General features: G+C 28.5%; 53 protein-coding genes, 1 tRNA gene and 1 other annotated feature (1 of these 55 running past the window's edge). Of the genes, 47 read left to right on the top strand and 7 right to left on the bottom strand.

What is annotated here, in order from left to right:
- The 7 genes from hcp to HMPREF3045_RS05670 form a co-directional block, all read left to right on the top strand.
- A protein-coding gene (gene hcp / locus HMPREF3045_RS05700; protein ID WP_070737779.1) for a hydroxylamine reductase crosses the window boundary here: on the top strand, positions 1-856 show its 3' portion. 761 nt of this gene lie to the left of the window's left edge; the window shows 856 of its 1,617 coding nt (coding positions 762-1,617); its start codon lies off the left edge, out of view; it ends in the stop codon at positions 854-856.
- Positions 857-1,026: 170 nt separating this feature from the next.
- A complete protein-coding gene (locus HMPREF3045_RS05695) occupies positions 1,027-1,776 on the top strand; it encodes an acyl-CoA dehydratase activase (RefSeq protein WP_070737776.1) in 750 nt (249 codons plus the stop codon).
- Positions 1,773-2,510: a hypothetical protein gene (locus HMPREF3045_RS05690; protein WP_070737772.1), complete on the top strand. Its 738-nt coding sequence runs from the start codon at positions 1,773-1,775 to the stop codon at positions 2,508-2,510. The genes HMPREF3045_RS05695 and HMPREF3045_RS05690 overlap by 4 nt, the downstream gene beginning before the upstream one ends.
- 1 nt (position 2,511) lies before the next feature.
- Positions 2,512-3,786 carry a double-cubane-cluster-containing anaerobic reductase gene (locus tag HMPREF3045_RS05685; RefSeq protein WP_039920570.1) on the top strand — a complete coding sequence of 425 codons (1,275 nt, stop codon included), beginning with the start codon at positions 2,512-2,514 and terminating at the stop codon, positions 3,784-3,786.
- The gene (locus tag HMPREF3045_RS05680; protein WP_070641077.1) at positions 3,786-4,040 is read left to right on the top strand and encodes a putative Se/S carrier protein; all 255 of its coding nucleotides are present in this window, start codon (positions 3,786-3,788) and stop codon (positions 4,038-4,040) included. Before HMPREF3045_RS05685 ends, HMPREF3045_RS05680 begins: the two co-directional genes overlap by 1 nt.
- Positions 4,041-4,123: 83 nt before the next feature.
- A complete protein-coding gene (locus HMPREF3045_RS05675; protein ID WP_070737770.1) occupies positions 4,124-4,771 on the top strand; it encodes a Crp/Fnr family transcriptional regulator in 648 nt (215 codons plus the stop codon).
- A gap of 108 nt (positions 4,772-4,879) precedes the next feature.
- Positions 4,880-8,434: a coiled-coil domain-containing protein gene (locus tag HMPREF3045_RS05670; RefSeq protein ID WP_070737767.1), complete on the top strand. Its 3,555-nt coding sequence runs from the start codon at positions 4,880-4,882 to the stop codon at positions 8,432-8,434.
- A 170-nt stretch (positions 8,435-8,604) separates the two neighbouring features.
- Positions 8,605-8,814, bottom strand: a binding site (T-box leader).
- Between the two features lie 152 nt (positions 8,815-8,966).
- On the opposite strand, the gene HMPREF3045_RS05665 is transcribed toward HMPREF3045_RS05670, so the two are convergent.
- On the bottom strand, positions 8,967-9,521 hold the full coding sequence (locus HMPREF3045_RS05665) for a DUF3783 domain-containing protein (RefSeq protein WP_070737765.1): 555 nt from the start codon (positions 9,519-9,521) through the stop codon (positions 8,967-8,969).
- A gap of 100 nt (positions 9,522-9,621) precedes the next feature.
- Between HMPREF3045_RS05665 and HMPREF3045_RS05660 the strand changes: the two genes are divergently transcribed.
- Together HMPREF3045_RS05660 and HMPREF3045_RS05655 are read left to right on the top strand one after the other, a co-directional pair.
- Positions 9,622-10,107: a hypothetical protein gene (locus tag HMPREF3045_RS05660; RefSeq protein WP_019118406.1), complete on the top strand. Its 486-nt coding sequence runs from the start codon at positions 9,622-9,624 to the stop codon at positions 10,105-10,107.
- Positions 10,108-10,163: 56 nt separating this feature from the next.
- On the top strand, positions 10,164-10,589 hold the full coding sequence (locus HMPREF3045_RS05655) for a phage holin family protein (RefSeq protein WP_083316589.1): 426 nt from the start codon (positions 10,164-10,166) through the stop codon (positions 10,587-10,589).
- Positions 10,590-10,658: 69 nt separating this feature from the next.
- Here the strand turns inward: HMPREF3045_RS05655 and HMPREF3045_RS05650 are convergent, their stop codons facing one another.
- Together HMPREF3045_RS05650 and HMPREF3045_RS05645 are read right to left on the bottom strand one after the other, a co-directional pair.
- Complete coding sequence (locus HMPREF3045_RS05650) at positions 10,659-11,300, bottom strand: SdpI family protein (RefSeq protein WP_004839221.1); 642 nt, start codon at positions 11,298-11,300, stop codon at positions 10,659-10,661.
- The gene (locus HMPREF3045_RS05645; protein WP_004839220.1) at positions 11,290-11,565 is read right to left on the bottom strand and encodes an autorepressor SdpR family transcription factor; all 276 of its coding nucleotides are present in this window, start codon (positions 11,563-11,565) and stop codon (positions 11,290-11,292) included. The genes HMPREF3045_RS05650 and HMPREF3045_RS05645 overlap by 11 nt, the downstream gene beginning before the upstream one ends.
- 250 nt (positions 11,566-11,815) lie before the next feature.
- Here HMPREF3045_RS05645 and HMPREF3045_RS05640 point away from each other — a divergent pair, with 250 nt between their 5' ends.
- The 9 genes from HMPREF3045_RS05640 to HMPREF3045_RS05600 all read left to right on the top strand — a co-directional run bounded on the left by HMPREF3045_RS05640 (position 11,816) and on the right by HMPREF3045_RS05600 (position 22,070).
- Positions 11,816-12,880, top strand: a complete 1,065-nt coding sequence (locus HMPREF3045_RS05640; protein WP_070737762.1) for an alpha-amylase family protein — start codon at positions 11,816-11,818, stop codon at positions 12,878-12,880.
- Positions 12,881-12,890: 10 nt separating this feature from the next.
- The gene (locus HMPREF3045_RS05635) at positions 12,891-13,565 is read left to right on the top strand and encodes a beta/alpha barrel domain-containing protein (RefSeq protein WP_070737759.1); all 675 of its coding nucleotides are present in this window, start codon (positions 12,891-12,893) and stop codon (positions 13,563-13,565) included.
- A 36-nt stretch (positions 13,566-13,601) separates the two neighbouring features.
- Positions 13,602-14,534 carry a P1 family peptidase gene (locus HMPREF3045_RS05630; RefSeq protein ID WP_070737755.1) on the top strand — a complete coding sequence of 311 codons (933 nt, stop codon included), beginning with the start codon at positions 13,602-13,604 and terminating at the stop codon, positions 14,532-14,534.
- 98 nt (positions 14,535-14,632) lie between these two features.
- Entirely contained in the window at positions 14,633-14,917 is a 285-nt protein-coding gene (gene rpsF / locus HMPREF3045_RS05625; RefSeq protein ID WP_019118399.1) for a 30S ribosomal protein S6, read from the top strand.
- Entirely contained in the window at positions 14,918-15,439 is a 522-nt protein-coding gene (locus tag HMPREF3045_RS05620; protein ID WP_070737752.1) for a single-stranded DNA-binding protein, read from the top strand.
- Positions 15,440-15,455: 16 nt separating this feature from the next.
- Positions 15,456-15,680, top strand: a complete 225-nt coding sequence (rpsR, locus tag HMPREF3045_RS05615) for a 30S ribosomal protein S18 (RefSeq protein ID WP_019116506.1) — start codon at positions 15,456-15,458, stop codon at positions 15,678-15,680.
- Between the two features lie 85 nt (positions 15,681-15,765).
- Positions 15,766-16,689, top strand: coding sequence for a tRNA modification radical SAM protein MnmL/YtqA (locus tag HMPREF3045_RS05610; protein ID WP_070737750.1), 924 nt, complete (start codon positions 15,766-15,768; stop codon positions 16,687-16,689).
- A complete protein-coding gene (locus HMPREF3045_RS05605; RefSeq protein ID WP_070606207.1) occupies positions 16,674-17,279 on the top strand; it encodes an isochorismatase family protein in 606 nt (201 codons plus the stop codon). Before HMPREF3045_RS05610 ends, HMPREF3045_RS05605 begins: the two co-directional genes overlap by 16 nt.
- Before the next feature lie 531 nt (positions 17,280-17,810).
- Entirely contained in the window at positions 17,811-22,070 is a 4,260-nt protein-coding gene (locus HMPREF3045_RS05600; protein WP_070737747.1) for a 2-hydroxyacyl-CoA dehydratase, read from the top strand.
- Between the two features lie 19 nt (positions 22,071-22,089).
- Here the strand turns inward: HMPREF3045_RS05600 and HMPREF3045_RS05595 are convergent, their stop codons facing one another.
- Positions 22,090-22,797 (bottom strand): glycerophosphodiester phosphodiesterase family protein, encoded by a 708-nt coding sequence (locus HMPREF3045_RS05595; protein ID WP_070737744.1) that lies wholly within the window; start codon positions 22,795-22,797, stop codon positions 22,090-22,092.
- A gap of 84 nt (positions 22,798-22,881) precedes the next feature.
- Here HMPREF3045_RS05595 and HMPREF3045_RS05590 point away from each other — a divergent pair.
- The 14 genes from HMPREF3045_RS05590 to HMPREF3045_RS05525 all read left to right on the top strand — a co-directional run bounded on the left by HMPREF3045_RS05590 (position 22,882) and on the right by HMPREF3045_RS05525 (position 36,815).
- Positions 22,882-22,971: transfer RNA gene (locus HMPREF3045_RS05590), tRNA-Leu, on the top strand.
- Positions 22,972-23,394: 423 nt separating this feature from the next.
- Positions 23,395-24,813 carry an aspartate ammonia-lyase gene (locus HMPREF3045_RS05585; RefSeq protein WP_070737741.1) on the top strand — a complete coding sequence of 473 codons (1,419 nt, stop codon included), beginning with the start codon at positions 23,395-23,397 and terminating at the stop codon, positions 24,811-24,813.
- Positions 24,814-24,843: 30 nt separating this feature from the next.
- Complete coding sequence (locus HMPREF3045_RS05580) at positions 24,844-26,148, top strand: dicarboxylate/amino acid:cation symporter (RefSeq protein ID WP_019118332.1); 1,305 nt, start codon at positions 24,844-24,846, stop codon at positions 26,146-26,148.
- A gap of 2 nt (positions 26,149-26,150) precedes the next feature.
- The gene (locus tag HMPREF3045_RS05575) at positions 26,151-26,867 is read left to right on the top strand and encodes an aspartate/glutamate racemase family protein (RefSeq protein ID WP_019118331.1); all 717 of its coding nucleotides are present in this window, start codon (positions 26,151-26,153) and stop codon (positions 26,865-26,867) included.
- Between the two features lie 8 nt (positions 26,868-26,875).
- On the top strand, positions 26,876-27,784 hold the full coding sequence (locus HMPREF3045_RS05570; RefSeq protein ID WP_070737738.1) for a LysR family transcriptional regulator: 909 nt from the start codon (positions 26,876-26,878) through the stop codon (positions 27,782-27,784).
- A 14-nt stretch (positions 27,785-27,798) separates the two neighbouring features.
- Positions 27,799-29,157 (top strand): class II fumarate hydratase, encoded by a 1,359-nt coding sequence (locus tag HMPREF3045_RS05565; protein WP_070737735.1) that lies wholly within the window; start codon positions 27,799-27,801, stop codon positions 29,155-29,157.
- Between the two features lie 10 nt (positions 29,158-29,167).
- Positions 29,168-30,343 (top strand): NAD(P)-dependent malic enzyme, encoded by a 1,176-nt coding sequence (locus HMPREF3045_RS05560; protein WP_070737732.1) that lies wholly within the window; start codon positions 29,168-29,170, stop codon positions 30,341-30,343.
- Between the two features lie 283 nt (positions 30,344-30,626).
- Positions 30,627-31,400 carry a uroporphyrinogen decarboxylase family protein gene (locus HMPREF3045_RS05555; protein WP_070737730.1) on the top strand — a complete coding sequence of 258 codons (774 nt, stop codon included), beginning with the start codon at positions 30,627-30,629 and terminating at the stop codon, positions 31,398-31,400.
- Positions 31,401-32,057 (top strand): corrinoid protein, encoded by a 657-nt coding sequence (locus HMPREF3045_RS05550; RefSeq protein ID WP_070737727.1) that lies wholly within the window; start codon positions 31,401-31,403, stop codon positions 32,055-32,057. It abuts the gene before it with no gap.
- Positions 32,047-33,618 (top strand): ASKHA domain-containing protein, encoded by a 1,572-nt coding sequence (locus HMPREF3045_RS05545; protein WP_070737724.1) that lies wholly within the window; start codon positions 32,047-32,049, stop codon positions 33,616-33,618. Before HMPREF3045_RS05550 ends, HMPREF3045_RS05545 begins: the two co-directional genes overlap by 11 nt.
- A 10-nt stretch (positions 33,619-33,628) precedes the next feature.
- Positions 33,629-34,054, top strand: coding sequence for a DUF4430 domain-containing protein (locus HMPREF3045_RS05540; protein WP_070737721.1), 426 nt, complete (start codon positions 33,629-33,631; stop codon positions 34,052-34,054).
- Entirely contained in the window at positions 34,055-34,567 is a 513-nt protein-coding gene (locus tag HMPREF3045_RS05535) for a hypothetical protein (protein WP_070737718.1), read from the top strand. It begins immediately after the preceding gene.
- Between the two features lie 110 nt (positions 34,568-34,677).
- The gene (locus HMPREF3045_RS05530) at positions 34,678-35,691 is read left to right on the top strand and encodes a uroporphyrinogen decarboxylase family protein (protein WP_257244378.1); all 1,014 of its coding nucleotides are present in this window, start codon (positions 34,678-34,680) and stop codon (positions 35,689-35,691) included.
- An 11-nt stretch (positions 35,692-35,702) separates the two neighbouring features.
- Complete coding sequence (locus HMPREF3045_RS05525; protein WP_257244377.1) at positions 35,703-36,815, top strand: uroporphyrinogen decarboxylase family protein; 1,113 nt, start codon at positions 35,703-35,705, stop codon at positions 36,813-36,815.
- Between the two features lie 102 nt (positions 36,816-36,917).
- On the opposite strand, the gene msrB is transcribed toward HMPREF3045_RS05525, so the two are convergent.
- Entirely contained in the window at positions 36,918-37,355 is a 438-nt protein-coding gene (gene msrB / locus HMPREF3045_RS05520) for a peptide-methionine (R)-S-oxide reductase MsrB (RefSeq protein WP_070604845.1), read from the bottom strand.
- Between the two features lie 123 nt (positions 37,356-37,478).
- On the opposite strand from msrB, the gene HMPREF3045_RS05515 reads away from it, so the two are divergent.
- A complete protein-coding gene (locus HMPREF3045_RS05515) occupies positions 37,479-38,720 on the top strand; it encodes an aminotransferase class I/II-fold pyridoxal phosphate-dependent enzyme (protein ID WP_070604848.1) in 1,242 nt (413 codons plus the stop codon).
- 57 nt (positions 38,721-38,777) lie between these two features.
- Here the strand turns inward: HMPREF3045_RS05515 and HMPREF3045_RS05510 are convergent, their stop codons facing one another.
- Complete coding sequence (locus HMPREF3045_RS05510) at positions 38,778-40,520, bottom strand: phosphoenolpyruvate carboxykinase (protein ID WP_070604851.1); 1,743 nt, start codon at positions 40,518-40,520, stop codon at positions 38,778-38,780.
- A 159-nt stretch (positions 40,521-40,679) separates the two neighbouring features.
- Positions 40,680-41,321: an SdpI family protein gene (locus tag HMPREF3045_RS05505; RefSeq protein ID WP_070737713.1), complete on the bottom strand. Its 642-nt coding sequence runs from the start codon at positions 41,319-41,321 to the stop codon at positions 40,680-40,682.
- A gap of 144 nt (positions 41,322-41,465) precedes the next feature.
- On the opposite strand from HMPREF3045_RS05505, the gene HMPREF3045_RS05500 reads away from it, so the two are divergent.
- The 14 genes from HMPREF3045_RS05500 (at position 41,466) to HMPREF3045_RS05435 (ending at position 57,626) form a co-directional block, all read left to right on the top strand.
- Entirely contained in the window at positions 41,466-42,842 is a 1,377-nt protein-coding gene (locus HMPREF3045_RS05500; RefSeq protein WP_070604857.1) for an NAD(P)/FAD-dependent oxidoreductase, read from the top strand.
- A gap of 215 nt (positions 42,843-43,057) precedes the next feature.
- Positions 43,058-43,606: a translation initiation factor IF-3 gene (gene infC, locus HMPREF3045_RS05495; protein WP_070604860.1), complete on the top strand. Its 549-nt coding sequence runs from the start codon at positions 43,058-43,060 to the stop codon at positions 43,604-43,606.
- A 9-nt stretch (positions 43,607-43,615) separates the two neighbouring features.
- On the top strand, positions 43,616-43,816 hold the full coding sequence (gene rpmI / locus HMPREF3045_RS05490; RefSeq protein ID WP_004839184.1) for a 50S ribosomal protein L35: 201 nt from the start codon (positions 43,616-43,618) through the stop codon (positions 43,814-43,816).
- A 12-nt stretch (positions 43,817-43,828) separates the two neighbouring features.
- On the top strand, positions 43,829-44,182 hold the full coding sequence (gene rplT, locus HMPREF3045_RS05485) for a 50S ribosomal protein L20 (RefSeq protein WP_070737710.1): 354 nt from the start codon (positions 43,829-43,831) through the stop codon (positions 44,180-44,182).
- Positions 44,182-44,913, top strand: coding sequence for a TrmH family RNA methyltransferase (locus HMPREF3045_RS05480; protein WP_070737707.1), 732 nt, complete (start codon positions 44,182-44,184; stop codon positions 44,911-44,913). The genes rplT and HMPREF3045_RS05480 overlap by 1 nt, the downstream gene beginning before the upstream one ends.
- Before the next feature lie 217 nt (positions 44,914-45,130).
- Positions 45,131-46,153 carry a phenylalanine--tRNA ligase subunit alpha gene (gene pheS, locus HMPREF3045_RS05475; protein ID WP_070737704.1) on the top strand — a complete coding sequence of 341 codons (1,023 nt, stop codon included), beginning with the start codon at positions 45,131-45,133 and terminating at the stop codon, positions 46,151-46,153.
- Positions 46,154-46,161: 8 nt separating this feature from the next.
- Positions 46,162-48,540 (top strand): phenylalanine--tRNA ligase subunit beta, encoded by a 2,379-nt coding sequence (gene pheT, locus HMPREF3045_RS05470; protein WP_070737701.1) that lies wholly within the window; start codon positions 46,162-46,164, stop codon positions 48,538-48,540.
- A gap of 8 nt (positions 48,541-48,548) precedes the next feature.
- Entirely contained in the window at positions 48,549-49,073 is a 525-nt protein-coding gene (gene zapA, locus HMPREF3045_RS05465) for a cell division protein ZapA (RefSeq protein ID WP_004839179.1), read from the top strand.
- Entirely contained in the window at positions 49,073-51,289 is a 2,217-nt protein-coding gene (locus HMPREF3045_RS05460) for a peptidase U32 family protein (protein WP_070737699.1), read from the top strand. Before zapA ends, HMPREF3045_RS05460 begins: the two co-directional genes overlap by 1 nt.
- Positions 51,289-53,634: an endonuclease MutS2 gene (locus tag HMPREF3045_RS05455; RefSeq protein ID WP_070737696.1), complete on the top strand. Its 2,346-nt coding sequence runs from the start codon at positions 51,289-51,291 to the stop codon at positions 53,632-53,634. Before HMPREF3045_RS05460 ends, HMPREF3045_RS05455 begins: the two co-directional genes overlap by 1 nt.
- Before the next feature lie 14 nt (positions 53,635-53,648).
- A complete protein-coding gene (argS, locus tag HMPREF3045_RS05450) occupies positions 53,649-55,349 on the top strand; it encodes an arginine--tRNA ligase (RefSeq protein WP_070604883.1) in 1,701 nt (566 codons plus the stop codon).
- Positions 55,349-56,050, top strand: coding sequence for a hypothetical protein (locus tag HMPREF3045_RS05445; RefSeq protein ID WP_070737693.1), 702 nt, complete (start codon positions 55,349-55,351; stop codon positions 56,048-56,050). The genes argS and HMPREF3045_RS05445 overlap by 1 nt, the downstream gene beginning before the upstream one ends.
- Position 56,051: 1 nt before the next feature.
- Positions 56,052-57,152, top strand: a complete 1,101-nt coding sequence (locus HMPREF3045_RS05440) for a tetratricopeptide repeat protein (protein WP_070737689.1) — start codon at positions 56,052-56,054, stop codon at positions 57,150-57,152.
- 99 nt (positions 57,153-57,251) lie between these two features.
- Positions 57,252-57,626 carry a RidA family protein gene (locus HMPREF3045_RS05435; protein ID WP_039920558.1) on the top strand — a complete coding sequence of 125 codons (375 nt, stop codon included), beginning with the start codon at positions 57,252-57,254 and terminating at the stop codon, positions 57,624-57,626.
- Positions 57,627-57,671 lie beyond the last annotated feature (45 nt).

Here is a 57,671-nt window from a genome sequence, read left to right as displayed (position 1 = left end):
CTCAGAAATGCTTCCAGCAAATTATTATCCAAAATTCAAAAAATATGACCACTTCCACGGCAATTATGGAAATTCTTGGTGGAGTCAAAATGAAGAATTTCAAAAATTCAATGGACCAATTTTTATGACAACAAACTGTATAGTTCCACTTAAAAAAGATAATGACTATCTTGATAGGTTATTTACAACAGGAAATGCAGGATATCCTGGTGCAAAACACATAAAAGCTGATGAAAATGGCAAAAAAGATTTCTCTCAAATTATTGAGATGGCAAAATCTTGCAAGGCTCCAGAAAATTTAGAAAATACAAAAATTGTTGGAGGCTTTGCTCACAACCAAGTAGAAGCACTTGCAGAAGATGTAGTAAAAGAAATTAAGGCTGGAAATATTAAAAAATTTGTTGTAATGGCAGGATGTGATGGAAGATTTAAGGGCAGATCATATTACACAGAATTTGCTGAAAAATTGCCAAAAGATTATGTAATTTTGACAGCAGGTTGTGCAAAATATAGGTACAACAAATTAAATCTTGGAGATATAAATGGAATTCCAAGAGTTTTAGATGCTGGTCAATGTAACGATTCATATTCTTTGGTAAAAACTGCACTCTTATTACAAGATGCCTTTGGACTTGAATCAGTAAATGATTTGCCACTTGAATTTAATATAGCATGGTATGAGCAAAAAGCTGTAATAGTTTTATTAGCTTTATTAAGTCTAGGAGTGAAAAATATTCATCTTGGACCAACTCTTCCAGCATTTTTGTCAGAAACAGTTGTGAATTTCTTGGTAGAAAATTTTAATATTTCACCAATTACAAATGTAGAAAAAGATTTGGAAATAATTACTGCATAAAAAGAAAAAATAAATTTATATACATTTAAAAATATTTCCCCAAAATTTAAAAATTTTTTTGGGGAATTTTTTATTTTGAAATTAAAATTTAATTAAATATTTTGGAAAATTTTTTAAATCAAATTTGGAAAAAGTTTTCTTGTATGTTATCATAAATGTAGAGAGGTAATATGTATTATATTGGTATAGATATTGGATCAACAGCTAGTAAGTATGTTGTCCTAAATAATGAAAAAAATGAAATACTTTATAAAGAAGTTATAAGCAGCGGATGGAATAGCAAAGAAACTGGCAGAAAAATAATCAAAAATCTAGAAGATTTGGGATATGAAAGAAAAGAAAGTCGTATCACAGCTACAGGTTATGGTAGAATTGCCGTAGATTTTGCTGATAAAATTATTACAGAAATTACTGCCCACGGCAAGGGCGCACATTTTTTGGGCTCAAAAGATAGAACTATAATCGACATTGGCGGACAAGATACAAAAATAATTGTCCAAAACGAAGATAGGGTTGTGGATTTTTTGATGAATGATAAGTGTTCGGCTGGAACTGGGAAATTTTTGGAAGTTATGGCAAACAGGCTTGGTCTTGATTTGAAAGAATTTTTTCAAATGGCAAAGAAAGGCAAGGACATAGAACTTTCTTCAACTTGCACAGTTTTTGCAGAATCTGAAGTTGTTTCTTTGATGGGCAAAGGAACAAAAAGAGAAGATATTGCAAGTGGAGTTATAAATTCTATTGTTTCAAAAGTTTCAAAACTTGCTCAAAAAAAATCTGATACTGATGGATATTTTCTTACTGGTGGTTTTTCAAATAATGAATACATAATGAAAGCTTTGGAAGAAAAACTTAACAGTAGTGTTAAAAGCCATCCCGATGGCAGATTTGCGGGAGCGATTGGAGCTGCTATTTTATGAAGATAAAACTAGAAGATTTGAGAAGAGAAGCCTATGTGGATGCAATTTATGCAAAAATGGAAAATGACAATGTAGTTGGAGTTTTTTCAGATAAGTTTGATGCTCTCTTGATCTCTTATGGTTTTATTGTTTACCCAATTATTGGACTTGATAGCTATATATTTGATTACTACAAATTAGAAAATGTATGTGATCCAATTAATTCTACAATTGCCTATCTAAAAACTAAAAAATGCCCCTTGATATATTCTTCAAAATTTTTTGTTCTTGATGATTATTGCAAGAAATTTAATGAGTATTTGGAAAAAAATACTGACAAAAAAATTGTTTATGAGAAAGATTTAAAAAATTTTCTTGAAAATTTGGACAATAGAAATTTTGATGAAAAAATATATTTTGAAAGTCTTAAAAAAATCGAAAAAATTAATCAGATATTAAAAGATTTACAAGAAAGTGATATTAGTGGGACTTTGCTTTATAAATTAGAATTTTACATAAGATTTATTAAAAACTTAGATGATAGGATTTCTTTTTTATTAGAGATAAAATCCAAATATAAAAAGAAAAACATAAAAAGAAAAATTATAAAAGCAACTTGTCCATTTGCTATAAGCGATATTATCGACAAAAAAGTTTACGAAAATTATAAAATAAGTAAATCAAAAAATCCAGATTTTACTTTCAAAAATTGTATCTATGAGGCAGATAAAATTTTAACTTATGAGGAGATATAAAATGGATAAAAATCATAAAATGTGGGACGATTTGAGTATGGATCTTGATAAGCACGATTTATTGTGCGAAGTTTTACCACAAGCTTTTGGGGATGTTTTTTTATCACAAGAAAACAGACCAGAAAAAATGGATTATTTTAATGCAGTTACAGCAGACATTCACGGAGTAAGACCTGCTGAATTGATTGAGGCTCAAAAAAATGGACAAAAAGTTATAGGAAGTTTTTGTATCCATGTTCCAGAAGAAGTTGTTTGGGCAGCAAATGGAATTTCTACAGGACTTTGCTCAGGCTCACAATTTTGGGTTCCGGGTGGAGAGAAAAAATTGCCAACAGCAACTTGTCCTTTGATAAAAGCATCACTTGGTGCAAGATTTGATAGAACTTGTCCATTTTTTAGAATAGCAGATTTATTTGTTGGAGAAACAACTTGCGATGGCAAGAAAAAAGCTTGGGAAATTTTGGCAGAAGATGCCCCAATGTATATAATGGATATTCCACAAATGAAAAGGGACGAAGATTTCCAAAAATGGGAAAAAGAAATCAAATTATATATTGATAAATTAGAAGAATTAACAGGAAATAAAGTAACAGCAGAAAGCTTGCACGATGCAATTGTAATGATAAATAACAAAAGACGTGCAATGCAAAGACTATACGATTTTAGAAAATTAGATAATGTTCCAATTTCAGGAAGAGATACACTTTTAATTACACAAATTTCATTTTTCGATGATCCAGTAAGATTTACACAAAAAGTAAATGAACTTTGCGATGAACTTGACAAAAGAGTTAAAGAAAATGTATCAGTATTTAAAAAAGGAACAAAAAGAATTCTTCTTACAGGAACTCCACTTTCAATTCCAAACTGGAAACTTCATCAAATAATCGAAACAAACGGTGGAGCAGTTGTTGGCGAAGAATTGTGCACAGGAATTAGATATATAGAAAATCCAGTAGACGAAACAAAGGGCGATTTGGATACAGAAGTTAAAAATCTTGCACAAAGATATTTGGGAAGTATAAATTGTGCTTGCTTTACACCAAATACATCAAGAATTGACGATATAATCAGACTATATCACGAATACAATGCCGATGGAGTAATCGACATCAACCTTAAATTCTGTAATATTTATGATACAGAAGGATATTTTGTAGAAAAAAGATTAAAAGAAGAAAATATTCCTTGCATTGGAATAGAAACAGACTACACAGACGAAGATGCAGAACAATTAAAAACAAGAATTGGTGCATTTATAGAAATGCTTGACTAATGAAATATTTTATTTTAGTAGAAAATGCAATGATTGCGACAGAGCTTTTAGAAATTTTAAGAAAAGAAAAAATAAAAGCAACCCTTGCGCCAACGCCAAGACAGGCTAGCCATGCTTGTGGAGTATCAGTTTATCTATACAATAAGGAAGATTTAGAAAAAATTGAGCCATTAGCAAAAGAAAATAAGATAAAAATTGATGAAATTTTTGAATCAAATTTAGATTTTAATACAAAAAGAAATAAATTTTTATAAGCAAATAGCGATGAAGAAAAAAATTCATCGCTTTTTAATTTGAAAAAATTTAATAAAAGATATAATTTTAGTAGAGGTGGAAAATGAATTTAAGACAAATACCAATTTTTAAAAATTTATCAGAAAAAGATTTAAAAATTTTACAAGAAAAAATAAAAATTGAAGAAAAAATTTATGAAAAAGATTCATATATTTTTAATCAAGGCGAAATAAAAGAAGATTTATATTTTTTAATAGAAGGTTCAATTCTAGTCGCAAAATTCGATGCAAATGGCAAAAGATCTATAATTCAAACATTTAATCAAAAAGCAATTTTTGGAGAAGTTTATGCTTACCTAAAAGAGCCTTACGATTTTTCAGCCTATGTTCAAAAAAAATCAAAATTATTAGTGATAAAAGAATTTAGAAAATTAATTAATGAAACTATGCCAAAATCATTTTTGATAAATTATATAGATTTAATTAGCAAAAAATGTCTTATTTTAAGTCAAAAAAATCAAATAACCAACCAATTTACCCTAAGACAAAAAATAGGAAATTATTTATTGATAGAAGAAAATGATGGCAAAATTATTTTAGATCAAACGAGAGAAGAACTAGCATATTTTCTAGCAACAACACGACCATCCCTTTCGAGAGAATTATCAAATATGGCAGATGAAAATATAATAAAAATAAAGGGGAGAGAAATTTATATTTTGGACAAGGACTTGTTGAAAAATTTATTGTAAAAAGTTTATTTTTATACAAAATAATTTATTTTATTGCTGTAATCTGATATAATAATAAAAGAAATTAAAATATTTTAAAAGGAGGTCTGCGATTTTTTCGCAAGTAAAATGAAAAAGAAAAATATACAAAAAATAGCTTTGATAATGGCTCTTTCAAGCACATTTATAATTAATGGAGCAAATAAGGCTATAGCTGATGAAAGCGTTTATAAAGATTCTACAATTGAAAATCCTTCTGGAGAAAAAGACACAAAGGCAAAAACTTACGAACAAGCAAAAGAAAATTACGATAAGGCAAAAGATAATCTTGACAAAGAAGAAAAAAATCTAGAACAAAGCCAAAAAGATTATGAAAATTCCAAAGAAGAAGAAAAAAATCTTGAAAAAGAAAATAAAAATTTGGAAGAAGAAAATAAAAAAGCAAAAGAAGATTTGGATTCAACAGTAGAAGATTATAAATCCCAAAAAGAAAAAGATTTAGAAAATGCAAAAAATGAAAAAGAAAGTGCCGAAAAAGATTTAAAAGAAAAAGAAGAAAAAACAAATAAGGCAAAGGAAGAGCTTGATAAGGCAGATGAAGAAGAAAAGAAGGCTAGTGCTGACTTTGAAAAAGAAAAAGAAAAAAATCCAAATGCTGAAGAAAGTTTAAAAGATGCCGAAAATAAGAAAAAAGAAGCAGAAGAAAAAGAAAGCCAAGCTCAAAAAGATTTGGATGAAAAAAGTGAAAGCCTAAAACAAGAAGAAGAAAAATTAGCTTCACTGAATAAAGACCAAGAAAATTTGAAAAATGACCTTGATAAAGCAAATGAAGAATTGGCTAAGATAAAAGATGAAGAAAAGAATCTATCAAACGAAATAGATGAAATAAAAAAATCTATTGGAGAAGTAAGCGAAGATAGCCAAAGCTATAAAGATTTACAAAATAAGTTAGGAGAAAAAGAACAAAAACTTAAAGAAATCGAAGCAAATCTTAAAACATCAGAATCAGATAAAAAATCTATTGAAGATAAAATATCACAACTTCAAAAAGACATTGAAGATTTAAAAAAAGAAAATGAAGAATTTAGTAAAAAACTTGATGATTTAAATAAGGAAAAATCACAAAAAGAAGAAAGCAAAACTAAAAAAGAAAATAAGCTGAATGCAGATAATACCAAGATAGAAAATCTTTCCAAAGAAAATGAAAATCTACAAAAAACAATAGATGAAGAAAAGGAAAATATAGAAAATCTTAATAATGAAAAAACTAAAAAAGAAAATTCTATTAAGGGAAAAACTGACGAAAAAACAGAGCTTGAAAAAAATCTTAACAGCAAAAAAGAAGAACTAAAAAAATTAGAAGAATCTTTGAAGACTGTAAGCGAAGAAGAAAAACAAAAAGCAAAAGACCAATGGGACAAAGGATCTGTAGGATTTTTTGAACAAAATGGTTCAACAAAGGCTGTTGAGGTATTTACAAAACTTCCAAACAATGATAGGGCTAAAGAAATTGGTCAAGAGTATTTGGCTGCAAATAAAAATATGTCATCTGATGATTCTAGAAGTCTTGAAAATATGAAAAAAGCTATTGAAGCTTTAAAAGTTGTTAATGATAAAAGACAAAATGATCGTGGAATTGATAGAAGACCATTAAGTGTTCTAAAAATCAGCGATTTTGATATGGCAGTTGCCCAAGCAAATGCGAATTATTCAGCTAATAAAGTCGAACACGCAGTAATTCATCAACCACCTTTTGAAAATTTAGCTTGGGGACCACCTACAGCTGAATCTGCCTTGTCTAGATGGTGGGATAGAGAAAAGAAATTATTTGATTATTTGAGAGGTAAGGGTATTTCTACTAGAAACCAAATGGATGAATATATAGCAAAGAATCCTGATGAAATCAATAAACTAGGTTTTGGGACTCAAGTAGGGCACTATACAAATTTAGTTGATGATTTAATGTATGGAGAATGGTTTTCTAGAGCTGATTCTAAATCTTCAGGATATGCGATTAGACCAGGTCTTCATGGTTTTGTTCAATCACTTGTATTAAATAATACAGATGAAAATGAAGCTTCTTCTATATCTATAGAAGAATACGAAAAAAAATTTAACGATTATTGTGAAAATCTTAAAAAATTAATGAACGGAATAAAAACTCCTAGCAAAGAAGATTTGGAAAAAATTGAAAAGCTAAAAAAAGAAATTGATGCTTTAGAAAAACAAATTTCAGATAAAAATTCTGAAATTGAAAAAGAAAAGGAAGACCTACAAGCTATAAATCAAGATATAGGAAACAAGGAAAAAGAAAATCAAGAAAAAATTGATAAACTTGAAGCAAATAAAAGGGAAATTCAAAGATTAGAAGAAGAAAAGAAAGTCTTAGAAAGTGAAATAAATAATTTAACAGCAGAAATTAATGAGCTTGATACTGAAATTGCAAATCACATAGCTTCTAATAAGGAATACGGAGAAAGATTAACAAAACTAGAAAATGATTTAGCTAGTACAAATAAAGAGCTTGAAGATAAAAATAAGGAAATAAAAACACTAGAAGATACAAAAACAAAAGCAGAAGAAGAAAAAAATAATCTTCAAAATAAAATTTTAAGCTTAAATGAGAGAAGAAAAACTTTAGAAAATAATTTGACAGACAAACAAAAACAATTAGAAGAAAAGAAATCAGAAGAAAGCGCTAAAAATAAGGAAATAGAAAAATTAAATGAAAATTCTGATAAGCTAAATCAAAATATAGAAAATACAAATAAAAATATAAGTGATTTAAAAACTAAAAAAGATGAAGCGGCAAAGGCTCTTGCAGAGGCTAGCGAAGAATTAAAATTAGCAAATGAATTATTAGAACAAAAAAATCAAGAATTTGAAAGTTATTCTACGGCAAAAGAAAATCTAGCTAAGGCAAATAGAAAAGTAAAAGCTATGAAAAAAGTTTTTGAAGATTTAAAAAAATCAAAAGAAGATGCCGAAAATAATTTAAAATTGAAAAATGAAAATTTAGCAAAGGTTGAGGCTGATTTTGAAATTGCTCAAAATATTGATGTAAATAATCCACAAAGTTATGAAAATATAGAAGAAATAAATAAAAAGGTAAAGGCAAAAGAAAATGCTCAAATTGCTTTGGATAAGGCAAAAGAAAATCTTGATAGACAAAAAGAAAAAACAAGTAAATTAAAAGATGAATTTGACGTGGCTAAAAAAAGATACGCTATGGCTCTTGCAGATTTCAATTTTGCTCAAAAAGATTTGGAAAGATTTATGTCTGTAAACATAAATCTTGATCTTGATGGAGGAGATTTAAATGGAGTTTTGGGAAATGTAGCAATAAAAGGACAAAGAAATACAAAATATAAACTACCAAAACCAATGAAAAAAGGATTTAAATTTTTGTATTGGAAAGATGGAGATAAAATTTATTATCCAGATTCTGAAATTTATTTAAAAGATAATATTAATTTAAAAGCTTATTGGCAAGAATTAAAAGAAGGCAAAGAAAAAGCTCAAAGACCTAAACAAAAAATAAAAACAAAGGATAATCAAAGCAAAATAAAAATTGAAAGTCCATCAACAAATAATCCAAAAACAGGAGTGGGAAATAAAATATCCATAATTCTAACAAGCTCACTAAGTGGATTATTGTATGCTTTATTAAGAAAAAGAAAATAAAAAATTGAAAAAATAAAACTACCAGCAAAAAACTGGTAGTTTTATTTTTTATTTATATATATTTTAGGTAAATTAAGCGTTTATAACAGTTTATATTTATATATGTAATCTGTAGTCAGTTGAATTTTTTAAAAAAAATTTAATATTTTTCTATAAAAAAAACGCCCCGATAAAGGGACGATATAAACGTGTTGCCACCCTAATTCGCAAAATAAATTTTGCCTCATTAGTAAGACTAAAACGCAGTCAACGGGAAGCTTATGTATTATACTTCCAACTCCAAGCCTCTATTCAATTAAAAATATCATAGTTCCTTTCAGCAAACGAAACCTCTCTGCGATTAATATTTTTTAATTTACTTAACTCTTCTTCGTATTGATAAAATAATACCATGCATTTTACACTTTGTCAAATAAATTTATAAATATTTTAATATTTCACTTTTAGAGTGTAGCAAAGATTTTTTGATTTTTATAAAAATAATTGAATTTTTAAAATTAAAAACTCTTACAAATTAATGTAAGAGTTTTTCCTATAAATTTTCTACCAAATTTTTAATTTTATCTCTAAATTCTTTTGCGATTTTTATATCGAAATTTTCTCCGGCTGTTTGGAAGTAGTGGTTTAATTCTTTTACTGATTTTGCTATTTCTGGATTTTCTTTGCCACTTTCTTCTTTTATTTTGCTTGCTTTTTCTAAGTAGGTATTTATTTCTTCTACAATTTGCATTGTTTTGTGTTCTTGGTCGTTTTCTTCTAGTAAATATCTAAGTGTCCATTTTATATTTGTTGGAGTTATTGCTGCTTTGTGTTCTATCACAATGCCGTTTTCTCTCATTTTATCTATAAATGGAAATAAATCATTTTCTCCAAAATCTTTAAAAAACGCAAAGGTAAAATCAAATTCTTTTATATATTCTCCTTCGGATTCTATTTTTTCAAAACCATCAATTTCTGCAAGGTAGCCTACTTTTTGTTCAACATCTTCCATGCCAATTATTTTTAATTTTACATTTTCTTTATTGCACAAAATTCTTAATTTTTCTTTTTCTATATCATTAGCGTTAAATAAAATTATTAAAGCCATACAATCTCCTTTTATTTTTAATTATTATTACTATACCCAAAAAGTTATTTTGCTCACTTTTGGGTATAATATAATAAGAGAAAAATTTGGGGAGAGATTTATGAAAGATTATAATTATGAAAATACTAGAATAAAAGAAATTAATAAATTGCTTGATGAGGCAAGAGAAGCCCTTGGAGTTTTGCAAAGAGCAAGTATAAGAGTGGGAAAGGCGTCTGATTATTCTATTACAGGTCTTGTTGGACGAAATATTGTTGGAGATTTTTTAAGATCAAATAAAAATAATGTAATTAATAAATCGATTGATAGAAGTCAAGATGTTTTATTAAAACTTCATGCTGATTTATTGATTTTTGATCCAAATCTTGCAAGTATTCTAGATCTTCCTTATAAACTTAGTGAATTTTCTAGACCTAGAAATGCTCTTTCTGATATGAAATTAAGGATTGATATGAGAAAAAAGAAATTGGATATTCAAAAATCTGAAAAAAAACTTATCACTCTTATAAAAAAACTTTCTAAGGAAAAATCTAAGGAAATAAATAAAATCAAAAAAGATATTGAACTTAAATCTTTTGAAAATTAAATATTTTGGGATAATATCACCTTTTTACTTATTTATAAGTAGGAGGTGATTTTTTTATGGAAAAAATTTTTAAAGGAGAAAGTATGGACAAATTTAAGGACTTAGTAAAGATCTTTTTTACTATTTTTGGCTCATTAATAGGATTTTTTCTTGGAGATTTGGATATTTTCATTTACTCTCTTACAGCTTTTGTAATTTGCGATTATATTTCTGGAATTATAAGGGCGGGATTTGAGAGAAAATTATCATCCAAAATAGGTTTTAAAGGGATTTTGAAAAAAATTATGATTTTTATAATAGTAGGAATTGCAAATATTTGCGATAAAAATTTAATTAAGAACCAAGCTATGATAAGAAGTTCGATAATATTTTTTTATATTGCAAATGAGGGACTTTCAATTCTTGAAAATGCTCTTGCTATGGATTTGCCAATTCCTAAAAAATTAAAAATACTTCTTGAACAATTCAAAGAAGAAAAATAAAAGATTTAGAAAAAGCATTGGACTTTTATGTTCAATGCTTTTTTTGTGTTTGACTTATATTTTTATATTTTACACTCCATTTTTATAAAGATAAAAAGAATAGATAGCAGGAATTATTCCTATTATCATAAATGTTAAAAAAATCAAATATTCATTTCCTATAAAGGGAGTCAATAAGAAAAATATTCCTCCAAGTATAAAAAAATATCCTGCAAGTCTATGAGTTTTATTCCAATTTTCGTCACTATTTAAAGTCCAAGGAAGTTTTATTCCAACTGTATAATTTCTTTTTGTTTTTGGCAAATAATTTCCAATTAAAATTAATAGAAAACCTACGAATATAGAAATTATTACCATAACATTGATCTTTTTCCCAAGCCCATAAAAAACGCTGATTACAAAAGTTATGAGCATAACCAAAGGAATTGTTGCCTTGCCGATTGTTATTACAAAATTATTTTTGTCTTTGTTTTTTGGGTCGTTATCAAGCATAAAGCAAGAAAAAATATTTAAAAAAATCAAAAGCAAGGGCGTTGTTATTAGGGTTGTAAATTTACTTGAATAGCCATCAATTTTGTTATTGAATCCCCAATGAGTAGGCAAAGTTTCTGGCATTTTTTTGTAAAATAATAAATTTACAAGGGCAAACAACAAAATAGAAATAATAACTGAGATTACACTTTCTTTTTTAAATTTAATTTTATTTTTCATTTTCTACTCCTTTAAATTTCACAAACCAAGCCATTATATCCTCAAAAATACTTGTATTTAGCTCGTAATAAATAAAATTTTTCTTTTTTGTTTCATAAATTAAATCTTCATTTTTTAATAATTTTAAATGGTGGGAGATGGTTGCCTTTGATAAGTCAAAATTCTCAGCAATTTCTCCCGCATTCATAGAGCCTTTTTTTCTCAATAAATTTAAAATTTCAATTCTTACCGGATCAGATAAAGCTTTAAAAGTATCAGAAAACAATTTATCACTCCCTTTCAATCTATTTTGATAATTATCTAAATAGTTATTTTTATTATAGAATTTAAAATAAAAAAAGTCAAATCTATTTCGAAAAAAATCTAAATAGATTTGGCTTGAAAATATTTTAAAATTTTTTTAAAGCTAAGAATTTTTATTTTTTTAAAATTATTTCCAATGACAATTAAACTGATCACTAGACTTTTGAATATTTTAGTATTGTAAATATAATAATATAGAAATAAGGAGAATTATGGTTGAGATTTTTTATAGAACTTATCCAAAAAAATTGAATAAAGATAAATCAGACTTGGGTTTTGTGGATATTTATGATCTTGATAAAAGATTTATGCTTGCAAAAATTCTTGGGATTGATTGTTTGATAATAGAAGATATTTTTAAAAAGGATAAAAAGAATTTTTTTGATTATTCCCAAATTGATAAAAATTTGGGTCAAACTAGAGATTTTGTAGGAGAAATTTTATTGTGCCATGAGATGTCTTTGTCTATAATTTTAAGGATTGATATAAATAAAATAAATGGTCAAATGGAAGCGAAAAATATTTTGGCAATTTTAAATTTTTGGATTGATAAGGGAGTCGATGGATTTTTATTTGATGATTATAAAAATTCTAAAATAAATTTTAGGGAAGTCCTTTTATATTTGAAAAAAACTTACAAAAATCTGATTTTAATTGTAAATACAAAAAATGGGGAAGAATATAAAAATATTTGTAAAATTGTAGATTTATCTTATAAAAGTATGAGAAATGAAAATTTGAAAGAATTTATTTTAAATGAAAATAAAAATTCAAATATATTTTCTTTAAATGATGATTTTGATTTTTCTTGTCTTAATTTTTTGGATTTTAAACATTTTTACACAATATCAGCAAAACTTATAGCTATTATTACATTAATAAGGCAAAATGATATTTTTATTAAAGAAGGAGAAGAAACTTTATATTATTTAGACAAAATTGATTCTAGGATTAGAAAGGAAATATTTGATTTTTATAGGGAGATTTTTTTGGTAAGATATGATTATCTTGATATAATTAGAGGGGGATATTTTTCCATAAAATTAAAGGATAAAGATGTTCTTTCCTATATGTTTTACAATGGGAAAAAAGCTCTTGTGATTTTAAATAATCTCTGTCAAAAAGACATAATAGTAGATTTACCAAAATTTATTGATATAAGAAAATCAAATTTTGTAATTGGAAATATTTCTCAAAGGGAAATCTTTAAAAATATAAATTTGAGAGCCTATGAGTCTATTGTTTTTACAAGTTCAATAAAAAAATATAAGTTGTAAAGGAGAAATTATGGAAGAAAAAACGAAAAAATTTGTACCTCAAGTACATTCAAAACTAAGAAAATCTTTTATCACAGTACCAGAAGAAATCTATAGGGCAAGTGGAATAAAAATTTACGAAAAAAGAATAAAATCTTTACTTTTTACAACAGATCTTGCAATAATTAGAAATACAAATGCAGATTCTATTATGGCAGTTTATCCTTACACTCCACAAAATACAATTGCTCAATCAATAATTTCTACCGCATCAGTTCCATGTTTTATTGGTGTTGGTGGAGGAACAACTCAAGGAGCAAGATCAAAGTATATTGCTTTTGATGCAGAGCTTGAAGGAGCTTATGGTGTCGTTGTAAATTCTCCGATTCCAAATGAAGATATTAAAGCAATCTCAGAATTTGTAGATATACCAGTAATTGCAACTGTAACGGGCTTTAAAGATGATGTTTTGGGAAAAATAGAAGCAGGTGCAGAAATTTTAAATGTATCTGGCGGCCCAAAAACACCAGAGCTTGTAGCTGAAATTAGAAAATTAATTGGAGATAAATTTCCAATTATAGCAACTGGTGGTAGCAAATCTGAATCAATTAAAAAAACAATTGACGCAGGAGCAAATGCAATTTCATACACAGCACCATCATCAGCAGAAGTTTTTGGAGAAATGATGGATAGATATAGGAAGTAGGATTTATATTTTTTAAAATTTTAATAAGGAGAAAAAATGTATAAGGGCTACATAACAGATATTGAAGGAATAAAAGTAGGTCATGCTCAAAATTTTGATGCAGGAACTGGTCTTACGGTTTTGATTCCTCCAAAAGGAAATACTGCAAGTGTTGATGTAAGAGGAGGAGGACCAGGAACACGTGAAACTGATCTTTTAAATCCCGTAAATACTGTAAGTGAAGTTTCAGCTATAGTTTTATCTGGAGGTTCGTCTTATGGCCTTGCAGGCTCAGTTGGAGTCGTTGAAGAATTAGAAAAAGATGGAAGAGGATTTGAAGTTCCAAGTGGAATTGTTCCCATAGTTCCTCAAGCAATTTTGTACGATTTGGATTATAAATCTTACAAAATTAGACCGGATAAAAAAATGGGAAGCGATGCTTACAAAAATGCAAGTTTTGATGAAAATCGTCAAGGAATAATTGGAGCAGGGACTGGAGCTACAGTTGGAAAGGCTTTGGGCAAAGAATTTTTGATGAAATCAGGACTTGGCTCTGCGACAATAAGCGTTGGCGATTTAAAAGTTTCTGCCCTTGTTGCAGTAAATGCCATGGGAGATATTTTTGATGATGAAAAAAATAAACAAATTGCAGGAATTTTAAAAAATAATAAATTCATTCCAACTCTTGAAGTTTTAGAAAAAATTTCTGAAAAAAATTCTTTGAACACAACAATTGGAATTGTTGCAACAAATGGAAAATTTAATAAAACTGAGCTTAGAAAAATCGCCTCAATGACTCACAACGGCTATGCCAGAGCGATTAGACCAGTTCACACCATGATGGATGGAGATACAATTTTCTCTCTTGCTACAAATAAAATAAAGGCAGATTTAAATCTAGTAGGAAGTTTAGGAGCAAAAGTTATGGCTCGTGCAATTGCAAATGCAATTTATTTTTCTAATGTAGAAAATTCTTCCGAATTTATTTAATAAAATTATTGACTTTTAAAACTAATTATAGTAACATAGATAAGAATTCTCTACTCCGACAAAAGATCGGGGTCAAAGACCAAAGGGAGGTGAATAAGATGAATAACTACGAAGCAGTATTGATTTACAAACCAGAAATTTCAGATGAAGAAAGAAATAAATCTTTAGAAATCTTCAAAGGCATTATAGCTGAAAGTGGAGAAGTAGAATCTGTAGATGACTGGGGAAAAAGAAAACTTGCATACGAAATCAACTACATCAAAGAAGGATATTATTATATCGTTGATTTCAAAGCTAGTGGTGACCACATCAAAGAATTTGAAAGAAGACTTAGAATATCTGATTTAATTCTTAGATACATGGTAATCAGAAAAGAGGACTAAATGAATAAAGTTTTTCTTATAGGAAGATTAACAAAAGATCCAGATTTGAGATACACTCAACAAGGACAAGCAGTTGTTAGTTTTTCTTTAGCAGTTGATAGAGGTTTAAGTAAACAAAAACGACAAGAAATGGAATCAATGAATCGTCCAACAGCCGATTTTCCACGAATTACAGTGTGGGGAGTTCAAGCTGAAAATGTATCAAGGTATCTAAAAAAAGGAAATCAATGTGCGATAGATGGTAGAATCCAAACAGGTTCTTACCAAGACAAAGATGGAAAGATGGTCTACACAACAGATGTTATTGCAGACAGAGTTGAATTTTTGGAATCAAGATCAGATGGTCAATATCAAAATAATCCAATGAACCAAGACAATGGTTTTGGAAATATGAACCAAGATAATTCTTACAATAATTCAAATAATTTCCAACAAAATAACAATCAAAACATGAATAATAACGATGACTTTTTTGACGATGACTTTACAGAAATTGAAGACGACGGAAGAATTCCTTTCTAGATTTTAGGAGGATAAAATGCGTAGAAATTTCAGACCAAGAAAAAAAGTCGATCCATTTGTCAAAGACCCTTCAAAAGTAATAGACTACAAGGATATTGAAACTCTAAAAAGATTTATTTCTGATAGAGGAAAGATCCTTCCAAGAAGAGTTACAGGACTAAATGCGAAACATCAAAGAGAAATTACAAGAGCAATCAAAAGAGCTAGACAAGTAGCTTTATTGCCATACGAAGATAATTAAAGATAAATAAAAATATAAACTTTCAATAAGCAAGCAAAAGACACCTAAAAGGTGTCTTTTTTTTATATAAAAGTAAAATAAAATTATGGAAATAAATAAAAAAAGATATAGGGATGTGGATTCCTATTTTAAAAGAAAATTTAATAAAAAAATAATAAAAATTCCTCTTGATGGAGGATTTACTTGTCCAAATAGAGATGGGAAAATTTCTAAATTAGGTTGTATTTATTGTTCAGAAAATGGGGCTGGAGATTTTACAAGAAATGATGATTTGGATAAGCAAATTGATTTTCAAATAAATAGATTAAAAAAACCAAATAGAAAAGAAGGCTACATGGCATATTTTCAAAATTTCACATCAACCTATGGAGATTTTGAAAAAATTAAAAAATTATTTTATAAGTCTATAAATAATCCAAATATCATGGGCTTATCTATTGCAACTCGTGCGGATTGTTTGTCTGATGAAGTAATTGAATTACTTGATGATTTAAATAAAAAAACTTTTCTAATTGTTGAGCTTGGCCTTCAATCTGTAAATGAAAAATCGATAGAATTTATAAACAGAGGCTATTCTCACAAGGAATTTGATAAGGGACTTTTAAAATTAAAAGAAAAAAATATAAAAACTTTGGCCCATCTTATAATTGGACTTCCAAATGAGGATTTGGATGATTATCTTAGAGCAATTTCTTATATAAACGAAAGAGAATTTTGGGCAATTAAAATTCACAATCTTTATATAGAAAAAGGTTCTAGAATTTATGATTATTATTTGGAAAATCAAAATGAATTTACTATGACTTTGGATGAGTTTGTCGATTATGTTATACTTATTTTGGAGAATTTAAATCCAAATATAATTGTCCAAAGGCTAACCGGAGATGGACGCCGTGATAGAATTATTTGGCCTATTTGGTCAAAAAATAAGGCAAAAGTTTTATCTACAATTGATAAAAAATTAAAGGATAGAAATAAAAATCAGGGGGATTTATGGAAAGAGAAATAGGAAATTTTTATATTGAAGGATATAATTTTGACACAAAAACTTATGATAACAAGGAAAATACACTTTTATTGGTAATTGATTTGCAAGAAAAATTGATGCCAGCAATTTATGAATCTGATAAAATAATTAAAAATTCAGCTTGTCTATTAAAAGTTTTTGAAATGTACGGAATTAAAAAAATTGCAACAGAACAATATCCAAAAGGACTTGGCCAAAGTGTAGATGAAATAAAAGAAAATCTTGATAATGACCATATTTTTTCAAAAACAAGCTTCGATGCAATAACAGATGAGGTTTCTTCTTATTTAAAAGAAAATAAAATCACAAATGTAATAATTACAGGAGCAGAAACTCATATTTGTGTTTATCAAACAGTAAGAAGATTGTTGTTTGAAGGATATAAGGTTTTTGTAGTTGAAGATGCTGTATCAAGTTTTAATAAAGAGCAAAAAGATTTGGGATTAAAAGCTATGTCTGATATGGGTGCAAGCCTTGTAAATACAGAAATGCTAATGTTCGATTTGGCAAGTGATGCAAAGGATGAAAATTTTAAAGAAATTTCTAAAATGGTAAAAAATTTAAGGAAGTAATTTAGCCTTCTTATGAAGGTACAGAACGTAGACAAACCCTCAAGCACGAATATCTGACTCCAAAAATTGTTGATTTCTAAATTTCAAAATTCTAAAATCGCAAACTCAAGCTACGCTCTCAAACAGTGCGATTTCTTGACGAATTTTGGAATTTGAAATCAAATCAATTTTTTACGTATGATATTCTTAGCATGAGGATTTGTATACATTTCAACAGTCTAAGCCTTCTTATGAAGGCTATTTTTGTGCTTATTTTTATTTTTTTTTATAATAAATAATTTCTAAATAATCCTTGATGAATTTTTCTTTTTATCTTATTATATATTGATACAAGTTTGGTTTTTTGTGTTTTAAAATTGTTAAAAATATTAGGTAAATTTGCAATAAGTTTACAAAAAATATTTTATATAATTTAATTGGCAAAACCGACTTATTTGCTTGTATTTGACTTTATTTATAATAAAATATATAAGGTAGATATTTTTATTCTATTTGTATTTAAATATTTTGATATATAGGAAAGGAAAATGTATGAATTTACATATGGGACTTGATGTCGGATCTACGACTGTAAAGATTGTTATAACTGATGAAAATTTTAACACTCTTTATTCAGTTTACAGACGACATAAATCAGATGTAAAACAAACAGTTGCAAATGTTCTTAAAGAAGCTTACGACAGATTTAAAGATGATTATCTTACTGTAAATGTAACAGGCTCTGGTGGAATGTTTGTTGAAAAATATTTGGGCATTAATTTTGTGCAAGAAGTTATTGCCGAAACAAAAGCTATAAAAAAATTTATTCCTCAAACTGATGTTGTAATAGAACTTGGGGGCGAGGATTCAAAAATAACTTACCTCAAAGGCTCTGTTGAGCAAAGAATGAATTCAATTTGCGCTGGTGGAACGGGAGCTTTTATTGATCAAATGGCAGCCCTTCTTGATACAGACGCGTCCGGTTTAAATGAATTAAGTAAAAATTATAAAAAAATTTATCCAATTGCAAGTCGTTGTGGGGTTTTTGCAAAAACTGACATACAAGCTCTTATGAACCAAGGAGCAAGCAGGGAGGATATAGCAATTTCTGTTTTTCAATCAGTTGTAAACCAAACAATTTCAAATCTTGCTTGTGGAAGACCAATAAAGGGAAATGTAACCTTCTTGGGAGGTCCACTTCATTTTTTGAAGGCTTTAAGAGATAGGTTTATTGAAACTTTGGGCGAAGAAGAAAATAATTTTTATATTCCAGAAGATGCAGAGCTTTATGTGGCAAAGGGCGCTGCAATTTTATCTGAAAATGAAAAGCCAATTTCTTACAAATCTCTTATAAAATCTTTGGAAGAAGATAAAAAAGTTGATATGGAAATGACCAAGAAAATGGATAGGCTTTTTGAAGATGAAAAAGACTACGAAGAATTTAAGAAAAGACACAAGACTAATCTTGTAAAATATAAGAATATTGAAGATTATGAAGGAGAAATTTTTCTTGGAATTGATGCAGGATCAACCACCTCAAAAATTGTCCTAATCAGCAAAGACAATGAAATTTTACACCAAGATTATAGGATGAATTTGGGAAAACCTCTTGAAGTTGTAATTTCTATGTTAAAAGATGCCTATAAAAAAATTCCTGCAAAAGCAAAAATTGTTTCATCAGGAATTTGTGGCTATGGGGAAGAATTTATTAGAAATGCTCTCCACATTGATAACGGCGAAGTTGAAACTATAGCTCATTATTCTGCAGCCAAATTTTTTGATCCAGATGTAGATTTTATTTTAGATATTGGTGGCCAAGATATGAAAGCTATGCATATTCGTGATGGAATTATAGATTCAATCCAATTAAACGAATCTTGTTCATCAGGTTGTGGATCATTTTTGTCAACTTTTGCAGCAAGCGTTGGTCTTTCTGTAGAAGAATTTCAACAAAAAGCTCTTTTTGCAAAAGAACCTGCAGATTTGGGTTCAAGATGCACAGTTTTTATGAATTCAAAGGTAAAGCAAGCCCAAAAAGAAGGGTCAGATGTTTCTGATATAGCTGCAGGACTTTGTTATTCTGTAATAAAAAATGCCATCCAAAAAGTTATAAAGGTTCGTGATCCAAAATCTCTTGGAAAAAATATAGTTGTCCAAGGTGGAACTTTTTATGGAGATGCAATTTTAAGAGCATTTGAAAAATTATCATCAAGGGATGTAACAAGACCTGAAATTTCAGGCCTTATGGGAGCTATGGGTATGGCTTTGATTTCCAAAGAAAAATCAACAGGTCATTCCAAAATTTTATCAGAAAGTGAAATAGATAATTTTACTTATACACAAAAATCTGCAAGGTGTGGAAGATGTACAAATAATTGTTCCTTACAAATAAATATTTTCCCAGATGGATCAAGATTTATAACAGGAAATAGGTGCGAAAGAGGAGCTGGAGTAAAACAAGAAGAAACTTTGGCAGACCTTAATATGTACAAATTTAAAAACAAACTTTTGTTTGATAGGAAGACTTTGGGAGAAAAAAATATTCTTGGAAAAGTTGGACTTCCTAGAGTTTTAAATATGTACGAAGATTATCCTTTCTGGCACGAATTTTTTACTTCTTTAGGTTTTGATGTTATTTTGTCAGATGAATCAAATAGAAAAATTTATGAAAAAGGAATTGCAACAATTTCATCAGAAACTGCTTGCTATCCTGCAAAAATTGCCCACGGACATATAGAAAATTTGCTAGAAAAAAATATAGATATGATTTTTTATCCTGCAATTTTTTATGAATACAAGCAATTTGATAAGGCACAAAATCACATGAATTGTCCAGTAGTATCAGGTTATCCTGATGTAATTGAAAATAATGTTGATGGACTTAAAAATATAAAATATTTAGCACCATATCTTTCATTTGAATCTGAAAAAATTATTGGAGATAGACTAGTTGAAATTTTTGAAGGCTACGAACATGATGGATATGTTTTGAAGAAAAATCAAATAATAAATGCTGTAAAAAATGCTTGGCAAAAACAAGCTGATTATCATGAAGATATAAGAAAAAAAGGAAGAGAAATTTTAGAATATGTTCATGTAAATAAAGAAAAAGCCATCGTTCTTGCAGGTCGTCCTTATCATATAGATCCAGAAATAAACCATGGAATTCCAGAATTAATTGAATCAATGAGAATTCCAGTTTTATCAGAAGATGCCCTTGCTTATTCAACAGAAGATCTGGAAAAAGAAACAAGAGTTTTGGACCAATGGTCTTATCATGCAAGACTTTACAGAGCGGCAGAATTTGTAGGCAAAGATCCTTGCCTTCAATTAGTTCAATTAAATTCATTTGGTTGTGGTCTTGATGCAGTAACAACCGACCAAGTTCAAGATATTTTAGAGGCAAATGGAAAAATTTATACTTTGTTAAAAATTGATGAGGTTTCAAATCTTGGAGCTGTAAAAATTAGAATTAGATCATTAATTCAAGCTCTAGACCAACAAGATGACAAAGACCTTCATTTAAGAAAAAGGAAAGATAAAATTTCTTATGAAAATCATGAATTTACAAAAGCAATGAAGGAAGAAGGCTATACAATTCTTGCCCCACAAATGGCAAGAGAGCATTTCCAAATTTTGGAAAAACTTTTTAATGGAAATGGATACAAGATAGAATTTTTAAATAAAGTTGACGAGAAAGTAATAGATAATGGATTAAAATATGTAAACAATGATTCATGTTATCCTTCAATTACAGTTGTAGGTCAATTTATGGAAGCTGTAAATTCTGGAAGATATGATCCAAACAAATTAGCACTTCTTATGACTCAAACAGGAGGAGCTTGTCGTGCATCAAATTATGTAGGCTATATTAGAAAAGCATTAAAAGATGCTGGCTATCCACAAATTCCAGTTATTGCCTTATCAGCTCAAGGAATAGAATCACACTCAGGCTTTGATTTAAAAAAAGTTTCAAATATACCTTTGCTAGTAAATTCACTAAGAGCCTTGTTGTTGGGAGATTTGATAAATAGAGTTTCAAACGCTACAAGACCTTATGAAAAAGAAAAAGGCTCTGTAGATAAATTGAAAGAAAAATGGATTGAAATTTGTAGAGATAATATTGTAAAAATGAGTTCAAAATCTTACAGAAAAATTATAAACGATATTGTAGAAGATTTTGATGAGATTGAAGTTTTAGATATTAAAAAACCAAAAGCAGGAATTGTTGGAGAAATTCTTGTAAAATATTTAAAAGAAGCAAACAACCATCTGCAAGATACACTAGAAGCTGAAGGAGCAGAAGTAATAGTTCCAGATTTGATAGATTTCTTTATGTATTGTCTTGCAAACACACAAATAAAAAAAGATTTATATGGCAAAAGTCCAATGACAGCATTTTTTGGAAAAACAGCCATAAACACAATAGAATTTTATAGAAAGCCAATAAGAAAGGCTTTAAAAAATTCAAAAAGATTTGATGAGCCAGTCTATATAAATGACGTGAAAGACTTTGCAAAAGAAGTGACAAGTCTTGGTAATCAAGCAGGAGAAGGCTGGCTACTTGCAGGCGAAATGATAGAATTAATTCATCAAGATGCACCAAATATAGTTTGCATACAACCATTTGGTTGCTTACCAAACCACATCACAGGCAAGGGAGTAATGAAAAAAATCAGAGAAATTTATCCACAAGCAAACGTAGTAGCAATAGACTACGACCCAGGTGCAAGCGAAGTAAATCAAATAAATAGAGTAAAACTAATGATGAGCCAAGCAAGGGAAAATCTAAAAGAAAATGTAAAAGCATAAAAAAATCTAGCAGTTTTTGCTAGATTTTTTTTATGAATTTTTCAACATGATTTGTGATAATTCCATTTGGATTTAAAATTTCTAATTTTTCATAATCTTCCTTCTTATTCGAAAACCAAATATTAGTCAAAACTCCCATATTTTTTAAATCAATAATTTCTTTTTGACTAACAGCAATATTTTTTGGATGATAATATTGCAAATTTAAATCCTTACAAAGATTTTCAATATTATCAACTTTTTTGCTAGTCAAATAGGCAAGGGGGATTTCAGTGTCAATTTCTCTAATTTTCTTTAAAGAATTTAAATTAAAAGAAGAAATAATAATTTTATCGACCAAGCCGTAAGCGTAAATTTTTCCCATCAAAAGTTTTTCAATATTTTTATATTCAATTACATTTGTTTTTACTTCAATATTTGTAATAATATCCTTGTCCTTAAAATAAGAAAAATATTCATCAATATCAGAAATTTTTATATTTTCAAAATTTTTATTGTAAGAAAAAGAATATTTTTGTAATTCTTCTAGGCTATGATCTTTTATAAAACCAGAACCATCACTTGTTCTGTCAATTTTTTCATCGTGAATTATAATCAATTCCTTATTTTTTGATAAATGAACATCAAGCTCTATAGCATAAACTCCCATTTCAAAAGCTTTTTTAAAAGCAAGCATAGTATTTTCTGGATAAAGGGAAGAAAAGCCCCTGTGCGCAATAATTTTCATAAAACCTCCTACTAATTTATACCCAAAATAAAAATATAAATATTTGACAAGACATTTAGAACTTGGTATTATATTTAAGTACTTGCAGGATTGGCGGAATTGGCAGACGCGCAAGACTAAGGATCTTGTGTCCGATTTTAGGACGTGGAAGTTCAAATCTTCTATCCTGCACCAAATTTATGCACTCAAAATTGAGTGCTTTTTTTGTGTTTATTTTTAAATTTTCGTTTTTAAAATATATTTTTTGATTTTTCCTATAAAATATTTAAAAAGAATTGTGTTTTAATTTAAAATTAATAAGCAACTTACGAAAATAAATAGTTATAAATTTATCTAAAAGGAAAAGCTTTTTTTATTTTTGTTTTTAATGGATTTTTGAAAAAAATTTTGAAAAAATTCAAATTTCTATGAAGTCTAGTACTTTAAATATAGAGGTTATAAGTTTTGACTTATGGTTGCGATTATAAATTAATAATTTTACTATTAAAAACGTTTTCTATATAATTATATTTGAAAAAAGCTACTAATATTTATTATAATTGTAAGTGATTTGAAATTAGAAATTGAAAATCGCTTAGTGAATTTATGGAGGAAATAATGACTAAGTTTCGTAGAGAACATGATTCTGTTGGTGAAATGGATATTTTAGAAAATGCTTATTATGGTGCTAATGCCAAAAGAGCTGAGGAAAATTTCCCAATAACAGGTCTTAAAGCAGATGATAAATTTTTGGATGCTATGGTTGAAGTTAAAAAGGCTGCAGCTTTTGAAAATGAAAAATTAGATTTAATTTCAAAAGAGCAAAAGGATGCTATTGTTTATGCTTGTGATAAAATTCTTGCTGGAGAATATAGGGATAATTTTATTGTTGATCCAATTCAAGGTGGAGCTGGAACAAGTTATAACATGAATACAAATGAAATTATTGCAAATATTGCAAATGAAAAACTTGGTGGAGGCCTTGGCGTCTATGATAAGGTTCATCCAAATGATGATGTAAATAAGGGGCAATCAACGAATGATGTTATTCCAACAAGTGGAAAGATTGCTCTTGTTAGATATTTTATTGAACTTAAAGATGAATGTGAAAAACTTTTAAAATCTTTTGAAAAAAAAGCGGATGAATTTAAAGATGTTTACAAAATGGGTCGTACTCAATTGCAAGATGCTGTTCCTATAAGTTTAGGTCAAGAATTTAATGCTTATCATTCTGTAATTAAAAGAGATTATAAGAGAATTCAAAAAGCTATTGATGAATTATCAAATGTAAATTTGGGAGCTACTGCAATTGGAACTGGTCTTAATGCGGATAGAACTTACGTAAAAGAAATTGTTGGTGTTTTAAAAGATGTAACAGGTCTTGATTTAAAACAAGCAGAAGATTTGGTTGATGGCACACAAAATTTGGACGGATTTTTATATGCTTCATCAATTTTAAAAACTTTTGCGGTTTCACTTTCAAAAATTTCTAACGATTTAAGACTAATGTCTTCAGGTCCTCAAACAGGAATTGGAGATATTAATTTACCAGTTAGACAAGCAGGTTCTTCAATAATGCCTGGAAAAGTAAATCCTGTAATCCCAGAAGTTGTAAGCCAAGTTGCTTTTGCAGTTTGTGGAAATGATACTACTGTTACAATGGCAGTTGAAGCTGGACAACTTGAACTTAATGCTTTTGAACCTGTAATATTTTATAAACTTTTTGAATCATTAAAAGCTTTAAAGGGTGCAATTTATACATTAAGAGTTAATTGTATTGATGGTATAACTGCTAATAAAGAATTATTATTAGAAGAAGTTGAACAATGTGTAGGACTTGTTACAGCCCTTGCCCCACATATTGGATATGAAAAATCAAGTAAGATTGCACACAAAGCACAAGAGAGTGGAAAAACTGTAAGAGAAATTGTTCTTGAAGAAAAATTATTAGGAGAAGATGAACTCGATAGGATTTTAGATTTCAAAAAAATGATTACACCTGGAATCTTAGAAGAGGATAAATTGGAAGAAAAATAAATTTTAGATAATAGATATTAGGAGGATAAGATGACTACAAATGAAAATAAAAAAATGAGCGCAACTAAAAAAATATTGTTATCAATGCTCATAGGTCTTGTAGTAGGTATAGGACTTCATTATATAGTACCCGACGGATTTTTTAAAAAATCTGTTTTGATTGATGGAGTATTTTTCTTATTTGGTCAAGGCTTTGTTAGATTGTTACAAATGCTTGTAGTACCACTTGTATTTTTCTCAATTGGTACAGGCGTTATGCAAATGAGAGATGTTTCACAATTTGGAAGAGTTGCTATAAGAACTCTTGTTTTATATTTGATAACTACTGCACTTGCAATTGCCATTGCATTATTTATAGCAAAGTTATTAAAACCAGGCGTTGGAATGAATCTTGCTGAGGCTACAAAATCAGCGGCGCCAGCAGCAGATGCTGAAGAGGCTCCAACATTAATAGAAACTTTGGTAAATATAATTCCAAAAAATCCTATAGAATCTTTGGCAAACGGAGATATGCTCCAAGTAATTTTTTGGGCATTTTTGTCTGGTATAGTTATAGGAAGATTTGGTCAAGAATTAAAATTATTAGAAGATTTTATGAATGTTGGCAATGATTTTATGATGAAAGTTACAGCATTAGTTATGAAAGCTGCTCCAATCGGAGTATTTGCTCTAATAGCAAGAACATTTACAGATATTGGACTTGGCATAGTAGGACCACTTCTTACATTTTTGGGATCAGTATTAAGCTCAATGGTAATATTGATAGTTTTAGCTTACATTCCATTAATTGCAATTACATCAAAGACAAGTCCTAGCCATTTTTTGAAAAAAGTATTCCCAGTTTATACTTTTGCTTTTTCATCAGCATCATCAAATGCAACAATACCATTAACACTTTCATCATGTGATACACTTGGAGTTCCTAGAGAAATTTCATCATTTACAATTCCACTAGGTGCAACAATAAATATGAATGGTACAGCAATTTATCAAGGATGCGCAGTAATATTTATAGCAAATGCTTATGGAATAGATTTGACATTTGGAAATTTAGTTACAGTAGTATTGACAGCTGTTTTATCATCAATTGGTACAGCAGGAGTTCCAGGAAGTGGAATGATAATGCTATCAATGGTTCTTTCATCAGTAGGTCTTCCAGTAGAAGGCGTAAGCTTAATTATGAGTGTTGAAAGAATTGTAGATATGTTTAGAACAGCACTTAACGTAACAGGAGATGTTGTGTCAACATTTGTTTCTGCAACTAAAGAAAACTTATTAGATAAAAATAGATATTTATCTGATGAAAAACCAGAAATGGAAGAGGTTGATTTTTAATTATGAAAAATTTCTTTGTGATTTTGGGAGGAATGGGAACCCTAGCAACAACAAATTTTTTAAATGATTTAAACGAAGCTTATAAGCCAAGCTCAGATCAAGAATATTTAAATTATTTGGTAGTAAACCACGCCACAATTCCTGATAGGACTTCCTTTATATTAAAAAAATCAAAAGAAAATCCATTTGATTTTCTAAAAGAAGATATAGAAAGTGTTGATAAATTAAATCCAGATTTTTATGTGATTACTTGTAACACAGCACATTTTTTCTATGATGATTTACAAAAATTAACAAAAAAACCAATCATAAATATGATTGAGCTTGTTGAAAATAAATTAAATAAAATCAAAAAGCCTTCTACAATTGGAATTTTTGCAACAGAAGGAACGATAAAAAGTAAATTATTTAATAATATAATAGAAAGATGTTCTCATAAGGCTTTCGTTTCATCAAGAAAAATTCAAGATAATATAAATGAATGTCTTTATGGTGATGTAAAAGAAAAAGGGACAATTAATTTTGAAAGATACCACAACACTTTGAAAGAAATGATGGATCAAGGATGCGATTATATAATTATAGGATGCACAGAAGCTTCATATATAAATAGCAAAGATGAAAATTCAAATCTTTATCCATTAATAGATAGTGAAAAAGAATTGGTAAATGAGAGTTTGAAGTTAGGACTTAAACTTCAAAAAAATATAGAAATTTAGGAGCAAATATGTCAGAGATGGACTTGGAATATATTAGAGCTATTTTAAAATATGGTTCTATTACCGCAGCCTCAAAAAAAATTTATATTTCCCAATCAGCTTTAAGTCAACACATCATTAGGATTGAGAAAAAATTGGGAGTTGAAATATTTAATAGGGATTTTAAACCTATAAAACTTACTGAGGCTGGCATAATTTATAAAAAGTCCCTTGAAGATATAGAAAAATTAAAAGAAAATACTCTATTAAAAATTGAAGAAATAAATAAGTTGAAAATCGGAGAGCTATCAATTGGTTCTACCGATTATCAAACTTATTTTTTCCTATCAAAAGTTTTAAAAGATTTTAATGAAGATTATCCAGGAATTAAAATAAATTTATTAGAAGCTAAAACTAATCAGTTAAACACTTTTGCCTTAAATGGTTTGTGTGATTTTTCAATAACTTATGAAACAGATAGGTTTGATGATTTGGAAAGCATAAATCTTTATAGAGAAGATGTATATTTGGCTATGTCAAAAGAAAATAAATTAAAAAATGATTTGTCAGGCAAAGGAAAAATAAAAACAATTAGTTCCAAAAAACTTGCAGGGCAAAATATTATAAGAATGAAAAAAGGACAAAATCTTATTTTGCAATACCAAGAGCTTGATGAATTTACAGATAATTCTTTGAATACAGTTTTTGAAACAGATTCAATATTTATAGCTGAAAAATGTGTAAGAGAAAATATGGGGCTTGCCATTTTGCCTGAAAAAATGCTAAAAGAAAAAAAGAATGATCTTATATATTTTAAATTAAATGAAGGCTTATCATCAAGAACTGCTATGATAAATTATTCCAAAAATCACAAATTAAAAACTATTGCAAAAATATTTATAGATAGGTTAAAAAGATACGCTAAAGAAGAATTTTAAAATCGAGGTAAAAAATGAAATACAGACAAGAAGAAGATTCTCTAGGGATAGTAAATGTTCCAGCTAATCATTTTTGGGGAGCACAAACTGAAAGATCTTTAGAAAATTTTCCTCAAGAAGTTGAAAAAATGCCACATTCTCAAATTATGGCAATAGCAAGTATAAAAAGATGTGCAGCTATTGTTAATAATAAAGAAAAAAAATTAGATGATAATAAAAAAGATTTGATTGTAAAAGCTTGCGATAGAATTTTAAAGGGAGAATTTGACAACGAATTTCCATTAACAGTTTGGCAAACAGGCTCTGGAACTCAAACAAATATGAATGTCAATGAAGTTATAAGCCATATTGCAAATGAAAATGAAAAAATAATTCATCCAAACGACCATGTAAATATGAGCCAATCTTCAAATGATGTTTTCCCAACAGCAATGCATCTTTCAACTTACAAAAATTTATCAGAAAAATTATTAAAAGAATTAGAAAAAACAATTGATGCAATTAAAAAATTGGAAGATGAAAATAAAAATATAATAAAAACAGGCAGAACTCATCTTCAAGATGCAACTCCTTTAAAACTTTCTCAAGAAATTTCTGCATGGAGAACTTGCCTTGAAAGAGATTTGAAAGTTTTAAAAGAAGTAAAAGAAGAATTGACCTACCTTGCTATAGGTGGTACTGCTGTTGGAACAGGAATAAATGCAAAAAAAGAATTTGGTAATGAAATGGCAAAAGAGCTTTCAGATTTTTATGGTTTTGAATTTAAATCAGATGAGAATAAATTTTATCAATTGTCATCAAAATCTGCTCTTGTAAATGTTCACGGAACAATAAAGGCCCTTGCGACAGATCTTTATAAAATTGCAAATGATATAAGATTTTTATCTTGTGGTCCAAGATGTGGAATAAGTGAGCTTACAATTCCTGCAAACGAACCAGGCTCATCAATTATGCCGGGAAAAGTAAATCCAACTCAAGTTGAATCAATTACTATGGTTTGTATAAAAATAATGGCAAATGATTTTGCAATTTCAATGGCAAACACTCAAGGTCAATTGCAATTAAATACTTATATGCCTTTGATAATTCATTCAATGGACAATTCAATTACGCTTTTGTCTAAATCATTAAAATGTTTTAGAGAAAAATTATTAGAAGGACTTGTTGCAAATGAAAAAAATATTGCAAAAAATTTAGAAAATTCTCTTATGCTTGTAACAAGCTTATCTCCACATATTGGATATGATAAGGCAAGTAAAATTGCAAAATATGCTTATAAAAATAATTTAACATTAAAACAAGCTTGTCACGAATTAGAATATTTAAGCGATGAAGAATTTGATGAAATAGTAAAACCAGAAAAAATGGTATAAGGAGAAAATAATGGAAAATCTAAAAGAAAAAGCACTTGACTTACACAAAGAGATTCAAGGAAAAATTTCAACAGAATTAAAAACAAAATTGGAAAACAAAGATGATTTATCTTTAGTATATTCTCCAGGAGTTGCTGAACCTTGTAAAAAAATCTACGAAAACGAAGATGATGCTTACGTTTATACTGGAAAAGCAAATACAATTGCAGTTATTTCTGATGGAACAGCTGTGTTGGGACTTGGAAATATTGGGCCAAAAGCAGCACTTCCTGTAATGGAAGGTAAGGCTTGTTTGTTTAAAAAATTTGGTGGACTTAATGCAGTTCCACTTGTAATTGATACAACAGATACTGAAGAAATTATAAAATTTGTAAAACAAGTTTCTCCAACTTTTGGCGGAGTAAATCTTGAAGATATTTCATCTCCAAGATGTATAGAAATCGAAACAAGATTAAAAGAAGAATTAGATATTCCGGTTTTTCACGACGACCAACACGGAACAGCAATAGTTACAATTGCAGCTTTAATTAATTCTTTAAAACTTGTAAATAAAAAACCAGAAGAATGTAATGTGGTAATTTCAGGAGTAGGTGCTGCTGGATCATCAATTGTAAGAATGTTAAATGATTTTGGAATTAATGATATTTATGCTTTTAATTCTAGAGGAATTTTAAGAGAAGACGAAAAATATTCAAAAGATTTATACAACAAACTTGCTAAAGAAACAAACAAAGAAAATAAAAATTTAACATTAGAAGAAGCGATGGCAGACGCTGACATTTTTGTAGGAGTTTCTGTACCAAATAAAGTAAGTAAGGAAATGGTAAAATCAATGAGACGTGATCCAATAGTTTTGGCTATGGCAAATCCAGATCCAGAAATTACTTATGAAGATGCAAAAGAAGCCGGAGCAAGAGTTGTTGGAACAGGAAGAAGCGATTATCCAAATCAAGTTAATAACGTTCTAGCTTTCCCAGGACTTTTCAAAGGAGCTTTGTCAGTTCATGCAACAAAAATTACAGAAAAAATGAAAGTTGCAGCAGCAGAAGCTATTGCAAGTTTAATTCCTGATGAAAAAATTTCAGAAGATTATGTAATTCCATCAGCATTTGATTTAGGAGTTGCTGATGTTGTTGCAGAAGCTGTAGCAAAATGTGCAAGAGAAGAAGGACTTGCTCAAAAATAAAAAAATAAGAAAATATTTTAAGCAAAAATAAATTAAATTCTCCCTATTAAAATTAAGAGGGAGAATTTTTTTGTGAAAATTTATTTTTAAAAAATCAATTTAAAGCCATCAACTTGACAAATGTTTTCCTAAATGATAAATTAATATAAATAATATCTAAATTTTAAATTGGATATGTAGTATGTGATTAATGATTATTTTAGTTAAAATCAAATTTTGAAACTATTTTAGTCATTAATTTTTTTGTTTTTAATAATTTGTGCAGATTTTGGAGAGGGAGTTTATGATTAGATCTTATAAATGTATCGACAAACCACAAAAGCCTATTAGCTATGATATTTTATTAAATCCAAATAAAATGGCAGATTATGCTTGTGGAGAAAAGTTTATTTCCTTGCCCCTTCTTCCTATGATTTCTCTTTGTTTGGGAGTTGAATTTGAAAATGGAATCAAGGCAAATCCGATTTTTGAAAAAATTCAAGATGTAAAACTTGAAATGTATTATGGAAAAGAAGAATACAAGGCAATGGTTAAAGCCATAGAAATTATTGATAATAAAAAAACTGTAATTGAAATGAGAGGGCCTCTTGCTATTTTGGATAATCTTTTGGGAATAGAAAAGATAATGAGGGCTATGAGAAAAAATAGGGAAAATTTAAATTTTCTCTACAATGAATTTATTGGGATTTATCTTGACTATATTAAGAAAATGCAAGATGTGGGAATTACAATTTTTAGTTTTGCTGAAAGTATCTTGGATGTAAAATTATTTGGACCAAGAGAAGTAGGAAATTATGTGGATGATTTTTTGCTTAAATTTTTAAAAGAAATAAAACTATTGCAAAAAGAAATTCCATTTACCTTTCATCTTTGTCCAAAATCAAGTCTTATCCTTGTTGATTTAGGTAAGGCAAACTTTTTTCCTATTGAATATGAAAGTCCTAAAAAATATATAGATATTTTGTATGAAAATAAATGTTTTTTGGGAGATAGGTGTTTGAATTTGGCAGATAAAAAATTTAAAAGTGTAAATAAAATAATTTTGAAGGAGGAATAAGTGGCAAGTAAAGAAGAATATTTAGAAAAAATGGCAAAGATGGTTGTTGAAATGGAAGATGAGGAAATAGGAGATTTATGCCGTGAGTATTTAAATGAAGGTTATGATCCAGAGGAAGCTATTTTTAATGGACTAATTAAGGGGATGAATGAAGTAGGAAGACTTTTTGAAGAGGAAGAATATTTTATTTCAGACTTATTAATTTGTTCGGATGCCATGTATAACGGAATTGATGTTTTGAAAGAAAATATTGAAAGTTACGGGGAAAATAATCTTGCCACAGCTGTAATTGGAGTTGTTGAAGGCGATACTCATGATATTGGGAAAAATCTTGTAAAATTGATGCTTGAAGTCAACGGTTTTAATATGATTGATTTGGGCAAGGATGTTCCTTGTGAAAAATTTGTTGATGAGGCAATTAAAAATAAGGCTCAATTTATTATGATGTCAACTTTAATGACTACAACTATGGAAAATATGAAAAAAGTAATTGATATTTTAAATGAAAGAAATATTCGTGACCAATTTATTGTTATGGTTGGAGGCGGACCAGTTTCTGAAAGCTTTGCCAAAGATATTGGGGCTGATGCCTACAGTGAAAATGCAAATGAGGCAGTAAAGGTTGCAAAAAGTTTAATTAAAAATCATGAAAATTGAAATTGAAAATTTGAATAAAATTATTGATTCAAAAGGAAAAAATATCTTAGAAAGTCTACTTGCAAATAATATAAAAATCGATAATTTTTGTAACGGCAAGGGGACTTGTGGAAAATGTAAAATTAAAATTTTAAAGGGAAGTCTTAATCCAATCACATCTTTAGAAAAATCTTTGTTAAGCGATGATGAGATAAATTCAGAAATTCGACTAGCTTGCTTAACTTTTCCTAAAACTGACCTTAAAATTAAAACTCTAGGTGATAATTTAGCTTTTAAAATTTTAGATTTTGGAGAAATTCCTGATTTTGAAATGAAATTTGAAAAAGGTTTTGGTCTTTGTCTTGATATTGGTACAACAAGTCTTGCCATGTACTTGGTTGATTTATCAAATGGAAAAATAATCGATAAAATCTCATCCATAAATTCTCAGGTCAAATATGGCCTTGATGTAATGACAAGAATTAGTTTTGAATATGAAAATGAAAATGGTAAAAATTTACTCCAAGATGAAATCATAAAGAGTATCAATAATTTGATTGATGAGCTTGTAAATAAAAACGAAATTGAAAGAAGTCAAATTAAAAAACTTGTAATTGGGGCAAATACTACCATGCTTCATATGCTAGTTGGCGTTGACGCAAAATCTTTGGGGAAATTTCCCTATGAGGCGAAATTTTTAAATTCTCTAAACTTAGATTCTAAAAATCTTGGCATCAATCTTTCAGCAAAAGTTTATACCCTTCCAAATGTTTCGGCTTTTGTGGGAAGTGATATTGTTGCAGGGGTATATTTGACGGATTTAAAAAATCAAAAAAATACGCTCTTTGTCGACATTGGGACAAATGGAGAGATAGTTTTAAAAACAAAGGATAAACTTTATGCAACGTCAACTGCAGCAGGACCTGCCCTTGAGGGGATGAATATTTCTTGTGGAATGCGAGCAGAAAGCGGGGCAATTGATTCGGTAAAAATCCAAAATGAAAAAATAAATTTTTCTACAATAGACAAGAAAAAGCCCAGAGGAATTTGTGGAAGTGGGCTTTTAAGTTCAGTATCTCAAATCATTGAGAAAGAATTTGTAAATAAAAGAGGAAGGATTTTAGATCCAAAAAAATTGGATAAGGAGGATTACAGGAGAAAATTTATAAAGGAAGATGAAAAGAGAAAAAGAATTATAATTCTTGATCCAAAAGAAAATATTTATATCAGTCAAAAAGACATTAGGCAAGTTCAGCTTGCAAAAGGAGCGATTTTATCAGGGTTTTTGATTCTTCTTGAAAAAGAAAATATAAAAATTGAAGATTTAAATTCTGTAATAATTGCTGGTGGCTTTGGAAGTCATCTTAAAAAAGAAGATTTGACAGGAGTTGGAATCTTGCCAAAAAATATAGAAAAAAAGATAAGATATGTTGGAAATTCTTCCCTAATCGGAGCCTATATGGCATTGATGAATGAAAATATAATTAAAGAAATGGAAGAATTATCCCAAAATATAACTTATTTGGACCTTGCAACAAGTAAAAATTATGAAAGAAAATTTGCGAAAGCAATGCAATTTTAAGGAGAAAAAAATGAAAAATTACAAAAAATTATTAACTGTTCTTACCCTAACAACTTTAACTCTTACTTCATGTGGGAACAAAAATGAAGCAAAAAATTCTAACAATTCAAATCCATCAAATATAGTAAGTATTGAGTCTAATGAAAAAGAAGAGGTCACAAACGTAAGTATTTTAATTAAAGATACAGTAAATGACAAAGAAATTTTAAAAGAAGACGGAAAAATTGATAAGGATGGTCTTCAAAAATATCTTGAAGAAAATCACAAGGCAAAATTTGAAGACGGAATGATGACAGAGCTTGAAGGAATAAAACAAGACAAAGAAAAAAATCAATACTGGATGTATTATGTAAATGGAGAAATGGCTGAAGTTGGAATTGGCGATTACCTTCCAAAAGAAAATGACCAAATAGAATTTAGATTCGAACAAATGTAGATGGATACAAAAAAACTTACAAGGCTTGCAGGTCTTTGCGCAATTTGTGTAATCACAAGGATATATTTGAAATTAATTCCAAATGTCCAAATCTTATCAGATATAATTTTAATTCTTGCAATAAATGGAAGGCTTGATGAATCTTTGATTGTAAATGCGATTACTATGATCATAACAAGTTTTTTTCTTGGTTTTGGTTATTGGGTTATATTTCAAGTTTTGGATTTTGGAATTTTAGGAATTTCAAATTATATGATATTTAATAAAATAAAAATTAAAAAAACAAAAATAAATAAGGCAATTGCTCTAGGGATTTCTGGATTTATTTATGGATTTTTGATTACTATAATGCAAGTCTTATTTATGGGTGGAAATATTTTTACTTTTTTTGGACTTTATGCTGGATCAATTCCTTTTGATATCAACCATATGGTAGGAAATATTGTAATATATATTTTTCTTATCTTTAGGCTTGAAAAATATATTACGGGAGAAAAGCATTTTAAAAATTAAGGAGAGATGATGGATAAAATAAAACTTCAAAAAGAAATTTCAAATTATAAACCAGAAATGACATCAGATGAAAGATTAAAAGCTTATTTTAAAGGAGAGCGAGTGACCACTTGCCATTTAATTTAATGAGTCTTGATATGGCTTATGGAATGAATTTGGGATATACATTAAAAGAAACAGACCAAATTGAAAATTTAATAGAAATTATTAAAAAAAGATGCCAAGAATATAAAGTTTATGGAATTTCTGAAGGTTTAAATCTCAGAGCTATGGGCTATGCCCTTGGTTCAAGTGGAATTTTTCCAGAAAATGATATAGACCATGTCGAAAAATATTTGTTAGAAGATGAAATTGATATGGATTTATTAGAAATGCCAGATCCCTGCAAAAATAAATTTTTAAAAAGAAAAATTGATAATGCAAGAAGGCTCAAAGAAAATTTCCCAGACCATAAAATTTCTACTTTTGTAGCAGGACCAATGACTGTTCTTTCAGCTTTAAGACCGATTGAAAAACTTTTGAGAGATTTGAGAAAAAATCCTAAAGGAGTAAAGGACTTGTTGGATTTTGTTTTGGAAGCAAATATGAAATGGATTGAAGTTTTTAACAAGGAATTTGGAGATGTGGGAGTGATGATTGCAGATCCAGTTTCATGTGACGATATTTTAAGCCCAAAACAAGTAAAAGAATTTTCCTTTCCATATTTAAAAGAATTGACTGATAGGATTTATAAGATAAATAATATCAAGGCAAATCTTCATATTTGCGGTCACACAAAAAGACAATGGGAAAATCTTACAAATTTACAAATTGGATCATTTAGTGTTGATAATTGTCATGACCTTAGTGAATGTAAGGAAATAATTCAAGATAAATTATCCTTAATGGGAAATGTCCCGCCTGTTGATGTAATGAGAAATGGTAGTGTGGATGATGTAATAAATTCTGTAAAATCTTGTATAAAAAAAGGTGCAGATAATAAAATGGGCTTTATTTGTGCAACTGGTTGCGCAACTCCTGCAAATAGTCCAAAAGAAAATTTGGATGCCTTTGTCTATGCAGTTCAAAAATATGGAAAAGATGCAAAATTAGGGGAAATTCCACAAGCTGTGTGGGAAGATTAATGGGAGGATTTATGAACAAAGAAGAACTTAAAGAAGAGATGAAAAATTATAAACCAGAAATCTCTTCGTCAGAAAGAATATCTAAATATTTGAGTGGAGAAAGAGTAGACCACATTCCATTTGCAATTATGAGTACAAATAGGATTATTGCAAACCATCTAAATTATACAATTAGCGATATGGAAGATGTGGACAAATTGTCAGATATTGTCCAATACAAATATGATAATTATAAAATTGTGGGATTAACAGAAGAATTAAGTCTTAGGACTATGGGCCATGCTGTTGGTTCAAAATTAGTTTTTCCAGAAGATGATATTGATTATATAGAAGAATTCGTAATGGATGATAAGCTTGATATAGATTTAATCGATTTGCCAGATCCTTTTACAAATGAAGTTTTGGCACCAAAATTAGAAAGATCAAGAATCCAAAAAGAAAGATTTCCAAATATGGCAATAGAAACAGAAATTCCAGGGCCAATAACAACAGCCGCCGCCATAAGACCAATTGAAAAACTTTTGAGAGATTTGAGAAAAAATCCACAAGGAGTAAAAGAATTATTAGATTTTTGCTTTGAAGCAAATATGAGATGGGCAAAAGCCTTCAAAAAAGAATTTGGACCAACAAGTATCATGGTTGTAGACCCAGTTGGATGTGATGATATTTTAAGTCCAAAGCAAGTTAAAGAATTTTCCTTACCATATTTGAAAAAACAATTGAGTTCTTATTATGAATTAAATGGAATAAAGGCAAATTTACATATTTGCGGTCACACAAAAAAACAATGGAAATATTTAAAAGATTTGGATATTGATTTTTTCAGCGTAGATAATTGTGAAGATTTAGAAGAATGTAAAAAAGAAATAGAAGATAAATTAATTGTTGTTGGAAATATTCCTCCAGTAGAGGTAATGCGCTATGGAAGTATTAATGATGTAATAGAATCAGTAAAAACCTGCATAAAAAAAGCAGCTGACGCGAAATGCGGCTATATAGCAGCAACAGGATGCGGTTCTCCAGTAAAAACTCCAATAGAAAATTTGGATGCATTTATTTATGCAATAAATAAATACGGCAAAAATGCAAAATTAGGCGAGATGCCAGAAGCTATAAATGATTAAAAAATTATAAAAAGTGAGCCAAAAATTTTCAAAATAAAATTTGAGGCTCATTTATTTTTTGTCTATCAAAATATATAAAAATTTTTGTTTGAAAATATATTTTTAATTTTCAAACAAAATTAGATATTCTTCATATCCTTCTTCTTTTAATTTCTTTTTTGGAATAAATCTAAGGCTTGCGCCGTTTATGCAATATCTTAGTCCGCCTTTTTCTTTTGGTCCGTCAGGAAAAACGTGGCCCAGATGTGAATTTGCATTTTTGGATTTTACTTCTGTTCTTATCATTCCATGAGATAAGTCCTCATTTTCTTTTATATTATTTTCTAGTGGCTTTGTAAAAGAAGGCCAGCCACAACCTGAATCAAACTTATCTAAAGATGAAAATAAAACCTCTCCGCTAATTATATCTACATAAATTCCATCCTTATAAAAATCATTGTAGATACTAGAAAAAGGTTTTTCTGTGTAAGATTTTTGAGTAACCTCATAAGATAATTTAGAAATCTTATTGAGTTTATCTTTTTTTATTTTCTCATCCATAATATCCCCCTTACAAATATTTTACTAATTTATAATAATTTAGGCAATAATTTTTATTTACTTTTAAAATGAATTAATTAGTGATACAATATTTTCAATAATAATGAAAAATGGAGATAAATTATGGGGAAAAATATTATAGCAGACCATGCGAAATGGCCTAGACTTGAAGATGCAATTTTTAAAATTAGCGGAGAGTGTAAAAAAGCAATAGCAAAAAAAGGAAAAGATAAAATTATAAATTCCACTTTGGGAACTTTAATCGATGATGATGGAAATATTATTGCATTTGATAGCGTTTATGATACTTTAAAAAATATGGACAAAAAAGATATAGCAAGCTATGGAGCGATAGAAGGCGACAAAGAATTTTTGGATCTAGTAATTGAAAAATGTTTTGGAGCTTACAAACCAAATGGATTTATAAAATCAGTTGCAACAGCTGGGGGAAGTGGAGCAGTAAGACATACGATTTGGACTTTATCAGGTGTGGGAGATTATGTAATTTGCCCAAATTGGTATTGGCCAGCTTACGCCACAATGTGCGAAGAATACAATAGAGAATTTTTGACTTATGAATTTTTGGATGAAAATTTTGAATTTAATTTAAAAGAATTTACAAAAGCCTTGGATTTTTCTTTGGAAAAAAAAGATAGGGTAGTGTGCGTTTTTAATTCGCCTGCAAATAATCCAACAGGATTTACAATTGAAGATTCTATGTGGGATAAAATTTTAGAAATTATAAAAGATAGAGCAACTTATGGAAAATATATTACGATTTTACTAGATGTTGCCTACATTGAATTTGCAGGAGATGGAAGGCAAAAGAAATTTTTTCAAAAATTTGGAGAATTGCCAGAAAATATTATCACAACAATTGCTTATTCAATGAGTAAATCCTACACAGCTTATGGACTAAGGTCAGGAGCTTGTATAATTGTTTCGTCAAATGAAGAAATTGCAAATCAAGTTTTTGATTCAATGAAACACTCAAACAGGGCGATTTGGTCAAATATAACTCATGCAGGAATGAATATATTGGTAGATTTAGAAAAAGATGAGAAAAAGAAAAAATCTTACGAAAAAGAACTAGAATTTTACAGAATAATGCTTGAAAAAAGAGCCAAAGCCTTCACAGAAAATTCAAAAAAAGTAGGACTTGTTACCCTTCCATATTTTGGAGGATTTTTCATATCAATTCCTTGCAAAAATTCTAAAAAAATCGCAGAAAAATTAAAAGAAAAAGATATGTATATAGTTGCAAACAAAGAAGGATTAAGATTTGCAGTATGTGCAGTAAGCGAAGAAAAATGCAAAATTTCTCCAAAACTTATAAAAGATACAATGGATGAGATAAATAATTAAAAAGCTTAGAAAAATAAAATAATTTATGCAAAAAAATAGACCGCGGGGTCTATTTTTTTACATATTTTTAATTAATTCAAAAAGCTCAATAGCTGCCGATCTTGGACCTTCAAATTGCATGTTGTTAAGTCCTAGTTGGGTTTTTATTGTTCCTACTTTTACTTTATTTTCAAATAAGTTATCAAAATATTTATCTAGTAATTTGTCACATTCTTCTCTTTTTTGAACTGGACCAAATGGATTTGCAAAATATGTTTGAACAAGTCCTGTTTCGGTTGTTGTTCCTTTGGCAAGTCTTGCACCTCTTTTGAAAACTCTTAGGGCTTCTTCTTTTTTATCAAAAATTTCTATTGAATCACATCCGTCAAGAACTGCTGAATAATTGTCAGCGTATAGGAAAAAATCAACTTCATATCCTAAATTTATTTCATCAAAAGATGCAACTGGCATTATTAATCTTGAATTTACTTTGTCAGGATTCATAAAAATTGACCTGTCGATTTGTTTAAAGGCGTAACCTGCATCAAGGTCATCAAGTCTTACAAAGGCTCCAATTTCTGTTCCATAAGCATAAACTTTATTATTTTTAATTCTAAATGAACCCATATCGTCAAAGACTATTGTCATTTCTTTTATATAATCTTTGGCAAGTGATCTGAAAGCTTCTATTGATTCGCTTTTTCCTGCTCCGCTATCTCCAAGAATAACAATATTTACAGTTTTATTATTTTGCAAAACTACAGAAAGTCCTGCACCATGAATTGGCAAATATTCTTTTTTAATATTTATTACGTTGTTTAAAGTAAGGACCATTTTTTTCAAATAACCAAAATAATCAATTTTATCAGAGTAAGCAATGTAGCCTACATATAATTTATTTTCCTTATCATAGTAAAAAGAATTTTTTCTTTCGCCTTCATCTTTTGGTCCATAAATATAAATTGCATCTGGTGTTTTTTCTTCGATTTCTTTAACATCAGCTAATTCAAAAAGGTTTGATGCAGAAACCCCATGTGTTAATAAATCTCTATGAAAATATATAAAAATCAAATTATCGCCAACTTTTGCTGGATAACAGAAAAAGTGTGGATAATTTATATTTGTATTTAAAATTGGATTTTCATAAACTTCTTCAAAAAACCCATCTCTCTTGTTTGATTTTGTATAAGTTATATAAGGAGTTTCAATCATAACTTGAGTTATAAAAGGAATTTTATTTAAATCTTTATAAATTTCTGGATAATTTTTATTAAATTGCCTAATCATAATAGACGCATCGGCAGCTGCTGGGACTTGCCTATAAACCTTTGGCCATTCTCCAAGAATTGACATTTCAATTCGCCTGTAGGCTTGAAGAATCATATTTTTTAATTTTTCATTTATTTCAACAAAATTTACAACTCCAACTCCTCTGGAATTTTCATTTTGTTGTATTATTGAATATCTTTCAAGATTTCTCCAATAATTATAAAATTCCTCAACGATTTTTAGTAAGCCATCTTTTTCCTTATTTAAATTATGATATTTATTAATTTTTGATGAAACTTCATCAATATTCATCACTGTCAAAAGTTTTAAAATATCAGTTAGCTCTCTTGCAAGAGAATCAACAGATGAATTTATAAAAAACTGTTCAATATAAGCATATACTCTTGTCGAATCCTTTTTGTGATAATTTATAAAACATTTTGTCAAATCAAGAAAGGATTCACTATTTAAAAGTTCATTTACATCATTAAAAAATTGTTCGGATAAATTTAATATAGCTTTGTTGCCTGTAATCGAAAATTCTTTGCTCATTTTATCTCTCTTTCTTTACTCTTTTCTATTTTTATTAATAATTTTTATTAATTATATATCAAATCCCCATCTAAAACAAGAAAAAAAGATTCTTTGTAAGAACATTCATCAAAATCATTTAATAAGTTCTTACAAAAAATCTCATTTTAAAATTACAAATTATTTTTTTATTTTCCTATAAATATAATAAGAATAAATAAAGGAAAATAAAGTTGAAATTATTAGACTGGCTATAAAAATATAAAAGCAAATATTTAAAGAAAATGACAAGGATGTAAGTGAAATAATTCCGCTAAAGAAAAATAAAATCCCTGCAAACTTTTGAGTTTTTTTCCACACCAAATCATCTTCCATAGCCCAAGATGTCCTAAATCCCATGGTATAATTTCTTTTTATTTTTGGCATAAAAATTCCGCTAACTGCTACAAGCAAAGAAAAAAGTCCAAGTAAAATTCTTCCAACATCAATATTATCATTAAAAGTTTTCCAAACAGTCAAACTTACGATAAGAAAATTTAAAATTGGTATAAATAATAAAAAAATGTGCTTATAATTTTTATCGTGTTTGTCAGATTTTGGATCAAGGCTAATGATAAGAAAAAGCGCCAGATAAAGCAAAATCATAAAAGTAATTACAAACAACAAAGCATTAGTTTTATTTGTATAAAAATTAGAATTTGCATACAAATCATAATGAATTGGAATTCTTACCGGAAGCCTATCATAAAAAATAATTGCTATTATTATAGATAAAATAAAAATAATCGTTGCAAAAATTAAATTTTTTTTATTTTCTTTCAAAAAATCCACCTACCTTTCTACTTTAATTAATATCATTATATTAAATTTGTTTGCAAAAGTATAGAAGTTTAAAAATAAAATCATTTCGTTTTTTTATTTTTAAATGCTATAATAACTATGTATGCGAAACAAGAAAGGAATATTATGAAAGAATATGATGTTGTTGTAGTAGGCAGCGGCGCTAGCGGATCTTTTATGGCCTACGAATTTACTAAATTAAATTCAGATAAAAAAGTTTGTGTAATAGATGCAGGAAGAAAAGTAAAAGCTAGAAAATGTCCTATATCAGAAGGAAAAGTTAATTCTTGTATAGGATGCAATCCTTGTAATATAATGTATGGATTTGGAGGAGCAGGAACTTTATCAGATGGAAAATATAATATAACAACTAATTTTGGTGGAGATTTACATAATTATATTGGAGAAGATAAGGCGCTTAAATTAATGGAGTATGTAGATTCTGTTCTTATGGATTTTGATAAGGGAGATGCTACACTTTATTCAACAGAAAATACAGGATTAAAAAGTGAATGTCTAAAAAATGATTTGCATTTATTAACAGCAAAAGTTCGTCATTTTGGTACAGAAAGAAACAGAGAAATTTTACAAAAAATATACGATTATGTAAAAGATACTGTAGATTTTGAATTTATGACAAAAGTTATAAATGTAGATTTTGAAGACGGATATTATTTTGTAAAAACTGACAAGAATGAAATAATAAAATGTAAATATTTAGTTCTTGCTGCAGGAAGATCTGGTTCAAAATGGATTTCAGATACTTGCCAAGAATTTGATGTAGAAATGAAAAAAAATAGGGTTGATATTGGAGTTCGTGTAGAAGTTCCAGCAGAAATTTTCAAACACATAACAGATAAAGTTTATGAAGCAAAAATTGTTTACCAAACAAAACAATATAACGATCTTGTAAGAACATTTTGTATGAATCCATATGGAGAAGTTGTAACAGAAAATACAAATGGAATTATGACTGTGAACGGTCACTCTTATGCAAACCCAGAGCTTAGAACAGAAAATACAAATTTTGCCCTTTTAGTTACAAATAAATTTACAGAACCATTTAAAGATTCAAATGAATATGGCGAATCAATAGCAAGAGTTTCAAATATGCTAGGTGGCGGAGTATTGATGCAAAGATTTGGAGATCTTGTAAAGGGAAGAAGATCATCAGAAAGAAGAATGAAAAAATCCTTCCTAAGACCAACATTAAATGCAACAGCTGGAGATTTGTCATTAGTTATGCCAAAAAGACAATTAGATGACATAATAGAAATGATTTATGCTCTTGATAAAATTGCTCCGGGAATGGCAAACGACGATACACTTTTATATGGAATAGAAGTTAAATTTTATAATTCAGTTGTAGAAGTTAATGAAGAATTTGAAACAAGCCAAAAAAATCTATTTTGTCTAGGCGATGGATCAGGAGTAACACATTCCCTATCACAAGCTTCAGCATCAGGAGTTGAAATGGCAAGAATTTTAAATGAAAGAGCTTAATAATTTTAAATTTTGATTTAAAAAATTTTGATTTTTAAAATTAAATTTTCAAATAAAAATATTTGACAAAAAATACAAATTCTTGTATCATAACAAAAGAGAGTTAAAGAAGTACCCACAACTCACCTGCCGACAATTTGTTTTCAGGTTACAATCTCTTGTTAGAATAATTTTCTAATTATATTTTGTATTTTATATGGGTACTTTGAGTACCCATTTTTTTATTTGAATATTTTGGAGGTAACATTATAAAAGATTTAAAAATTAATGACGAAATTAGAGACAATAAGCTTAGACTTATAGACGAAGACGGATCACAAATTGGAGTTGTATCAAAAGATGAAGCTTTGGATATGGCTTATGATAAACAATTGGATCTAGTATTAATGTCACCAAATGCTAAGCCACCAGTTGCAAGAATTATGGATTATGGGAAGTTTAAATACGACCAAGAGAAAAAAGCTAAAGAAAATAAGAAAAAACAAAAAACAACTCAAACAAAAGAAACAAGATTTAGCTTAAATATCGAAGATCATGACCTAGCAACCAAGGCTAATCAAACAAAGAAATTTCTTAACAACGGAGACAAGGTAAAAGTCTCATTGAGATTTAAAGGTAGAGAATTGGGTCATAAAAACTTAGGCTATGATGTATTAGATAAATTTATGGAATTTGTTGGAGATTGTGCACAAGTTGATAAGAAACCAGCAATGGAAGGAAGATCACTTGTACTATTCATTTCACCAAAGACAGAAGAAAAATAGGAGGCAAATATGGCTAAGAACAAAATCAAAACAAAAAGAGCAGCTGCAAAAAGATTTAAAGTTACAGGCAGTGGAAAAATAAAAAGACACAAAGCTTATAAGGGACACCTTACAGCTAAAAAAACACCAGCAAGAAAAAGAAGATTAAGAAAATCTACAATGGCATCTAAAGGCGATACAAAAAATATCAAAAGATTATTAAATATCTAATAGGAGGAAACAATGGCAAGAGTAAAAAGAGCATTAAACGCTAAAAAAAGACATAAAAAAGTTCTTAAACAAGCTGAAGGTTACTACGGTTCAAAATCATTACTTTTCAAAACTGCAAACCAAGCAGTAATGAAATCTTTACAATATGCATTCATTGGAAGAAAAAGAAGAAAAAGAGATTTTAGAAAATTATGGATTGCAAGAATAAATGCAGCAGCAAGAGCAAATGGAACAAGCTATTCTAAATTAATGGGAAATCTTAAAAAAGCAAATATATATATTAACAGAAAAATGCTTGCAGAAATTGCTGTATCAAATCCAGAAGAATTCACAAAATTAGTAGAATTAGCTAACCAAGCAGCTTAATGATAATAAAATCAGAATCTAACGAAAAATATAAGTATTTAAATAAACTAAAAAAGAAGAAATACAGGAAAAAGTTTAATTCTTTCGTAGTCGAATCAATAAAAATTGTAGAGCAAATTCCAAAAGACTTTGAATGCGAGTTTGTTTTTGTAAATGAAGATATGAAAGATTATGAAACTAATTTTAAAAAGATAGTTTTTTCAAATAAATTATTTGATAAGCTATCTTTGCTTGAAAATCCTGAAGGGGTTTCAGCTTGTTTGAAAATAAAAAATCAAAAAGAAATTTCTTCTGATAAAATTTTACTTTTAGACCATATACAAGATCCAGGAAATCTTGGCACAATCATAAGAAGTGCCGAGGCATTTTCTTTTAAGGATATAATTTTATTAAATTCTTGTGTAGATATATACAACGAAAAAACAATTAGAGCAAGTATGGGTTCTATATTTAGGTTAAATTTTATCGAAGTCGAAATAAATGATTTAAAAGATTTGTTAGATAAAAATTATAAACTGGTTTTGGCAGATATGAATGGAAAATCAGTAGATTATTACAAATCTTGTGATAAAATAATATTAGCAATAGGAAACGAGGCTAATGGAATCAGTAAATCTTTAAAAGATTTATCAAATGATTTTGTATCCATAAAAATGGATGGAAAAATCGAATCATTAAATGCGGCAATTGCTGCATCAATATTGATGAATAATTTTAGCCAAAGCGGATAAAAGCTATACTATCCAAGCAAAGCAAGTGGTAGATGATGAGAGGCCACCTTGTAACGGTATAGTAATTCCCCGCCTAGCTTTGATACGAATTAAGTAGTTGAGACGGTAATGCGTTATAATTATTGAGTGGATTATTACAATCAAATTAGGTGGTACCGCAGATTATTCTGTCCTTTTACAGGGCAGTTTTTTTGTACCAAAAATTAAAGGAGAAAAAATGAAAGAACAATTACAAGCCTTAGTCAAAGATGCAAAAAAGGCTATTGAAAGTACAGATGGTTTAAAAAATCTGGAAGAATTAAGAGTTAAATATTTAGGAAAAAAAGGAGAAATAACTTCACTAAAGAAAAATATTTCAAAATTACCTAACGAAGAAAAGCCGATGGCTGGTAAATTAATAAATGAAATATCAAAAGAAGTTGAAGAAAAATTAGAAAAAAGAAAAGAAGAAATTAAAAAAATTCTTCTTGATAAAAAAATAAAAGAAGAAAAAATTGATGTAACTGCAAATTTCGACCTTTATTCTAGCGGACATTTTTCAGTTATAAATCAAACAATGGCAGAGCTTGAAGAAATTTTTCAAAATATGGGCTTTGACGTTGTTGAAGGACCAGAAATTGATACGGTGAAAAATGTTTTTGATGATTTAAATTCTCCAAAAAATCACCCATCAAGATCACTTTCTGATACTTTTTATATAAATGAAAATACACTTCTTCGTCCTCACACATCAAGTATGCAAATTCGTGTGATGAATGAAGGAAAACTTCCAATAAAAATGGTTTCAGCTGGAAGAGTTTTTAGAAATGATGAAGTAGATGCAACTCACTCTCCAATGTTTCATCAATTGGAATGTTTGGTTGTTGATGAAAATGTATCACTTGCAAATTTAAAAGCAACTCTTGAAACTTTTATAAAAGAAATGTTTGGCGATGAAATGAAAATGCGTTATCGTCCTCATCATTTTCCATTTACAGAACCATCTTTAGAAGTTGACGTAACTTGTCCAATTTGTGGTGGCAAGGGATGTCCTGCTTGTTCAAATACTGGTTGGTCAATGGAACTTTTGGGTGGAGGAATGGTTCATCCAAATGTATTAGAAAATTGTGGAATAGATAGTGAAAAATATACTGGTTTTGCCTTTGGTCTTGGAGTTGATAGAATTGCCATGGTTAAGTACGGACTAGATGATATTAGATTACTATTTGATAATGACAAAAGATTTATTGAGCAATTCTAGGAGGGATTATGTTAGTACCTTTAATTTGGCAAAATGATTATATAAAATTAGACGAAGATTTAAAAACAATTACAGATAGATTATCAGAGACAGGATCACACGTTGAAAGTGTAAATTTTATTTCTGATAAACTTGATGGCCTTGTTGTAGGAAAAGTTTTAAAACAAGAAAAACATCCAAATGCCGACAAATTATTTGTTCTTACAATTGATGTTGGAGAAGAAATTACTATAGTAACTTCTGCAAAAAATACAAAAGAAGGCGACTATCTTATAGTAATTAAATCAGGATCAGAAATTAACGGACAAAAAATTGATGACCATGAATTTTTTGGAATTGTAAGCCAAGGTATGCTTACATCATACAAAGAAATAGGTTATGATGATTCAGTTATTGAAAAAAAATCAAAAGATGGAGTTATAGTTTTATCTGGAAAATTTGAACCAGGAACTCCTGCTGTTGAAGTTTTATTTTCAAATACTCCAGTAATTGAATATGAAATTACTCCAAATAGACCTGATTGTCTTTCAATTATTGGAATGGCAAGAGAATCTGCTGCATCTTTTGATAAAAAAATTACTTATCCATCATTAGAATACCCAACAGTTTCTGATAAAAAAGAAGATTGCTTTAATGGGATTGAAATCAAATCAAAAAATTGTAAAAGATTTACAGGAAGAATTATTAAAAATGTAAAAGTTGGCGAATCTCCTCAATGGCTTAAAAATTGTTTGATGCTTGCTGGAATGAGACCTGTAAATAATGTTGTAGATATTACAAATTTTGTAATGCTTGAAACAGGTCAACCTCTTCATGCTTATGATCTTGAAACTTTACATGATAGAAAAATAATTGTAAGAGATGCAAAAGATGGAGAAATAATTAAAACTCTTGACGGAGAAGAAAGAAAATTAAATGAGGAAGTTTTGGTAATTTCTGATGGAAAAGAAGCAATTGGTCTTGCAGGAATTATGGGATCAATGGATAGTGAAATTACAGAAAATACAAAAACTATTCTTCTTGAATCAGCTAATTTTGATTCTGATAATATTAGAAAATCTTCTAAATTTTTAAATTTAAGAAGCGAGGCTTCCTCAAGATTTGAAAAAGAAATTTCTGTAGAAAATGCAGAATTCGCATCAAAAAGAGTTATGAAACTTATAACTGATCTTGGAATTGGAGAAGTTTTAGAAGATCATTTTGATGAGGGAATAAAAGAAAGTCCAGAAAATAAAGTAAAACTTAGAATCGCTAGATTAAATTCTTTAATTGGAAAAGATTTTTCAAAAGATGAGGCAATTTCTTATTTAAAATCTTTGGAATTTGATATTGAAGATATAAATGAAGACACGATAGAGGCTACAATTCCAAATTTCAGAATGGATATTTCAATTGAAGCAGATTTAATCGAAGAAGTTGCAAGACTTTATGGAATGGGAAAAGTTGAGTCAAAACCACTTTATTCATCATTACAAAGAGGAGAAAAATCTCCTATGAGATTATTGAAAGATGAATTAAAAAATAATTTATTTGGACAAAAATTCTCAGAAATTACAACCTATTCATTTATTTCTCCAAGAGATTATGATAAATTGTTGGTTGATGAAAATTCAAAATTAAGGGATTATATAAAAATAATTAATCCTTTGGGAGAAGATTATTCTGTAATGAGAACAACCCTTCTTTCAAATATGCTTGATACTTTTTATAAAAATATTTCCAAAAAACAAAATGATTTGAGGTTTTATGAAATTGGAACTGCTTTTATTAAAGATGGAGCTGACCTTCCAGAAGAAAAACAATATTTGACTATGGGTCTTTATGGAGATTATTCTTTCTATGATTTGAAAGATTTCTTTATTAAAGCTATGAAGAAAACTGGTTTTTATGGATTTAGATTTGAAACTGAAGAAAATATCAAAACTTTCCACCCAGGAAGATGTGCAAATATTTATCTTGATGGAGAAAAAATTGGTATTATGGGACAAATTTCCTATGAAGTTATGGAAGAATTTAAAATCAAAAATCCGGCCTTAGCCCTTGAAATTGATCTTTCTATGATTAAAGATAAAAAAATCGACCAAGTAAAATACAAGGCTCTTTCAAAATTCCCATCAATTTTACGTGATTATTCATTTACTTGTGATAGGAATGTAGAAAGTCAAATGATTGAAGATATAATTATTTCAAGAGCAAATGGCTTGGTAAGAAATATAGAAATTTTTGATATTTATACTGGAAGTCAAATTGATGAGGGACAAAAATCAATTTCTTACAAAGTTTCCTACGGTAAAAATGACGCTACATTAAAAGATGAAGAAGTAGAAAAAATTGAAAAAGAATTTTTAGAAGATTTAAGTAAGGAAAATATAAACTTGCGTAGTTAGGAGTTAAAGTGGCAGATAATAAAATTGTTGTTAATATTGCTGGCATGGACTACACTTTGATAAGTGATCAAGATGAAAATCAAATTGAACAAATAGCAGCTTATGTCGACAAAAAAATAAGAGAAATCGACAACGACAAGCTAACTCGTGAAAACCAATTGGTTTTGGCATCTTTAAATATTGCTGATGAAATGTATAAACTTTTGATTAAGCACAAAAATTTAAGAAAAGAAGCCGAAGAGCCAATCGAAAATTATCCAAAAATAAAAGAAGCCTATGAAGATTTGGAAGAAGAAAATCAACTTATAAAAGATGATTTTGAAAAATCCAAAAAAGATTTTATGGAATCTATGAAAAAAATTGATGAATTAAATTCTACAATCAATAGGTTAAATGATGAAATTGACAAAAAAAATAAAATAAATAAATCCAAAGATGAAAATCTTCAAAAACTTAGAGAAAATCTTATTTCTTTGCAAGAAGAAAATTTAGATTTACAAAAAGAAAATGAAGATTTGAAAAGAGATTTATAATGAGAGAAGTTGAAATATTAGCTCCTGTTGGGAAAATGTCCATGCTTTATGCTGGACTTTCTGCAGGGGCTTACAGTTTTTATTTGGCACTTGATGATTTTGGGGCAAGAGCCTACGCCAAAAATTTCTCGCTTGAAAATGTTGAGGAAGTAATTGATTATGTTCATTTATTTGATAAGAAAGTTTTTATAACTATAAACACTCTTATTAAAGATGAAGAAATTGATAAGGCTATTTTTTATATTGAAAAACTTTTTGAATATGGGGCGGATGCGATTTTGATCCAAGATATTGGTCTATATTCTTTGGTTAAAGATATAAATGAAAATGCAAAGCACAAATTAGAATTTCACGCCTCAACTCAAATGGCAATAAAAGATTATGAGGGGGCACTTACAGCAAAAAAACTAGGTTTTGACAGAGTGGTCGTTGCAAGGGAAACTGAAATTGATGAGATAGAAAAAATTTGCAAACTAGATATTGATACAGAAGTTTTTGTTCATGGATCACTTTGTGTATCTTTTTCAGGAGAATGTTTGATGTCATCATATCTTGGAAAAAGATCCGCAAACAGGGGTAGGTGTGCAGGAATTTGTAGAAAAAAATATCAGCTTATAAATGATGGAAAAGTTTTGGGAGAAGATTACTATCTTTCAATGAAAGATTTATCAACCATAGATTTTACCGATGATTTGATAAAGGCTGGAGTAGATTCATTAAAAATTGAAGGACGAATGAAAACTGATGAATATGTCTACAATACTGTAAAAAATTATAGGCAAAAATTAGAGAAAAACTCTTATGATAAGGACCAATTAAGAGATATTTCAAATAGGTCATACACAAATGGATTTGTTTTTGGACAAAAATTTTCCTATCTTGCCCTTGAAAACGAAAATAAACACAGAGAAATTGGCGAAGTTTATGAAAAAAATGGTAAGAGATTTTTCAAATCAAATTCAAATTTGATAAAAGAATCAATTCTTCAAGTTACAACTGAAAAAAATAAAAAACTTCCATTGACTTTGATAGAGGATTTGAAAAAAAATCAAGAATTAGAATTAAAAGACTTTAAAGATGCAAAAATAGGTTTAAAAATTTATCTTCTATCATCAAAAATTTTAAAAGAGAATCTAGACCAAGGTCTAAATTCTTACAAAAATTTGCCTTTGGACATAAAATTTGAAGCGCAAATTGGACAAAAGCCAAAAATTACCCTCAAATATAAAGATACAAAAATTTCTTATGAAGGAGAAAATTTGGTTGAAGAAGGAAAAAATATTTCTTTAACGAAAAAAGATATTTCAGAAAATCTTACAAAACTTGGAAATACAATTTATAAGGCTAATGAAGTCGAAATAAATATAGCCCCAAATATATTTTTGAGAAAAAAAGATATAAATTCAATGAGAAGAAAAGCAATAGAAAGTTTAAATGAAAAAAGACTTTCAATTTACAAAAATAAACCAGTTAAAATTGAAAAAAGAAAATTAAAAGATAAGAAAAATTATAAAAGAGAAAAAAACATAGAACTTTTGTCAAATGACATAGATATTTCTTTATTAAAAGATTTTGACAATATTTATTTGAGAAAATACGACAAAAAATTTGATGGGCTAAATATTTTCTATATTATGGATGCTGATAAAAAATATGACCTTGATTTTATTTCTTTTTTAAAAGAGAAAAATTTTAAGGGAGTAGTTTTCAATAATTATAAAGACTTTGTTTTAAAAGATGAACTTTTAAAAAATGGATTTGAAATCAGGATTGGAAGATACTTAAATGTTTTTAATTCCTATACTTTTGATTTTTACAATGACTTTTCTTCAATGATTTCATCTTCAGTTGAAAATTCTTTTGAAAATATAAATAAAAATTCAAGAATTTATCCTACAGAAATTTTGGCATACGGTCCAATTGAACTTATGAATATGCGCCATTGCCCGTTTTCTGCCATAAAAAAATGTGGACTTAAGGGATGTGAGTCTTGTAAATTTTCTGATTCTAAAATAAAAGATGAAGACGGAAATCTTTTTGATATAAAAAGAAGGGATGGACTTTCTAGAATTTATTCAAATGAAAGTGCCAACATTGACCTTAAAAAAATTGAAAAATCAGTATCTTTATTGTATCTTGTAAGAGATGAGAAAGATATAAAAAATATAAGAAAAAATAAGATTAACAATCTTGGATATGACAGGGGTGTTATTTAATGCAGGAAAAAACCTTAGAAGTTTTGGAGTTTGGAAAAATTTTGGAAAAACTCCAAACTTATGCAAGAAGTGAACTTGTTAAAAAAGAAATTTCAAAAATAAAACCTAAAAATAATTTAAAAGAAATAAAAGATGAACTTGAAAAAACCAAAGCCATGGAAGAGGTTCTTGTAGAAAACGGAAATATTGATATTTTTGGCCTTTTCGACTTAAAAGAAATTATTGGATATGTAAGGAAAAAAGGAATACTAGAACCCTTTGAGCTTCTAAAAGTTTTAGACCTACTTAGGGTTAGCAATTATTTGAAAGAATATGGGGAAAATATTGAAAATCCTTACATAAAAGATTTGTTTGATAGGATTTCAACAAATGATTTTATAAAAGATGAAATCGAAAGGTCAATTATTTCAGAAGATGAAATAGCAGATAATGCCTCAGCAAATTTAAGATCTATTAGGAAAAAAATGGGAAAAAAAGAAGCTGAAATTAAAAATAAATTATCCTTTTATATTTCATCTCCAAAATTTGACGAATCTCTTCAAGATAAGGTTGTTTCAATTAGGGACGGAAGATATGTTCTTCCAGTAAAAACAAATAAAAAATCAGTTTTAAATGGAATAATCCACGATAGATCCCAATCAGGAAATACACTTTTTATAGAACCAAATGCCATTGTCGAATTAAACAATGACCTTTCAAATTTACAAATAGAAGAAAGCGACGAGATTAGAAGAATTTTAGATAGACTTTCAAGATTTGTTGAAGGCTTTGACCAAGAAATTTTAGAAAACCAAAAATTAATTCAAAGAATAGATTTTTTACAAGCAAAGGTAAAATATTTTTTGGCACACGAATACAGCATGCCAAAACTTACCGACAAAAAAATAATTAATTTAAAAAATGCCCGTCATCCACTGTTAAAAGGAAAAGTTGTTCCGATAGATGTAAAAATCGGGGATGGTTACAAAACTTTAATAATCACAGGACCAAATACAGGAGGAAAAACTGTATCACTTAAAACTGTAGGCCTTGTTTCTTTGATGGCTCAAGCAGGTTTTTATATTCCATGTGATGAAGATAGTGTGGTAAATGTTTTTGATGATATATTTTTGGATATTGGCGATACCCAATCAATTGAAATGAGCCTTTCAACTTTTTCGGCATCTCTTACAAATATTGTAAAAATCACAGAAAATGTCAGCGAAAATTCTTTGGTTTTATTAGATGAAGTTGGAAGTGGTACAGATCCAACAGAAGGAGCTGCCCTTGCAATTTCTATTTTGGAATTTTTGAAAAATAAAAATGTAATGACTTTTGCAACAACTCATTATTCTGAGTTAAAATATTATGCTTTGGAAAAAGAAGGAGTAATGAATGCAAGCGTGGAGTTTGATGTTGAAAGCTTATCGCCAACCTACAAATTAATTATAGGAACTCCAGGAAAATCAAATGCTTTTGAAATTTCAAAAAGACTTGGCTTAGATAAAAAAATATTAGCAAATGCAAAATCAATTCTTTCAGATGATAATAAAAATTTCAATACAATTCTTGAACAGCTTGATCAAAATAAAAAAGAAATGGAAATAAAAAATCAAGAGATAGAAGATTACAAGAAAAAAATCAAAAAAGCAAGAAATGATCTTTTGGCTTTGTCTGAAAATATTAAAAAACAAGAAAAAGAAATTATTGAAAAGGCAGAAGATAAGGCAAATAAAATTTTGGAAGAAGCAAATAAAGCAAGCCAAGATATGCTAAAAATTGCAAAAAAATCAAAAAACGCAAATACTTCTGATATTGATAGGTCTTTAAATGATATTAGAAATAAATATAAAGATTCAAAAATTGACAGGCAAGAAGAAGTATTTAAAGAAAAAATAAGCAAAAACGCTCCACAAAATTTAAAAGTTGGAGATGTAGTTTTAATTGAAGGATTAAATGAAAAGGCTCAAGTAATTGAAAATCCCGACGAAAAGGGTAATATAAAAGTACAAATGGGTATTTTGAAAATGGATTCCAATATTAAAAATGTTACCAAAATAAAGTCAAATAATAAGACTAAAGAAAATACTAACAGAATTTATAAGGCAAAAAAAGCCATGCACATTTCTCCAACTCTTGATTTGAGGGGTCAAAGATATGACGAGGCTTTGAGAAATTTTGACAAATACCTAGATGATGCTATGCTCTCAGGACTTGACCAAGCAAAAATAATCCACGGCAAGGGAACTGGTGCTTTGAGAAATGGTATAAATGATTATTTAAAAAATAATAAGATGATCGACTCCTATAGACCTGGAAATGAAAAAGAAGGTGGATACGGAGTAACAATTGTAAAATTCAAATAGGACTTGGAGGGAATATGAAAGATTTTAAAGAAATTATAGCTAAAAAATTAGAAGAAAAAGAACTAGGGTTGGGTTACAAAGAAATTTATGATTTAATTGAAATTCCACCTCAAGAAAATATGGGAGATTTTGCCTTCCCTTGCTTTACATTGGCAAAAACTATGAGAAAAAATCCTAAACTTATTGCAGAAGAAATTGCAAGTAGTTTAGAAATTGATGGCGTTGAAAAAATTGTAAATGAAAATGCTTATGTAAACTTTTATCTAGATAGACAAAAAGTAACAAACGATGTAATTAATGAAGTTATAGAAAAAGAAGATGACTATGGTAAAAGTGATATGGGTAAGGGAATCAACGAGCTTGTTGAGTTCTCATCTGTAAATATTGCTAAGCCTTTCCACATTGGCCATATTAGATCAACAGTAATTGGAGATGTTATTAGAAATATTTATGAATATCTTGGATACAATGTAACAGCTTCAAACTATATTGGAGATTATGGTACACAATTTGGTGTAATGATTGCAGCTTACAAACTTTGGGGCGACAAAGAAGCAATCGACAAAGACCCAATCAATGAACTTTTAAATTTATATGTAAGATATACAAAAGAAGCAGAAGATAACGAAGAATATCAAGAAAAAGCTAGACAAGAATTTAAAAATCTTGAAGATGGCGAAGAAGAAGCTATGAGATTATGGCAATGGTTTAAAGACTTATCTTTGAGAGAATTTGACAGAGTTTACGGAATGCTTGATATAAAATATGATAACTATCACGGAGAAAGTTATCATTCACAATGGATGCCAGCAGCCCTTGAAGAATTAAAAGAAAAAAATCTTTTAGTAGAATCTGATGGAGCTTATATAGTAGACTTAAGCGAATTTAATTTGCCACCATCAATGTTAATTAAATCAAATGGTTCATCAGCATATATTACAAGAGACGTTGCTACAGCACTTTATAGACATAGAACCTATGGACTAGATAAAAATATATATATTGTAGGAAGCCAACAAAAATTACATTTCCAACAATTAAAGAAAATTTTATACTTAATGGGACACGAAGATGTAAGCGAAGAAGTTTTACACGTACAATTTGGTATGGTTTCACTAAAAGACCAAGTTCTTTCAACAAGAAAAGGTCACGTTGTTTTCTTAGAAGATGTTTTAAATAAAACAATCGAAAAAACATATTCAATAATGAAAGATAGAGATAACCAAATTGAAAATCTTGATGAGGCAGCAAAAATTGTAGGTATTGGTGCAGTTAAATTCCAAGAATTATACAATTCAAGAATCAAAGACTATGTATTTGATTGGGATGAATTATTAAATTTCGAAGGAGAAACAGGCCCATACGTTCACTACACTTATGCAAGAGCAAAATCTGTATTAAGAAAAGCTGGAAAAGAAGAATTTGGACAAATGAATTTTGAAAAATTAAATACAGATGAAGAATATAGCTTGATTAAAGCATTAGAAAGTTTCCAAGACGCAATAATACTTGCTAAAAATAGACTTGAACCATCAGTAGTTGCAAGAAAAGTAATGGAAATTGCTCAAAAATTCAATAAATTTTATAATTCTACACAAATCTTGGTAGATGATGAAAAATTAAAAGAAGAAAGACTTGCCCTAACTAAAGCTACATCAATAGTAATTAAAAATGGTTTAGGAATATTAGGAATAAAAACAGTGGAACAAATGTAATGAGTGAAAGAATTATAGATTTTTTAGAATGTTCTAAATACGCATTTTCAGAAAGTGTAAAAAAAATAAAAAAATCCTATGTTCTTTTCATATCTTTGGTAGTTAGGTCGATATTTGAAGGCATGAAGGGTTTATCAATTTTAAACTCTTCATACCTATCATCATTAATAAATTATTTTATAGAAATATTAATTTTGTGTTTTGTTGCTCAAGCTTTAAGATCAATTGTTCTTTACAATAATACAGGCAAAAAATCCATAGAAAATTCCATATCGAATTTTTTCTATTTAATAATGGCAGCAATGTTTTCAATTTATATAATTGAGCTTATATTTGATAATTTATTGAGCGGACTTGATCCTGCAATTTCTAATTTGCTTAAAATTGTATTTAAATTATTCACATCAGCTGTAATAGAGCTTGTCTATATAGATAGCGTTTATGGATTTAGTATACTTATAGATTCATTTAATTTTGTAAAAAACAATTTTTTTGTTTGGGGAATTTATGCCCTAATATTTATTTTGATAGATTCATTTTTGATAAATAAGATTGTAGTAAACACATCAGCATTTGCAAATGAATTTATATATGTAATATTGCTTGCCCTTTGGGATACAATATCTTTATTATTTAAAGGACATTTATTCAAAACATTATCAAATCATTCCTACAGACAAAGAAAATTTATGAGAGGGTAAGATGGCGAAAATAGACCAATATTTTTTGAATTTTACAGATAAGCTTGGATATATTGACCTAAAAAAAGAATCATCATACGATTTATTAAACAAAACTCCACTAGCTCTTTACACAGAAGACTTATCAGAAAATGTAATAAATGGAGAATTTGAAAATAAAATAAATCTAGATATTATTTTAGATGGATTAATAATGAACCTTGCCATAGATAAGGATTTTAAATACAAAGATGCCTATATTAAAATTATAGAAAATTATATAAAAAATATAGGAGCCCATGCAACACAAAAGGCCTTAAAAAATTTGGAAAACAAAACAGAAAAATCTTTGCTTTTATTGAGAGGAGCTTATATAATAAATCCTTTTGATAAATATAATGCCTATAATTATGCAAGAATTTTGTGGCCAAAAGCCTACGAAGATACAGAATATAAGGACGAATTTATAAAAGAATCCCTTAGAATTTTGCAAGATATAATAAGCCAAGACGAAGATTTTCCACTTTCATATTATGAATTAGGAAATATATACGCAAATCTTGGAGAATATATAAAAGCAAGATCCTATTATGAAAATGCTCTACAAAGAACAAAAGACATAGAAGCCCAAAACGAAATAAGAGATAAAATCAAAATGATTTTTGACAATGCCGAAATCGAAGAAGGACTATATTATATAGGAAAAGGAAACTTCGACAAAGCAATACAAATTCTAACAAGACTTCTATCAAAAACAAAAAGAGCAGACGCTTATTATTATTTAGGAGTGGCCTATCAAAATATAGGACAATACGAAAATTCCATCCTAGCCTTTGAAAATTCCCTAGAAAAAGGCGGAGAATTTAGAGAGCTTTATAACGATTACTCAATAAGCTTATACGCAACAGAAAAACCAATAGATGCAATAGAAATAATAAATCAAGGATTAAAAAAATACCCAGAAGATCCAAGAATGATCTACAATAGGTTGCAAATAAATTTATCACTAAATAATATCAACAAAGCCAAAGAAGATATAGAAAATTTAGAAAGCTATGACGACCTTAGCGACGAATTATCAAGGAACTTACAAATAATTAAAGAACAATACAAAATAAATTAATCTCAAATTAAATTTTGAGATTTTTTTTATTGCAGTTGAATAAAAATAGAAAAAAAGTATGTTTATAATGTAATAACGTTTACTTAATAGGAGGAAATTATGAAAATAATTGAAACAAAAAATGCACCAGGTGCAGTAGGAGCATATTCACAAGGAATAGTATCAAACGGATTTGTATATTCATCAGGACAACTACCATTAGTTCCAGAAACAGGTGAATTAATTTCAGATGACGTTAAAAAAGCAACAAGACAATCATTAGAAAATGTAAAAGCTATCGTAGAAGCAGGTGGCTCATCAGTAGAAAAAATTGTAAAAGTAAATATTTTCTTAGATGACGTAAACGACTTTGCAGCAGTAAACGAAGCTTATGCAGAATTTTTTGGAGATCACAAACCAGCAAGAAGCTGTGTAGAAGTTGGAAAACTTCCAAAAAATGGATTATTAGAAATCGAAGCAATAGCAGAAATCTAAAAAATTAAGCAAATAAATAAAAAAATATTTGACAATAGAAAAAAA

Origin of the sequence: Anaerococcus sp. HMSC075B03 (assembly GCF_001815585.1) — a bacterium.
In the GTDB taxonomy this organism is placed as follows: domain Bacteria; phylum Bacillota; class Clostridia; order Tissierellales; family Peptoniphilaceae; genus Anaerococcus; species Anaerococcus vaginalis.
The sequence above is the reverse complement of the archived record's forward strand: the minus strand, read 5'-3'. Positions and strand labels throughout refer to the sequence as shown.

Excerpts from the sequence above, each read along its gene's own strand:
- HMPREF3045_RS05695 (WP_070737776.1), top strand. The coding sequence starts at position 1,027 with ATGTATTATATTGGTATAGATATTGGATCAACAGCTAGTAAGTATGTT.
- HMPREF3045_RS05690 (WP_070737772.1), top strand. The coding sequence starts at position 1,773 with ATGAAGATAAAACTAGAAGATTTGAGAAGAGAAGCCTATGTGGATGCA.
- HMPREF3045_RS05685 (WP_039920570.1), top strand. The coding sequence starts at position 2,512 with ATGGATAAAAATCATAAAATGTGGGACGATTTGAGTATGGATCTTGAT.
- HMPREF3045_RS05680 (WP_070641077.1), top strand. The coding sequence starts at position 3,786 with ATGAAATATTTTATTTTAGTAGAAAATGCAATGATTGCGACAGAGCTT.
- HMPREF3045_RS05675 (WP_070737770.1), top strand. The coding sequence starts at position 4,124 with ATGAATTTAAGACAAATACCAATTTTTAAAAATTTATCAGAAAAAGAT.
- HMPREF3045_RS05670 (WP_070737767.1), top strand. The coding sequence starts at position 4,880 with ATGAAAAAGAAAAATATACAAAAAATAGCTTTGATAATGGCTCTTTCA.
- HMPREF3045_RS05665 (WP_070737765.1), bottom strand. The coding sequence starts at position 9,521 with ATGGCTTTAATAATTTTATTTAACGCTAATGATATAGAAAAAGAAAAA.
- HMPREF3045_RS05660 (WP_019118406.1), top strand. The coding sequence starts at position 9,622 with ATGAAAGATTATAATTATGAAAATACTAGAATAAAAGAAATTAATAAA.
- HMPREF3045_RS05655 (WP_083316589.1), top strand. The coding sequence starts at position 10,164 with ATGGAAAAAATTTTTAAAGGAGAAAGTATGGACAAATTTAAGGACTTA.
- HMPREF3045_RS05650 (WP_004839221.1), bottom strand. The coding sequence starts at position 11,300 with ATGAAAAATAAAATTAAATTTAAAAAAGAAAGTGTAATCTCAGTTATT.
- HMPREF3045_RS05640 (WP_070737762.1), top strand. The coding sequence starts at position 11,816 with ATGGTTGAGATTTTTTATAGAACTTATCCAAAAAAATTGAATAAAGAT.
- HMPREF3045_RS05635 (WP_070737759.1), top strand. The coding sequence starts at position 12,891 with ATGGAAGAAAAAACGAAAAAATTTGTACCTCAAGTACATTCAAAACTA.
- HMPREF3045_RS05630 (WP_070737755.1), top strand. The coding sequence starts at position 13,602 with ATGTATAAGGGCTACATAACAGATATTGAAGGAATAAAAGTAGGTCAT.
- rpsF (WP_019118399.1), top strand. The coding sequence starts at position 14,633 with ATGAATAACTACGAAGCAGTATTGATTTACAAACCAGAAATTTCAGAT.
- HMPREF3045_RS05620 (WP_070737752.1), top strand. The coding sequence starts at position 14,918 with ATGAATAAAGTTTTTCTTATAGGAAGATTAACAAAAGATCCAGATTTG.
- rpsR (WP_019116506.1), top strand. The coding sequence starts at position 15,456 with ATGCGTAGAAATTTCAGACCAAGAAAAAAAGTCGATCCATTTGTCAAA.
- HMPREF3045_RS05610 (WP_070737750.1), top strand. The coding sequence starts at position 15,766 with ATGGAAATAAATAAAAAAAGATATAGGGATGTGGATTCCTATTTTAAA.
- HMPREF3045_RS05605 (WP_070606207.1), top strand. The coding sequence starts at position 16,674 with ATGGAAAGAGAAATAGGAAATTTTTATATTGAAGGATATAATTTTGAC.
- HMPREF3045_RS05600 (WP_070737747.1), top strand. The coding sequence starts at position 17,811 with ATGAATTTACATATGGGACTTGATGTCGGATCTACGACTGTAAAGATT.
- HMPREF3045_RS05595 (WP_070737744.1), bottom strand. The coding sequence starts at position 22,797 with ATGAAAATTATTGCGCACAGGGGCTTTTCTTCCCTTTATCCAGAAAAT.
- HMPREF3045_RS05585 (WP_070737741.1), top strand. The coding sequence starts at position 23,395 with ATGACTAAGTTTCGTAGAGAACATGATTCTGTTGGTGAAATGGATATT.
- HMPREF3045_RS05580 (WP_019118332.1), top strand. The coding sequence starts at position 24,844 with ATGACTACAAATGAAAATAAAAAAATGAGCGCAACTAAAAAAATATTG.
- HMPREF3045_RS05575 (WP_019118331.1), top strand. The coding sequence starts at position 26,151 with ATGAAAAATTTCTTTGTGATTTTGGGAGGAATGGGAACCCTAGCAACA.
- HMPREF3045_RS05570 (WP_070737738.1), top strand. The coding sequence starts at position 26,876 with ATGTCAGAGATGGACTTGGAATATATTAGAGCTATTTTAAAATATGGT.
- HMPREF3045_RS05565 (WP_070737735.1), top strand. The coding sequence starts at position 27,799 with ATGAAATACAGACAAGAAGAAGATTCTCTAGGGATAGTAAATGTTCCA.
- HMPREF3045_RS05560 (WP_070737732.1), top strand. The coding sequence starts at position 29,168 with ATGGAAAATCTAAAAGAAAAAGCACTTGACTTACACAAAGAGATTCAA.
- HMPREF3045_RS05555 (WP_070737730.1), top strand. The coding sequence starts at position 30,627 with ATGATTAGATCTTATAAATGTATCGACAAACCACAAAAGCCTATTAGC.
- HMPREF3045_RS05545 (WP_070737724.1), top strand. The coding sequence starts at position 32,047 with ATGAAAATTGAAATTGAAAATTTGAATAAAATTATTGATTCAAAAGGA.
- HMPREF3045_RS05540 (WP_070737721.1), top strand. The coding sequence starts at position 33,629 with ATGAAAAATTACAAAAAATTATTAACTGTTCTTACCCTAACAACTTTA.
- HMPREF3045_RS05535 (WP_070737718.1), top strand. The coding sequence starts at position 34,055 with ATGGATACAAAAAAACTTACAAGGCTTGCAGGTCTTTGCGCAATTTGT.
- HMPREF3045_RS05525 (WP_257244377.1), top strand. The coding sequence starts at position 35,703 with ATGAACAAAGAAGAACTTAAAGAAGAGATGAAAAATTATAAACCAGAA.
- msrB (WP_070604845.1), bottom strand. The coding sequence starts at position 37,355 with ATGGATGAGAAAATAAAAAAAGATAAACTCAATAAGATTTCTAAATTA.
- HMPREF3045_RS05515 (WP_070604848.1), top strand. The coding sequence starts at position 37,479 with ATGGGGAAAAATATTATAGCAGACCATGCGAAATGGCCTAGACTTGAA.
- HMPREF3045_RS05510 (WP_070604851.1), bottom strand. The coding sequence starts at position 40,520 with ATGAGCAAAGAATTTTCGATTACAGGCAACAAAGCTATATTAAATTTA.
- HMPREF3045_RS05500 (WP_070604857.1), top strand. The coding sequence starts at position 41,466 with ATGAAAGAATATGATGTTGTTGTAGTAGGCAGCGGCGCTAGCGGATCT.
- rpmI (WP_004839184.1), top strand. The coding sequence starts at position 43,616 with ATGGCTAAGAACAAAATCAAAACAAAAAGAGCAGCTGCAAAAAGATTT.
- rplT (WP_070737710.1), top strand. The coding sequence starts at position 43,829 with ATGGCAAGAGTAAAAAGAGCATTAAACGCTAAAAAAAGACATAAAAAA.
- HMPREF3045_RS05480 (WP_070737707.1), top strand. The coding sequence starts at position 44,182 with ATGATAATAAAATCAGAATCTAACGAAAAATATAAGTATTTAAATAAA.
- pheS (WP_070737704.1), top strand. The coding sequence starts at position 45,131 with ATGAAAGAACAATTACAAGCCTTAGTCAAAGATGCAAAAAAGGCTATT.
- pheT (WP_070737701.1), top strand. The coding sequence starts at position 46,162 with ATGTTAGTACCTTTAATTTGGCAAAATGATTATATAAAATTAGACGAA.
- HMPREF3045_RS05460 (WP_070737699.1), top strand. The coding sequence starts at position 49,073 with ATGAGAGAAGTTGAAATATTAGCTCCTGTTGGGAAAATGTCCATGCTT.
- HMPREF3045_RS05455 (WP_070737696.1), top strand. The coding sequence starts at position 51,289 with ATGCAGGAAAAAACCTTAGAAGTTTTGGAGTTTGGAAAAATTTTGGAA.
- argS (WP_070604883.1), top strand. The coding sequence starts at position 53,649 with ATGAAAGATTTTAAAGAAATTATAGCTAAAAAATTAGAAGAAAAAGAA.
- HMPREF3045_RS05445 (WP_070737693.1), top strand. The coding sequence starts at position 55,349 with ATGAGTGAAAGAATTATAGATTTTTTAGAATGTTCTAAATACGCATTT.
- HMPREF3045_RS05440 (WP_070737689.1), top strand. The coding sequence starts at position 56,052 with ATGGCGAAAATAGACCAATATTTTTTGAATTTTACAGATAAGCTTGGA.
- HMPREF3045_RS05435 (WP_039920558.1), top strand. The coding sequence starts at position 57,252 with ATGAAAATAATTGAAACAAAAAATGCACCAGGTGCAGTAGGAGCATAT.